This is a genomic window from Verrucomicrobiia bacterium (genome assembly GCA_036405135.1).
Classification (GTDB): Bacteria; Verrucomicrobiota; Verrucomicrobiia; order Limisphaerales; family JAEYXS01; genus JAEYXS01.
In genome coordinates this window covers 1-57671 of the sequence record DASWYF010000026.1, presented here as the reverse complement: position 1 = coordinate 57671, position 57671 = coordinate 1, and the positions used below count along the sequence as shown (strand labels likewise).

46 protein-coding genes (1 of these 46 running past the window's edge) are annotated in these 57671 nt (G+C 56.8%); 14 read left to right on the top strand and 32 right to left on the bottom strand.

Translation table 11 applies throughout. The features are described from left to right. The 6 genes from VGH19_13710 to VGH19_13685 all read right to left on the bottom strand — a co-directional run. Positions 1 to 822, bottom strand: partial view of a PQQ-binding-like beta-propeller repeat protein gene (locus VGH19_13710; protein HEY1172419.1) — the 5' portion only. Its footprint begins 747 nt before the window's first position; only the first 822 of its 1569 coding nucleotides appear in the window; its start codon is at positions 820 to 822; the stop codon falls past the left edge of the window. Between the two features lie 140 nt (positions 823 to 962). Then, entirely contained in the window at positions 963 to 2342 is a 1380-nt protein-coding gene (locus tag VGH19_13705; protein ID HEY1172418.1) for a sulfatase-like hydrolase/transferase, read from the bottom strand. Between the two features lie 174 nt (positions 2343 to 2516). After that, positions 2517 to 4067: a sulfatase gene (locus VGH19_13700; protein HEY1172417.1), complete on the bottom strand. Its 1551-nt coding sequence runs from the start codon at positions 4065 to 4067 to the stop codon at positions 2517 to 2519. Between the two features lie 306 nt (positions 4068 to 4373). Continuing rightward, the gene (locus tag VGH19_13695; GenBank protein HEY1172416.1) at positions 4374 to 4724 is read right to left on the bottom strand and encodes a hypothetical protein; all 351 of its coding nucleotides are present in this window, start codon (positions 4722 to 4724) and stop codon (positions 4374 to 4376) included. A 298-nt stretch (positions 4725 to 5022) separates the two neighbouring features. After that, complete coding sequence (locus VGH19_13690; protein ID HEY1172415.1) at positions 5023 to 7953, bottom strand: PVC-type heme-binding CxxCH protein; 2931 nt, start codon at positions 7951 to 7953, stop codon at positions 5023 to 5025. Between the two features lie 151 nt (positions 7954 to 8104). Beyond that, positions 8105 to 9484, bottom strand: coding sequence for an FHA domain-containing protein (locus VGH19_13685; protein ID HEY1172414.1), 1380 nt, complete (start codon positions 9482 to 9484; stop codon positions 8105 to 8107). Positions 9485 to 9668: 184 nt separating this feature from the next. On the opposite strand from VGH19_13685, the gene VGH19_13680 reads away from it, so the two are divergent. Further along, on the top strand, positions 9669 to 10625 hold the full coding sequence (locus VGH19_13680) for an amidohydrolase family protein (protein HEY1172413.1): 957 nt from the start codon (positions 9669 to 9671) through the stop codon (positions 10623 to 10625). Positions 10626 to 10648: 23 nt separating this feature from the next. Here VGH19_13680 and VGH19_13675 read toward each other — a convergent pair whose 3' ends face one another. The 6 genes from VGH19_13675 to VGH19_13650 all read right to left on the bottom strand — a co-directional run bounded on the left by VGH19_13675 (position 10649) and on the right by VGH19_13650 (position 18596). Next, on the bottom strand, positions 10649 to 11971 hold the full coding sequence (locus VGH19_13675; protein HEY1172412.1) for a hypothetical protein: 1323 nt from the start codon (positions 11969 to 11971) through the stop codon (positions 10649 to 10651). Beyond that, positions 11968 to 13197: a hypothetical protein gene (locus tag VGH19_13670; protein ID HEY1172411.1), complete on the bottom strand. Its 1230-nt coding sequence runs from the start codon at positions 13195 to 13197 to the stop codon at positions 11968 to 11970. The genes VGH19_13675 and VGH19_13670 overlap by 4 nt, the downstream gene beginning before the upstream one ends. Positions 13198 to 13334: 137 nt before the next feature. Beyond that, a complete protein-coding gene (locus VGH19_13665) occupies positions 13335 to 14636 on the bottom strand; it encodes a hypothetical protein (GenBank protein HEY1172410.1) in 1302 nt (433 codons plus the stop codon). Continuing rightward, a complete protein-coding gene (locus VGH19_13660) occupies positions 14633 to 15919 on the bottom strand; it encodes a hypothetical protein (GenBank protein HEY1172409.1) in 1287 nt (428 codons plus the stop codon). Before VGH19_13660 ends, VGH19_13665 begins: the two co-directional genes overlap by 4 nt. Before the next feature lie 170 nt (positions 15920 to 16089). Then, complete coding sequence (locus VGH19_13655; protein HEY1172408.1) at positions 16090 to 17328, bottom strand: hypothetical protein; 1239 nt, start codon at positions 17326 to 17328, stop codon at positions 16090 to 16092. After that, complete coding sequence (locus VGH19_13650; protein HEY1172407.1) at positions 17325 to 18596, bottom strand: hypothetical protein; 1272 nt, start codon at positions 18594 to 18596, stop codon at positions 17325 to 17327. The genes VGH19_13655 and VGH19_13650 overlap by 4 nt, the downstream gene beginning before the upstream one ends. Positions 18597 to 19026: 430 nt before the next feature. On the opposite strand from VGH19_13650, the gene VGH19_13645 reads away from it, so the two are divergent. The 4 genes from VGH19_13645 to VGH19_13630 are packed head-to-tail and all read left to right on the top strand — an operon-like array spanning position 19027 to position 25977. Next, positions 19027 to 21957, top strand: a complete 2931-nt coding sequence (locus tag VGH19_13645; GenBank protein HEY1172406.1) for a DUF1553 domain-containing protein — start codon at positions 19027 to 19029, stop codon at positions 21955 to 21957. Positions 21958 to 21963: 6 nt separating this feature from the next. Continuing rightward, entirely contained in the window at positions 21964 to 22941 is a 978-nt protein-coding gene (locus tag VGH19_13640) for a hypothetical protein (GenBank protein HEY1172405.1), read from the top strand. Next, positions 22938 to 24362, top strand: coding sequence for a DUF1501 domain-containing protein (locus VGH19_13635; protein HEY1172404.1), 1425 nt, complete (start codon positions 22938 to 22940; stop codon positions 24360 to 24362). The genes VGH19_13640 and VGH19_13635 overlap by 4 nt, the downstream gene beginning before the upstream one ends. Then, a complete protein-coding gene (locus tag VGH19_13630) occupies positions 24346 to 25977 on the top strand; it encodes an acyltransferase family protein (GenBank protein ID HEY1172403.1) in 1632 nt (543 codons plus the stop codon). Before VGH19_13635 ends, VGH19_13630 begins: the two co-directional genes overlap by 17 nt. A 268-nt stretch (positions 25978 to 26245) precedes the next feature. On the opposite strand, the gene VGH19_13625 is transcribed toward VGH19_13630, so the two are convergent. Further along, positions 26246 to 26683 carry a hypothetical protein gene (locus tag VGH19_13625; protein ID HEY1172402.1) on the bottom strand — a complete coding sequence of 146 codons (438 nt, stop codon included), beginning with the start codon at positions 26681 to 26683 and terminating at the stop codon, positions 26246 to 26248. A gap of 153 nt (positions 26684 to 26836) precedes the next feature. Between VGH19_13625 and VGH19_13620 the strand changes: the two genes are divergently transcribed. Both VGH19_13620 and VGH19_13615 read left to right on the top strand, forming a co-directional pair. Then, positions 26837 to 27061: an AbrB family transcriptional regulator gene (locus tag VGH19_13620; GenBank protein HEY1172401.1), complete on the top strand. Its 225-nt coding sequence runs from the start codon at positions 26837 to 26839 to the stop codon at positions 27059 to 27061. Next, positions 27058 to 27495: a type II toxin-antitoxin system death-on-curing family toxin gene (locus tag VGH19_13615; GenBank protein ID HEY1172400.1), complete on the top strand. Its 438-nt coding sequence runs from the start codon at positions 27058 to 27060 to the stop codon at positions 27493 to 27495. The genes VGH19_13620 and VGH19_13615 overlap by 4 nt, the downstream gene beginning before the upstream one ends. Positions 27496 to 27502: 7 nt before the next feature. Here the strand turns inward: VGH19_13615 and VGH19_13610 are convergent, their stop codons facing one another. Genes VGH19_13610 through VGH19_13600 form a run of 3 tightly spaced genes read right to left on the bottom strand, consistent with a single transcriptional unit; the run spans position 27503 to position 30461 of the window. Then, complete coding sequence (locus VGH19_13610) at positions 27503 to 29116, bottom strand: Na+/H+ antiporter NhaC family protein (protein ID HEY1172399.1); 1614 nt, start codon at positions 29114 to 29116, stop codon at positions 27503 to 27505. After that, a complete protein-coding gene (locus tag VGH19_13605; GenBank protein HEY1172398.1) occupies positions 29113 to 29463 on the bottom strand; it encodes a hypothetical protein in 351 nt (116 codons plus the stop codon). Before VGH19_13605 ends, VGH19_13610 begins: the two co-directional genes overlap by 4 nt. Continuing rightward, positions 29460 to 30461 (bottom strand): LamG-like jellyroll fold domain-containing protein, encoded by a 1002-nt coding sequence (locus VGH19_13600; GenBank protein HEY1172397.1) that lies wholly within the window; start codon positions 30459 to 30461, stop codon positions 29460 to 29462. Before VGH19_13600 ends, VGH19_13605 begins: the two co-directional genes overlap by 4 nt. 408 nt (positions 30462 to 30869) lie before the next feature. Between VGH19_13600 and carB the strand changes: the two genes are divergently transcribed. Together carB and VGH19_13590 are read left to right on the top strand one after the other, a co-directional pair. Further along, the gene (gene carB / locus VGH19_13595; protein ID HEY1172396.1) at positions 30870 to 32666 is read left to right on the top strand and encodes a carbamoyl-phosphate synthase large subunit; all 1797 of its coding nucleotides are present in this window, start codon (positions 30870 to 30872) and stop codon (positions 32664 to 32666) included. Positions 32667 to 32819: 153 nt separating this feature from the next. Continuing rightward, positions 32820 to 34298 carry a sodium:solute symporter gene (locus VGH19_13590; GenBank protein ID HEY1172395.1) on the top strand — a complete coding sequence of 493 codons (1479 nt, stop codon included), beginning with the start codon at positions 32820 to 32822 and terminating at the stop codon, positions 34296 to 34298. Between the two features lie 228 nt (positions 34299 to 34526). Here the strand turns inward: VGH19_13590 and VGH19_13585 are convergent, their stop codons facing one another. Then, positions 34527 to 35837, bottom strand: a complete 1311-nt coding sequence (locus VGH19_13585) for an SGNH/GDSL hydrolase family protein (GenBank protein HEY1172394.1) — start codon at positions 35835 to 35837, stop codon at positions 34527 to 34529. A 229-nt stretch (positions 35838 to 36066) separates the two neighbouring features. On the opposite strand from VGH19_13585, the gene VGH19_13580 reads away from it, so the two are divergent. The 3 genes from VGH19_13580 to pheA are packed head-to-tail and all read left to right on the top strand — an operon-like array spanning position 36067 to position 38796. After that, entirely contained in the window at positions 36067 to 36990 is a 924-nt protein-coding gene (locus VGH19_13580) for a segregation/condensation protein A (protein HEY1172393.1), read from the top strand. A gap of 10 nt (positions 36991 to 37000) precedes the next feature. Beyond that, a complete protein-coding gene (scpB, locus tag VGH19_13575) occupies positions 37001 to 37729 on the top strand; it encodes an SMC-Scp complex subunit ScpB (protein ID HEY1172392.1) in 729 nt (242 codons plus the stop codon). Between the two features lie 5 nt (positions 37730 to 37734). Next, on the top strand, positions 37735 to 38796 hold the full coding sequence (gene pheA / locus VGH19_13570) for a prephenate dehydratase (protein HEY1172391.1): 1062 nt from the start codon (positions 37735 to 37737) through the stop codon (positions 38794 to 38796). A 205-nt stretch (positions 38797 to 39001) separates the two neighbouring features. Here pheA and VGH19_13565 read toward each other — a convergent pair whose 3' ends face one another. Further along, positions 39002 to 39703, bottom strand: coding sequence for a DUF1080 domain-containing protein (locus VGH19_13565; protein ID HEY1172390.1), 702 nt, complete (start codon positions 39701 to 39703; stop codon positions 39002 to 39004). 55 nt (positions 39704 to 39758) lie between these two features. Beyond that, positions 39759 to 40469 (bottom strand): DNA repair protein RadC, encoded by a 711-nt coding sequence (gene radC, locus VGH19_13560; protein HEY1172389.1) that lies wholly within the window; start codon positions 40467 to 40469, stop codon positions 39759 to 39761. Between the two features lie 146 nt (positions 40470 to 40615). Between radC and VGH19_13555 the strand changes: the two genes are divergently transcribed. Continuing rightward, complete coding sequence (locus VGH19_13555) at positions 40616 to 41227, top strand: hypothetical protein (protein ID HEY1172388.1); 612 nt, start codon at positions 40616 to 40618, stop codon at positions 41225 to 41227. On the opposite strand, the gene hflX is transcribed toward VGH19_13555, so the two are convergent. From hflX to VGH19_13525, 6 genes are all read right to left on the bottom strand, one after another. Further along, positions 41185 to 42510, bottom strand: a complete 1326-nt coding sequence (gene hflX / locus VGH19_13550; protein HEY1172387.1) for a GTPase HflX — start codon at positions 42508 to 42510, stop codon at positions 41185 to 41187. The genes VGH19_13555 and hflX overlap by 43 nt on opposite strands. Before the next feature lie 96 nt (positions 42511 to 42606). After that, positions 42607 to 43626, bottom strand: a complete 1020-nt coding sequence (locus VGH19_13545) for a Fic family protein (protein ID HEY1172386.1) — start codon at positions 43624 to 43626, stop codon at positions 42607 to 42609. A 109-nt stretch (positions 43627 to 43735) separates the two neighbouring features. Then, positions 43736 to 44014, bottom strand: a complete 279-nt coding sequence (locus tag VGH19_13540; GenBank protein HEY1172385.1) for a 4a-hydroxytetrahydrobiopterin dehydratase — start codon at positions 44012 to 44014, stop codon at positions 43736 to 43738. A gap of 89 nt (positions 44015 to 44103) precedes the next feature. Then, complete coding sequence (locus tag VGH19_13535; protein ID HEY1172384.1) at positions 44104 to 45705, bottom strand: SLC13 family permease; 1602 nt, start codon at positions 45703 to 45705, stop codon at positions 44104 to 44106. Between the two features lie 295 nt (positions 45706 to 46000). Continuing rightward, positions 46001 to 46555, bottom strand: coding sequence for a hypothetical protein (locus VGH19_13530; protein HEY1172383.1), 555 nt, complete (start codon positions 46553 to 46555; stop codon positions 46001 to 46003). Positions 46556 to 46605: 50 nt separating this feature from the next. Beyond that, positions 46606 to 49191: a heavy metal translocating P-type ATPase gene (locus tag VGH19_13525; GenBank protein HEY1172382.1), complete on the bottom strand. Its 2586-nt coding sequence runs from the start codon at positions 49189 to 49191 to the stop codon at positions 46606 to 46608. Positions 49192 to 49357: 166 nt separating this feature from the next. On the opposite strand from VGH19_13525, the gene VGH19_13520 reads away from it, so the two are divergent. After that, the gene (locus VGH19_13520; protein HEY1172381.1) at positions 49358 to 49723 is read left to right on the top strand and encodes a hypothetical protein; all 366 of its coding nucleotides are present in this window, start codon (positions 49358 to 49360) and stop codon (positions 49721 to 49723) included. A gap of 90 nt (positions 49724 to 49813) precedes the next feature. Here the strand turns inward: VGH19_13520 and VGH19_13515 are convergent, their stop codons facing one another. The 7 genes from VGH19_13515 to VGH19_13485 form a co-directional block, all read right to left on the bottom strand. Further along, a complete protein-coding gene (locus VGH19_13515) occupies positions 49814 to 50362 on the bottom strand; it encodes a DUF6714 family protein (protein HEY1172380.1) in 549 nt (182 codons plus the stop codon). A gap of 33 nt (positions 50363 to 50395) precedes the next feature. Beyond that, positions 50396 to 50968: a tRNA isopentenyl-2-thiomethyl-A-37 hydroxylase MiaE gene (gene miaE / locus VGH19_13510; protein ID HEY1172379.1), complete on the bottom strand. Its 573-nt coding sequence runs from the start codon at positions 50966 to 50968 to the stop codon at positions 50396 to 50398. Positions 50969 to 51111: 143 nt separating this feature from the next. Next, complete coding sequence (locus tag VGH19_13505; GenBank protein ID HEY1172378.1) at positions 51112 to 53031, bottom strand: transglutaminaseTgpA domain-containing protein; 1920 nt, start codon at positions 53029 to 53031, stop codon at positions 51112 to 51114. Continuing rightward, positions 53028 to 54137 carry a DUF58 domain-containing protein gene (locus VGH19_13500; GenBank protein ID HEY1172377.1) on the bottom strand — a complete coding sequence of 370 codons (1110 nt, stop codon included), beginning with the start codon at positions 54135 to 54137 and terminating at the stop codon, positions 53028 to 53030. Before VGH19_13500 ends, VGH19_13505 begins: the two co-directional genes overlap by 4 nt. 10 nt (positions 54138 to 54147) lie before the next feature. Continuing rightward, positions 54148 to 55092, bottom strand: coding sequence for a MoxR family ATPase (locus VGH19_13495; protein HEY1172376.1), 945 nt, complete (start codon positions 55090 to 55092; stop codon positions 54148 to 54150). Between the two features lie 543 nt (positions 55093 to 55635). Next, positions 55636 to 56490 carry a fumarylacetoacetate hydrolase family protein gene (locus VGH19_13490; GenBank protein HEY1172375.1) on the bottom strand — a complete coding sequence of 285 codons (855 nt, stop codon included), beginning with the start codon at positions 56488 to 56490 and terminating at the stop codon, positions 55636 to 55638. A gap of 211 nt (positions 56491 to 56701) precedes the next feature. Further along, positions 56702 to 57013, bottom strand: a complete 312-nt coding sequence (locus tag VGH19_13485; GenBank protein HEY1172374.1) for a PQQ-binding-like beta-propeller repeat protein — start codon at positions 57011 to 57013, stop codon at positions 56702 to 56704. Positions 57014 to 57671: the final 658 nt, after the last annotated feature.

Here is a 57671-nt window from a genome sequence, read left to right as displayed (position 1 = left end):
CGCATCCACCGCGTAGAGATGCGTGCTGCCCATCGCGAAGACCTTGCCATCCGCCACCACCGGCGTGCTGGAGCAGTTGCGACCCTTCGGCTCGCCCGGCGCAGCCGCCTTCCAGATCGTTTTGCCCGTCTCGATGTCCAGGCAGATCACCACATCTTCAGCGACCCGTTGCGTCGGCGGCACTTTTTCGATGACCTCGTTCTTCACATGCTCTGCGAAGCCCTGCTCATCCAGCCACTTCTTGAACGCCGCATCCGTCGGGAACGGTTTGTCCTGCATCGCGTTCAACTTCTCATAATCCGGCAGCGGAATGGCCAGTTTGCCTTTCTTGAAGCGCCCGGAGACAAACCCGCTCATCAACTGCTTCTGCCGTTTGTTCAGGTTCGTCTCGATCCATTCCGCGATGTAATCGTCCAGCTTCTTGCCGCGCATCTGCGGGCTAAGCGCCTCGCGATCCGCCTCCATCTTCGCGGCGAGTTCCTTGCCGAGCCCGCCAGGATTCTGGTAGCCGAGATTCCGCATCACGAGGTCCGTGATCGTGCGCGTCTCGGATGGCACATCCGTATGCCACACCACGGAGAGATACGCGCGCTTGCCCGCGACGACTGCGCTGCCATGCCCGCCCTCGTCATTGCCCGGGATCATCTCGCTCTCCCAAAGTTTCTTCGGCCCCTCCGCCGGCCAGGTGTCCGCCAGCTTCGGGCTCTCCGGCAGAACGCCATTACGCCCCGGCCCACGCCATTGGTTCCAATCCGCCGCCGTAACGGTGACGAGCGAAACGCCCACGCCGATCAAAGTCAGTGTCAGTAACGAGTGCTTCATGGTTCTCATCATCAAAATTATGTTCGCGTTAAAAACTAGCAATCATTTCGCGGCTTGCTTCATTTCCCTCTCCCCTCAACGGGGAGAGGGCTAGGGTGAGGGGTGAGAATTCAAATTGCGTATTCGATTTCATACAACTCTCACTCCTTATTGGCCGGCCGAGCATCGGCCTTCTTCTTTTTCTTGCCTGGCTCCGCGCCGTCGTTATCCGCTTTCCCACCGCCCCACAGCGGTTTGATATTCGTCTTGTCCCATTCACTCCACGCCATCTGCAATTCCTTCACCTTCTCCGGCATCGTTGCCGCCAGGTCCTTCGCCTCGCCGATGTCCTTGCCCAGATCATACAGCTTCACCGCGCTCGTCCCCTTGCCGCCTTCCGCCGCCAGATCATACTTCACTAACTTGAAGTCACCCTTGCGGATGGCCATCTGCTCGCCGAACCGCCAATACAACGCCTCATGCGGCACGCCCTTTTCCTTGCCCGCGAGGAACGGTAGCAAGTTCACACCCTCCAGCTTCCACTCCGGTTTCGCGCTCACTCCTGCGACTGCCAAAGCCGTCGCGTGCAGATCCAGTTGGATCACCGGCTTTTCATACACGCCGGGTTTGATCTGCCCCGGCCAAGTCACCAGAAACGGCACCCGCACCCCGCCCTCCAGCGTCGTCCGCTTGGACCCGCGCAAAGGCGTGTTCACCGCGCCATTCACCGTCACCCCGTTCATCGTCGGCCCGCCGTTATCGCTGATGAAGCAGATCAACGTCCGCTTCTCCTGGCCCGTGGCGGCCAGTGATTTCCGCACCTTGCCAATCGCCTCATCCATCGCGAACATCATCGCCGCATAAGTGCGCCGCTTCGTGTCCGTGATGCTCGCGAACTTCGCCAACCGGTCCTCCGTGGCGTGCATCGGCGTGTGCACCGCGTTGAACGCCAGATACAGGAACCACGGCTTCTCTTTGTTCTTCTCCACGAACGCCACGGCTTCTCGACCGAAAGCATCCGTCGTGTAATCCATCTCCTTCACTGGCGTGGTGCCGCGCATGATGCCACCCGCATCAAAGAAACTGTGCGCTCCACCGAGAAACCCATAGAACTCCTCAAAGCCACGCTTCTGCGGATGCATCATCTCCTGCGAGCCCAAGTGCCACTTGCCCACCAGCGCCGTGGCATAACCAGCCGCCTTCAACCGGTCCGCGATGGTGCTCTCCGTCACCGGCATGCCACTGGTCCCGCCGCCCGGATTGAACTCATGCCCGAACCGCGTCTGATACCGCCCCGTCAACAACCCGGCGCGTGTCGGTGAACAATACGGCCCCGTCACGTAACCGCTGGTGAACTTCACCCCGTCCTTCGCCAACGCATCCAGATTCGGTGTGGGGATGTCCTTGCACCCATGAAACCTCACATCCGCATACCCCATGTCATCCCCCACGATGAACAGGATGTTCGGCTTCGGCTCCGCCGCCTGCACCGTGATCAGCGAGATCAAAATTACGATAATCGACAGGAAATTCTTTTTCATATCTTCAATCCGTTCATGCCGCTGCCCGCCATCTGCCCGGTGCCAAGAAAACGCCAGCAGACCTCTCCACCCTCGCCCCTCGGAGGGGAGAGGGCCGGGGTGAGGGGTGCCCCACAAGCGCATCCGCTCTTTGCAATTGCTCTCAAAGCTCTGTTCCGCACGTTTCTTCACAGATCACTCCGCCTTCTTCTTGTTCTTTTTCTTCTTCGCCGGTTCCTCAGATTTGGCAGGTGGCGCTGCCACCTCATTTTTCGTCGGCATCTTCGCGCCCACTTCCTTGCGCCACGCAATCATCTTCGCGTGCAACTCCTTCACCTTCTCCGGATTCTTCGCCGCCAAGTTGTTCTGCTCCCCGATGTCATCCTTCAGATTGTACAGCTCGAGCCGGCCATCCTCGAAAAACTCCATCAGCTTCCAATCCCCCGCCTGGATCAACCCCACCGGCGTCGTACGCCACGTGTTCTCGCCCGCGCCCAAGTAACCCGGAAAATGCTGATAGATCGCTTCACGCTTCAATTTTGCGTTCCCGTCCTTGAAGAGCGGCACCAGGCTCTCGCCATCCAAGATGTAATTCTCCGGCTTCTTGCCGCCCGCCAGTTCCAGCAACGTCGGATAGATGTCCACATGGATGCCCGGCACATTGCACGTCGCCCCCGCCTTCACCAGTCCCGGCCAGCGCACGATGAACGGCTCGCGCGTGCCGCCCTCGTAGAGACTGCCCTTGCCGCTGCGCAACGGCGCATTATCCGTCCGGTCGTTCGCCTTCTTGATGCCCTCCCGCACATAACCGCCCACGCCGCCATTGTCGCTCGTGAAGATCAGCACCGTGTTCTCCTCCAGCTTGAGTTCCTTCAGCGTCGCCATCACCCGGCCCACGCTCTCATCCACGCTATAGATCATCGCCGCATAGGTCGGATCGTTATGCCCGCCCACGCCGGGTTTCTGCTTGAACTTCTCGATCAGCTCCGGCTTCGCCTGATACGGCGAATGCACGCCGAAATGCGGCAGATACAGGAAGAAATTCTCATCCTTCTTGCGCTTGATGAAATCCACCGCCTTGTCCGTCAGGAAATCCGCCAGGTACTGCCCCTTCGGATACTCCGTTTTCGGTGAGGTCGCGAAATCAAAGTGCTTCCCCGCCGAACTGATCGCTTCATCGAAACCGCGCTTGCCCGGATGATAATCCCCGCCTTCGCCCAAGTGCCACTTGCCGAACATCGCCGTCGCGTAACCCGCCTTCTTCAGCGACTGCGCGATCGTGATCTTGTCCAACGGCAACTGCGTCACATTATCCACCGGCCGCAACGGACGCGTGCTCCAGTCAAACCGGTCGATGCCACCCACCGTGTAAACTCCCGTGCGTGGCGCATATTGTCCGCTCAAAAGCGCCGCCCGCGTCGGCTGGCAATTCTGGCAGTGATGATAATTCAGCAGCTTCATCCCCTGCGACGCCAGCTTGTCGATGTTCGGCGTCTCGTAATACTTGCTCCCGAAGCTCGCCACATCCGTGTAACCGAGGTCATCCGCCATGATGAAGATGATGTTCGGCCTCTTCGCCGTCGCCGCCGCGTGCGTGGAAAAACTCCCCAACCCCATCACCAAACCCCAAAGCAGCACCAAGCTCAAAACCCGCCCCAGTGGTCTTACCGGTGCCCCCTCGCCCATTGAAGCTTGGTCATTGGAACTTCCTTTGAACTTTGAGTTTTGAACTTTGAGCTTGATCATAACACGTTCTCTTTCAGACGCTACGCCACGTCAGCAAGTTTCAGGGATTTCCACCGGCATGATGGCATAGCTCCTCCCTTCGTGCAATGACTGCTCCTTTAGCGACTTGCGCCGACAGAAAATTTAGTCGCTGTTTACATGGACGCCTGCTGCCAACCGGCCAGATAATGATAAAAAAAGCCAGCGGATAAACCGCTGGCAGTTTCTTGAGATCTGATGGAGCCGTCCTTGCGGACTGAACTATCAAGAACTCAAGTGCGTCGAGCAAATGCACCATAGCAGAGCCGTACATGGAGTCCAACAAACTCAACGAATTTCTTTCCGAAAAGACCCTTCAAACGCCGCCGTCCGCGCAGCTTCCAAAGTCGTAAATCCATGGGGAAAGTCAGCACTGATGATCTGGTATAAAAGCCAGTCATTTCCGCAGCCAATATCGGGGATCACCTTGCGGCAGAGCCCGGCATATTCGCGCAGCACTTCCGAGATGGGGTTGAGCAGGATTTCGTCAATGCCACCTCCCTCTTTGAAGACCTCATGTTCCACCACCTCCACCAGTGCCATGATCACCCATTCCTTCTTGTCCTCGGGCAAATCAGGTGACTTCAACAAAGCGCACAACTCGGGGACATCCAGACAGGCGGGCAGCACCAGATCCAAGTCCTGCTCGATATGCTTGAAACCAGGTTCATCAATCCACCGCTGTAGTTCAGGGTCGTCGCACTTCATTTGGAGAATGTCTGTTTATCAAGTTACCCTTTCATCCCTTCGCTCCGGCTGACTTCGGATCTCCGCCCAATTCTCCACCCGCACCTCTTCATCATCTCCACGCCCGCCCCGCCATACAACCGGTCACTGCCGTTCCGTTTCGGACCGGATATCCAGTAATCCTCGCCGGTTTCCACATTGTAGAATAGTTGGATTTGAAACCGCAACCTTCCAAAAAACGCTCCGCTGCTCACTTCAGCGTCTGCAAGTATGCTTGGATATCCGCCAGTTCTTGCGCGTTGAATATGTCGCCCATCGGCGGCATGGGAGAGAGTTCTAATTGTTCGTAACCCGGTGCGAGCACCGCGCTTGGCTCCAGCAGGCTTTGCTTGATGTAGGCGGCATCTTTCTTGGAGGCGATGCCATCCAGTGCCGGGCCCACGGTGCTGCCCTGTCCTTTCAAGGAATGGCACAGGATGCACGCTGCCGCATGCTTGTGGAAGATCTCATCGCCACGTTTGGCATCGCCCGCGAGCACCTTGGATTCTTCCTCCAAAGGCAGCAATTCGGAGAGCTTCACATCATCGAAGTAACCATCACCACCGGCGGCCACGAACAGGATGTTGATGCTCGCGAGCGTGCGTTCTTTGCTGTTGAAGATGGTGTCCACCTCCACCCAATCGGATTCACGGGCAGTGATCTTGTCCGTCTCCGCGCGACCCAGGTGATCGTTCAAGCTCACCTTGCCGCCGCGCAGTGCATGCGTCTTGATGTAAGCGGAGAGACGATACTGCGTGTTCGTCTTCAGCGGCACGTCTGCATAGAAGCTCGTATCGACGGCGCTGTTGTTCTTGCTGCGGCCGATGATGCGCACGGCGGATTCGCCCTTATGCACATTGCCCTCACCCTTCACCACCGCCCACTCGGCCTCACCCGCACGATCGCCTCGCATATAATCCCGGCGCTTCCAGCCGACCGGAAAACCATCGGCCCCAATCTCTTCAAAACCCGGATTCGGCAACAGATTCGGGCCTTCGCGATGAATCTCCGCATTGTGCTTCTTGGCAAGCAGACGGACAGCGTCGTTCAACCATTCGTCCGAGCGCAGTCCCGTGTTCTTCGCCAGACTTCCCACCGTGGTCTGGATGCTCTTGCTGGTGGAGAACTCAGCCAGTTTCACGAACGCAGCGAGCTTCGTGACGGGATTCGGATCACTCACCACACCTGCGCTGAAGAACAGTTTTTGCGCACGCTCATCATTACCTAGCGCCCGAGTGGCATTGCGGCGGACAGCGGCATCTTTGTGCAACAACGCGGCTTGATGCGTGGTGTCATCGAGTCGACCGAGTCCTTGCAACGTCCACAGCGAATGGATCGAAGCGCGGACGAGATTGTTCGTCACGGCGCGTTTCAAAGCGGGAACTGCATCTGTGCGCTTGCCTTCCACGAGCATGCGTTGGGCGGTGAGGCACCAGAAGGGATTGTCATTTCCCAACGCACTCACGAGCAATTCCGTGTTCGCACCGCTCAGGCTCTTGATGGCCGGTTTCGTGGCCTTGTCCCACACGACACGATAGATGCGGCCACGTGCATGATCGCGCAAGGGGTTCTCATGGGCGCCACCCACACCCGTCTTGGCCGCATAACCGCCACGTTCATAGCTCGGCGTGGGATTGTGCTGGATGATGTAGTTCTGCCAATCCGCGAACCACACCGCACCATCCGGTCCCACTTCCGCGAATACCGGTGACATCCATTCGTCCGTGCTGGCGACGAGATTGAAACCATCCTTCGCCACGTAACCCGCGCCGTCTGGTTGCACATCCATGAGCGAGATCGTCTTCATCGTGGGCTCGCACACCATCGCCTTGCCCTGCACACGAGCGGGCATGTTGCCGGAGTAAATGAACGCACTGCCAGCAGCAGCGGTGTATCCGCCGAAGACATCCACCTGGCGGAAGTTCGGCGTGATGGTGTGAACCTTGTCCTCTACGTTGATGCGCTTGGCGCTCATCACTTTCACGCCCTTGGGCACGCTGCTAGCCGGGATACCACCGAAGAAGATCGGGGCATTGTTCGCCGTGCCGCCGAATTGATCACCGAATTCATTCGCGCTATGGCCCCACGAGTTGTTCGAGAACTGATGGAGAAATTCCAGGCCGGAGCCATCGCGTTTGAAGCGGAAGGTGCCTTGGGCAAAACGCACATCCTGCCCGTTCACCTTGCCGTTGTAACCGGAGTAACCCACGCAGCCGTAGATCCAGTTATCATAGCCCCAGTGCAGATTGTTCGCCTGCGCGTGCGTGTCACCGATGCCCCAGCCGGTCATGATTTCCTGGCGCACATCCGCCTTGTCATCACCATCCGTGTCCTTCAGGAAAATCATGCGTGGCGGCTGGGAAACGATCACGCCGCCATTCACGAAGACCATGCTGGTGGGGATGTTCAGCTTGTCGGCGAAGATGGTGAACTTGTCCGCTTTGCCATCACCGTTCGTATCTTCGCAGATCTTGATGGAGTCGTTGCCTTCACCGCTCGGCTTAACATCATGCGGGTAATCGCGCGTCTCACAAACCCACAGGCGACCGCGCTCATCCCACGCCATCGAGATCGGCTTGGCGATGTCTGGCTCCGCAGCAAAGAGTTCCAACCGCATATCCGCCGGCACTTGCGTGCGCTCGATGCTGCCCTTCACCGAGAATGGATGCTGCAATGTGAGCGGCTCGGAGCGCTTCTCGTAATTTGCGATGGTGGCGCTCGGTTCGCGCTTCTCTGGCTCGCGCTGATTCAGAAACTTCTCCCACTCAGCGCGACGTTGCTCGCCCACGGTGTTCAGCACCTTCGTGCGCACGCCGCCGAGAAACTCTTCGCTCGACCAGCGCGCGGGCGTCTCCGAGAAATCGATGACGATGACTTTCTTGTAATCCTTGAGCGCTGGGAAATCCGTGCTCGCGGGATCAAAGAGGACGGCATCGAACTTCGCAACATACGCGGGCGTGACCGCTTTTTCATCCGTCACGTAGTCGAACCAGATGGCGTCGCGGCCCAGTTCACGCATGAGCACGTGCGCGTGCTTGGCGGAATCAGCGCCTTCTTTGCCGATGTGCAGGATGCGGATCGGATTGGCCTCTGCCTGAAGAACGGCGCAAGCAGCGATGAGCGATGTCAGTAAAATTTTCATGGAACTCTCATTACGGTAGGGAGCGTGCACAGGGGCCGCCATGCACGGAATCCACGTAAGGCTACGTTTTCTCCACGCTCTTTTTTTGGCCTGAAACGCGGCCTTCAGAGACTGTTTTCTTCATCAAAAACTACCATCGAGCCCGGTCCAACTACTTGCTATATTTCTCATCGTACCAGCCGAGTTTGTCCCAGTTACCGTAGTAGATGAGGCCCAGCACACGGGCTTCGACGATCCACAGATAGAGAGTCACGGGGATGCTCAATATCTGAATCGCCACCGCGAGCAGCCAGTACGTTCTGGGGATGAATTCCAACACAACATCAATGGTGAATCCTGTAAAATACGCGCCCCAAAAGATGATGCAGGCGAGGTAGTAGTTCAGCGGCACACGGGAGATGGAATACCAGACGGTGATGGGATTGGCGGTCCAGAGATTGCGCGAGACGCAGACAGCCAGATAGGCCATGGGAAAATAGCTCAGGCCCAAGATGAGCAGCGGTATCCATATCCATGGTGATGAGTAAAAGAGCGTGAAGATCAGATAGGCCAGCAAGGGGCTGAAGCTGATGAGCATGGTGCCGATGAGATGCAGAGTGGGGATGCCGATGTCATCCCACCATGAAGAGAGGTCCAGCCAGTCTGGCATCTGTTCATCGCCATTAGCGGAGGCCTGCACGACCTGCTGCATGTAAGAGACGAGGTAGGCAAAGATGGCGAGCGCACCCATGAAAGTAGTGATGATGCTCAATGGGCCCATGAAGCGGAGCAGATGTCCCAAGATGACGAGCGCAGCCAGCATGACGGTGCCGCTGCCCAAGATGACGGGACCCCAACCGCGAAACGGATAGAGGAATATGTCACCCAGGCAGAGAAACAGATTGCGACGCCGTTCACGCAAAAGGGCAAATTCCTCCTGTTTGCGTTCAAATGCACCGATGTCTTCACAACGACCGTTGCAATGATGACAGTAGTAGCGTTTGCCTTTCGAAGTCTGGCGCGTATTCACGCATTCATAGCAGAATTCAGAACGGCAGTTCTGGCAGATGAGGATGGCAGGCACGCGTGGGTGCTTGTAACAGGGGCGTTGAACGGGTGGCAGGTCCTTGAGCGCGGCGGCTTCGGCCTCCTTGGCTTTGCGGTCTACGCTGATGGAGAGGTTGGGCACCAGCGGCCAAGGCGCTTCAGCAGGGGCAGGAACGGATGCTCCGGCCGGGGCGTCAGAAGAGGCATCCACATGCAACGAAGTGCCTTGAAACAGCCAGGCAGTTTCACCGAAGCGGATGATTTGATCTGGCTGCAATTCGGCCTCTTTAACCGGTTGGTCGTTGATGAAGGTGCCGTTCGTGCTGCCCAAGTCGCGGATGAAAACGCGTCCATGATCTTTGCGTATCTCGCAATGGGTCGTGGAGACCGAGGGATGCAGGACGAGGTAATCACACCCCGGTTCACGACCGAGAATAAGCGTCCCTTGCTCAAGGATTATCACCTCGGGCTTCGCGCCACGGATCATGTTCTTCAACTGGCTCATGACTGAGTTGCTCCCTGTCTAGGACCGGGCTGGCGGTGTTTGCTCACGGTGATGGGGATAGAAAATGGGCTAACCTGCATCCAGGTCAAATGGAAACATAAGTCGCAATTTCAATTTGTTTTGGCCTGATGCTGGTTTAGCGTGGTTACCAGTGAAAGCGACCAGCGGAGACCTTCCCATAGACATGCACGTGCACCTCGTCGGCAATGGCCGGCAAGGCAGCGGCTGCTGGTTGCGCGTACGCGGCTGGTGGCACAAGCCGTTGGCGAATTTCATGCTCGGCCACATCGGGCTGGGACATACGGAATTGCAGGCGGAGGATTTTGACCGGCTCTATGTGGAGCACCTGCTGAAGCAGGTGCGCGAGTCCTCGCTGAAGAAGCTGGTGTTGCTGGCGCAAGACTGGGTGTATGACGATCAGGGACGGAAGATCGAAGGGGCAGGTTCCTTCTACGTGCCGAATGAGTATCTGCTCAAGTTGACCCGCGAGCATGAGGAGTTTTTACCAGCCGTCTCCATTCATCCGGCACGACCGGATGCCCTGGATGAACTGGAGCGTTGCCTGGCCGGTGGTGCCGTGATGCTGAAACTGCTGCCGAACTGCCACAACGTGAACTGCAATGACAAGCGTTACACGAAGTTCTGGGAACGCATGGCGCAGGCGGGCTTGCCGTTGCTGGCGCACACGGGTGGCGAGCATACGGTGCCCGTGGTGAATGCGGCTTTTGCCGATCCGCGCACGATGACTTTGCCGCTCGAGTGCGGAGTGAAAGTGGTGGCGGCGCATTGCGCAACGAAGAGCGGCATCGGTGACCCGGAATATTTCCACATCTTCTGCGAGATGCTGGAGAAGTATCCGACATTATACGGAGACAGCAGTGCGCTCGCCACGTTGAACCGGTGCGCGCATCTGACGAAGTGCCTGCGGCCGGGGCTGGCGGAGCGCATCTTGCACGGGAGCGATTTTCCGGTGCCGATCTTCGGGCACCGGTTGTGGTTGCGCGGTGAGCTGAAGCGTGAGGATTTCAAACGTTGCCAGGCGATCCGGAACGTCATCGAGCGCGATTACCAGATCAAGCGGGCGCTGGGTTTTCAGGACAGCCACTTCACGCAAGCGTGGAAGGTATTCCGCAAAGTATGACCAGCCGTTCTAAGGCCGGTTGATCACTTGCGATTGAACACCGGCACCATGTCACCACTCGCGGAACGGACGTAGGTCACGCTACCCCGCACCCATCCGCCGTAACTCGACTCATAACGTTTATACGCCGTCTCTCCCAGCACCTGCTTCACCGATTCGGCTGTTTTCGTATAAAGGCCGTTGCTCGCCTCACTACGTTGCAACGGGTCCAAGGCCGTGTTTGACCGCAATTGCGCCAGCTCCGTGTCCAGCGCCTGCTTGATCTGATACACTTGTGTGGCCGCCTCCTTGCCCAGACCGCTGCTCTGGGCGAACCGGTACATGTCCTGAAAATCCCGGCTCTGCACCATCGCATACTCCTGATACCTTGCTTCTCCCAACAATTGCCGGATCGCCGCTTCCTTCGCCTGTTGCGTCTCCTGTTTGAGTGCCAGCCCCGCTGCATCATCCGGGTCCATGCTGCCCATGTAGGCGTATGGGCCGATCTTCAGATACTGGTCATACTCCACTTTATACAATGCCCGGAATTCCTGTTCGCTCGGCTCGAACGCCCCGATCGAACTTCTCATGAGGTTGGCCACATGCGACACGCGCAGCATCCACTCTTCCTTTTGCTGGGGCGTCAGCGCTTTCGATGCCGCCTCGTCCCGTTCCAATGCCAGCCGGTGCATTTCCTCACGCGCCTCAGGCCCGTGGTAACCGCCGTACTTTTGCTGTGCCTGTGTTTCCCTGTCTTTGAAATCAGCCCACACATCACGGATGGCCGCCGTCTCCCGCGTGTTCATGAACGGATACACGTTGCTGTCGTAGTCCGCCAGCCCCAGACGTTGGCGCCGCTGCTGCTCGGCATCCATCCCCAGCAATTCGATCAACGACTCCCGCCGTTCATCATGCACCTTGCGGCCTTCGCGATCCCGCTCATACTTCGACAGCAAAAACTCTTCGTCCGACTTCCAATAATCCCCGTGCGTGTTGTCACGGTTCATCTTGTACTTCGCGTTCAACGCGCGAAATTTCTTTGCCAGCAACCGTTCCAGATCCGCATACACGATATCCTGGATCGTCTGCTCCGGACATTTGATGGCCCGCAGATTCGCCACATACTGCCGGTAATCTTCGGATTCCAGCATGCGCCAGTGGAATGGTTTCTCCTTTGGCTCAACTGGTGCGGATGGTGCAGTAATGGCCGTCGTCGCAGTTCCGGGGGCCGGAGCGCCCGCCGCCCGCGCTTCTGCCGCTGGCGGTACCGTCATCACGGCAGGCGTCTTGAGTTTATGGACCACGCCTGCGGCCAGCGCCGCGTTCAGTCCAAGCGAAACGAGGATGAAGCCGGAGGAAATATTCATGGCGATGCTGGTTGGGGAATGCGCGCGCGGGCACTCAGGTTTCTCAGCCAGGAACCGCCTGACTTGAGATAGTACTTTGCCCCAGATGCTCCGAGTTCGGTTTGTATCTTGCTTTCCGCCGTCGCGACCATCTCTTGCATGGCCTTTTGGCGCTGTTCGGGTGAGAGGTTCTGATTTTGGGCCAGGACCCGCGCGGCTTTCTCCGTGTCATCCTTCATCGCATACACGCGCAAGGCGGCCTCCCGGTCGTAACCGAGAAAACTGCTCGCCGCCATCAACTGCCGGTAACTGTAATCCTTGCTGCGTTCCAGATCGGTGTAGCGTTCCTCCCCCAGCGTTTCCTTCACAGCCAGCTCCGCTTTCTGCTTGGCTGCCTGCATCTCTTGGGGATCTGCCTTCCCGGTCGCACCCAGTTGATAAGCCTCGTAATTCGCTTCAAACACCGCACGAAACTCGTGCTCCGAAAGTCCCGCCGTCTTTAACGAGTTCCGCAACTGCTTGGACAGATTCGACGTGCGGATCTCGTACTCGAAGATCTCCTGCGGTGTGAGAAAGGTCCGCATCTCGGCCAGCATCTTCTGGCGCGCCTCCTCGTTCTTATACCCCGTTTCCTTGCTGGCTGCTCCGCCCAGCTTCTCATACTTGGACTCCAGTTGATGCATCTTCTCCAAGTTCTCCGGAGAAAGAAACGCATGACGGCTCTGCAGGTTGTCCTCGAAGTAATTGTTCGCCGAGCGCATCGGCTTTTCCTCCTTGCCCAGCAGTTCTTTCACCAGCGCCTTCCGCTCTTCGAACAGGCGCTTGATCTCGGCATCGGCGTTGGGCGCGCGCTGGGGATTGGGGGATGGGGCGTTATCCCGCCAGAATTTCTGCGGCGGCACCGGCACATGCGCTCCCCTCAACGCATTCATCTTCGGCTCGTAGATATAATCCAGCTCCGCCAGGATGATGTCCTGGATCGTGAGCTCCGGGCAGCCGATCGCGCGCAGGTTCGCGATATATTTTTTAAAATCCTCCGATTCCACCGTCACCCAATCAAAATCGAGCTTCACAGTGGCACCGGGTGTCGTCTTCTGGCCGGCTGGTGGAGAGATGATTGCGCGTGCCATCCTCTTTTCCTTCGCAACATCCGGCAGATCCGCAGTGGACGCGAGCGTCTCCTTGCGTTGAGACAACGCCGCCCAAGCGACACCCAGCCCCACGTTCACGCACAACGATGCGATCAAAACTTTTCTTGGCCACTCCATTTCTTCAGCCTTTCTCCTCCGAATCTGTCCCCACTCTCGTCCAACTCCGTCTTACGAATTGTCACACTCTTGTCATAAATCCAAACGATCTGCCCGCCAGTCGCTGCCACCCGAAATCATCTGATGATCGTCGTCGTAGAGCTTCGCGGCGGCTCGGGGGCGATGCCTCTCATCCAGGAGCCGTAATGACGTGACTGGTAGCTCTTGAAATTTTTCTCTCCCAGCGATTCCTGGATGGACCGCTCGGCCAGGCTCTTGATCTCCGTCAACGCCTGCTGGCGTTGCTCAGCGGACAGCGACTGGTCGCTCCGCACCTTTCGTGCCTGTGCCTCGGTGGCCTCTTTCACATCATACACCTTGGCCGCCGTATCCTTCGGCAACCCGCTCCGCTCCGCCATGCGGTAGAGTTCCCGGTAATTGTAATCTTGGGAGCGTGTGTATTCCGCATAACGCGTTTCACCGAGCAGCTTTTTGATCTCCTCATCGCGGGCCTTGCTGGCGTCGGCATAGAGTTTTTGCTGCTGCGGATCATCCGGGTCCGGCCCGCTGAAACGGAATTTGGCGGTCGCCTCATCGTAAGCCTCGCGAGCTTTGAACAGCGCGCGGAATTCCTGTTCGTTCGGCTCGAACGCCTGCAGATCATGTTTCATCTGGCTGGCCGTCTGCGAATTCCTCACCTTGAAATCCTCCAACTCTTGCGGGGTCAGTATCTTCGCCAGTTCAGCCAGGCGCTGCTTGTTGATCTCGGCGAACTCAAGGTTGCGTTCTTCACCATAGTAATCACGGTACTTCACGTAGAGCGCCTGCTCCTGATCTTGGAAACGCTGGCGGATATCCTCCACCTGCTTGCGCTTGGCCTCCGGCAACCAGGCCATCCGCAAGGCTTCGTAATCCGGCAATCCTTGCCGCTCGCGCCGTGCCTTCTCCACATCCACGCCCAGCAGCTCGATCAGCAAGGCCTTCTTCTCCTCCGACAGCTCGCGGTATTTGCGATTATGCTCGGCGTTGTAGCTGTACTGGTCGTCCGTCTTCCAATAGTCTGAAGTGACGCCCCGGCGGTACTGCCGGTTCAAGGCCCGGAACTTCTCCGCGTAAACCTTGTTCACGTCACTCGTGATGATGTCCTGGATCGTCTCCTCGGGGCAGCCGATCGCCCTCAGGTTCGCCACGTACCGGTGATAATCCTCCGCCTCGATCCGCAGCCACGAGAACGCCTCTCCGGGTACGTTCACGAACAACGGCCCCTTCGCCGCGATCTCCTTTGCCTTCTCCAGTTTTTTCTCCGCCACCGTCTTTGCTCCCGACGTCCTGACCTCCTCCGTCGCGGTCGGAACTGCCTTGGTCCGCTGATGCACCACGCCCGCCACAAGGATGGCATTCAGCCCCAGCGATCCGATGATGATATAGGAAAGTTTCATGGTGAGGCGTGGGTGATGACGCGGGGCGAGATGTTGTTCATCCAGTAACCGCCCTGACGTTTGTAATACTTGTAACCCTTTTCTCCGATCTCCTTGGCCACGGCGGCTTCCGCTGCCGTGCGGATGTCCTGCAATGCTTTGCTCCGCTCCTCCGGGCTCAAAGACTGGTTGCGCCGGATGTCGTTCGCGGCTTTTTCTGATTCCGATTTGAGATCATTCACCCGCATCACCGCCGCTTTATCGAACCCGAGGAACGGCGCGGCGCTCACCATTTGGCGGTAGTAATAATCCTGGTTCATCTCGATCTCCTTGTACCGGTCCGCGCCCATCGCTGCCATCACCGCCTCCTGCGCCTGTTTGCGGCTTTCTTGGGCTGCCTTCATCTGCTCCGGGGTCGGCCTTTCCCCGCTGCTGCTGAACCGTGACTCTTCCTGCGTCTTCCGGGCATTATACAACAGGCGGAACTCCTCCTCGCTCACATCCAGGCCGCGCAATTCATACTTCATGCTCTGCGCCGTTTCCGAGCTCCGCACATCGTACTCGAAGATCTGTTCCGGCGTCATGAACGCCTTCATCTCTTCCTGCATCTTCTTGCGGGCTTTCTTCACCGCATCCTGCGTTTCCATGTCGATGTATCCGCCCGCATCCGAATAGAGCTTGTTGCGCTCGTCGTTGAACTTCTTGTCCAAGTCCTTCAGCTTTGCGCGTATCTCTTCCGGCAGGTAATCGAACGCTTTCTTGCTGTTGTCCTCCCAGGAACTGTAGGCCTGCCGCAGCTCCTTCTCCTCCACGCCGAGCAAATCTTTCAACAATGCCGCACGCTCCTCCATCACCGCCTTCATCTGCTCCGCCTTCACCGGATCGCGCTTCCGCGAGGAACTGCCATAATACATGTCCGAAATCCAAAACTTGTCCGGTTGATACGTCGGCGGCTCGCGCAAGGCCGCGATGCGCGGCTCGAAGAGCTTGTCGATATCCGCCACGATGATGTCCCGGATCGTCGCTTCCGGACACTTGATCCCGCGCAGTTTGGCGATGTAATCCTTGTAATCGGCCGCCTCCACCTCGCTCCAATGAAATCCTGGGTCCACCACCGTCGTGATCACCTCTTGCTTCAAGCTCCCGCCAGAAGATGTCTTCTTGGCCGGAGTTCTGCCGGGAGCATTTTCAGAGATCACAGAAGGTGAAGGGACGACGGCTTTGGGAGACATCACGTAGGCAATACCCAACCCTGCGTTCAGGCAGATTGACGCCAGCAATATCACCTTGGGAGACATGGCCATATTATCTACTACACTCCTTTTGATTTCACAAGCGGGTAATGGCCGGGTTAAAACTCATGCCAAAATCATAACATCAAGGTTTGCTCTCCCTTGAAAGCGCGCCGGATTTCACTGCATCAGGAAATCCTGTTTCTCTTCCATCACTTTCAAATAGTTGCACCGCGTAGTTTTCAGTTCACCCGCCGCAGCCACTGCCCGCCCGAGTTCCGGTAGATCCCATATCCTTTCTCACCCAACAGATCTTTCACCGCTTTGCCCGCCAGTTCATGTATCTCTTTCATAGTCTGTTGGCGTTGTTCCACACTCAGACCCGTATCATCCTGTACCCGTTGCATTTGCTGCATCGTCGCATTCTTCAGGTCATAGATTTGCCTGGCCGTTTGGGAGGGCAGGTCGCTTTGTTGGACCGCCCGGTAGGCCGCCTGATAATCAAAACTGCTCGCTACCAAGTATTCCTGATAACGCGCCCCGCCCAAGGCGATGCGGATCTCCCTTTCTTTTTGCTTCGCCGCCTCCTCATTCTTCTGCGTCGTCACTATGTCATTTTCCTGCATCATCACCTCGATGGGTCGCTCGTATTTTTCTTCCAGCAGGTAGATGACTCTGAACTCCTGTTCGGCCGGCTCGAAGGCTTCCAGATTATACCGCACCTTGCTCGCCCTCTCGGATGTCCTCAGCTTGTATTCCATCAACTCCGTGGTTGTGATCACTTTCAACAATTCCGTCTCCCGCTCCCGGTGCAACATGCTCCGCTCGATATAAGGCTCTTGTCCATGGTATTCCCCGTACTTGCATGAGAGCGCGAACTCCATCTCTGCGAAACGGCTCCAGATCTCCTGCGCCAGGGTAATTTTATGTGCGCTCATAAAGGGAAATCTGGCTCCCTCGATATCCGGCAGACCATGCCGCAATTTTCTGGCCTGATCGATGTCCACGCCAAGCAAAGAGTAAAGCAGTTCATGCTTCTCCAAATTGATCCGCATCACCTCCCGCGCCTTCGCCATCAGCACCGCGTGATTCGCTCCCTCCCGCTTCCAATAGTCCGCGCTGCTGCCATCCCGGTTCAACCGATAGTTCTTGTGCATCTCCCGCAACCGCGCCGCATATGCCTTATAGACATCGCTATGGAGAATGTCCTGCACGGTCGTTTCCGGACAACCGATCACCCGCAAATTGGCTGCATATCGGTGATAATCGTCTGACTCAAGCTGCCGCCAGTGAAACGGTTCACCCTCCACTTCCACCAACACCGGCCCGGTGCGGACAGGTTTATTATCGGAGACAACTTTAACCGCCTTGTGCTCCCTTGACACTACCGGAGCGACACATTCTTTCACCAGCTTATGGTAAGCTATCCCCGCTACGAACAGCAGATTCAACCCCATCGATATTGTGAACAGGAGTTTCATCTGGTTGCTGCATCTGGTGAGCTAGAGATGGTGTTGAGCCACTCACCTCCGTGTCCCCGAAAGTACCTGAGTCCTTTTTCACCGATGGTCCCGCTGATGGCTTTTTCCGTCGCCTGCCGTATCTCCCGCAACGCTTGTGCTTTGGCCTCGGCGGAAAGTGTTTCACTGCTGTTGATCGCCTTCACCGCTTTCAGCGCATCTCCTTTCATGTTGTTCACTTGCAAGACGGATGCTTTGTCAAAACCCTGATAAGGCGCGGCTATCAGCATTTGTCGCATGCCATAGTCATGATACTGTTTGAGCTCTTCAAAACGCTGCGCCCCTAATATGGCAGCGGCCGCCTCTTGTGTTTCTTTTTCCTGCGCCTCTCGTTTTTTCCTGTTTTCCGGCGTATTCCGCTCCACTACCGGGACATCCCGTTCGGCCTTCATCTCTTTGTCCGCCACCTTGAAAAGTTCACGGAACTCGCTTTCGTTCACCTCGGAGAATTGCGTTATCATCCGTAATACTCTCGCCTCTTCCGAGGTGCGCAACCGATACTCCATGATCTCTTCGGGCGACAGGAACTCGGCCAGTTTCTTGTCCGCATACTCACGCAAACTATCTTTCTGCATCGTCGCCACCGCGCCACTGAGTTTCATCTCGGAAGCAGTTTTGCGCTTCTCCTCCATCTCTCTCTCCCAGCTTATCAACTTCTCCCTCTGTTCTGCATTTAAGAACGAGAACCGGCTTTCCGCCGCCTCATCATACCAATCCAGGCCCGACCGGATGGATTTCTCCGTCACCCCCAAGAGTTCCAGCAGCAGTCCCGCCCGCTCCTCCTGCAACGCCTTGATCTCTTTCTCCGCCTCCGGTCCCGGCTTGGGCGTGGACATATCCTTTCGATACACCCGCCAGTACGACCCCACCGTCGCCACTGGATTGATCCCCCTCAGCTTGTTCAGCTTCGGCTCATACACATTGTCCAGGTCCGCGAGTATGATGTCCCGGATCGTCGGCTCCGGGCAGCCCACCTGCCGCAGGCGTTTGATATATTCTTTGTAATCCGTCGTCTCCAAGTGCGACCATTTGAACTCCGTTTGGATGACATTCGTGACCGTGACTGTCCCGGGCCTTTCCTTTTTGGGCACAGACACTTTCAGAGCTTTGGTTGCGACCGGTTGAGAATCTGCCGTCACCTCCGTTCTTGTTGTGAAATAATACCCCAGCCCCAGCCCGACATTCAGGCACAAAGACAGGAGCACTTTCACCTTGGGAGACATGCTCACTTCTCTACTTGTTTCTTCAAAATACTCAATCTCTATCCGCGACCATGGAAGCTCCAGATTCCAAACATCAGGCTCACAGAAAACTACCCTGACGAGCGGTTTTTCCGACTGGTTGGTCGCGGAGGCGGAGGCTTCTTTTGATTTAAGGCTGAATCATCCAAATAGAACGGTTCCGTCATAACCTGCTCTGGGCCAAAACATTGGCGCCGGGAAAAAACCATCCATAAAAAGGAGGCATGGACAGCGGTTGTCCTAGTGGCCTTGATAGAGTGTCGGCATGAATGTTAAGGAGGTTCAAAGCAGGTCGAAGCGCTGGAAGATCAGAAATGATCTAAAGGCGGGTATTTTTCCACTGGTAGAAACCGACGGGCTGCTCCTAAATACTTTGAGAACAGCCCGTAGAATTATGCCCTTGTTGCATCGACAGTACATGTCCTGGCCCTATGCGTGCCGTCGTTTGCTGGGCTTGGGAGTCTTGCTGGTTTCTTTGGTACAACTCGACGCGGCGGTGGCGGTGTTTACGCGGGGCATCAACCTGAACGGACCGGCCACTGTCATCGACGGGCAGAAATGGGAAGCGGGCGCAGAGGCGAAGGATTTCAAGGCGACGGGCAAGACATTCGAGAACCAGAAGGTGGTGCTGAAGCCGCCTACGGATGCCGCGCGCACGCAGATGATCCGCAGCAGTGTGTGGGGTAACAAGGTGGATCTGGAGTTCAGCAATCTGGCAGCGGGCACTTACCAAGTTTTTCTCTATGTGTGGGAGGATAATCACAGCGAACAGTTCGATCTGCTGGTGAATGACAAGGTGGTACAGTCGGCCTTTCACAGCGGCACAGCGGGGATGTGGAAGCGACTGGGACCTTGGCGGGCCGAGGCCGTGAATGGCAAATTGACGGTGGTGGCGAAAGGGCCAAGCCACGGGGCAGCAAATTTGTCCGGCGTGGAATTGTGGGCGGGTGAGGGAACGGTGCCGGAACTCGCGCGGCCGCAATTCATCAATGAACCGAACGCGGATCAGCTCGCGTTCTTCGAGAGCCGGATACGGCCCGCTTTGGTGGAACATTGTTACGAGTGCCACAGTGCGGGGGCAGAAAAGATTAAGGGCGGTCTGGTGCTGGATTCGCGCGCCGGGGTGCAGAAGGGTGGCGATACGGGGGCGGCCATAACGCCGGGTGATCCGGAGGCCAGCCTGCTGATCCATGCGGTGCGTCATGCGAGCGAAGACGTGAAGATGCCGCCGAAGAAGAAATTGCCGCCCAAAGTCATCGCGGATCTGGAGGAATGGGTGCGCATGGGTGCGCCTGATCCACGAAGCACCAGCACGCTGGGGGCGGTGAAGGCGAAGGAAACGATTGATTGGGCCAAGGCGCGGGAGTGGTGGTCCTTGCGTCCGCTAGAATCTCCTGCACTGCCGAAGGTGAAGAATACGTCCTGGCCCGTGAATGAGATCGACCGGTTCGTGCTGGCCAAGGTGGAAGCGGCCAAGCTGACCCCTGCGCCCGATGCTGAACCGCGCGCGCTCATCCGACGGATGACTTATGATTTGCACGGTTTGCCGCCCACGCCGGAGGAAGTGGAGGCGTTTGTGCAGGAATCACGGCGGAATGCGAAAGGTGCCGTCAGCAAACTCGTAGACCGGTTGCTGGCGTCGCCGCGTTATGGTGAGCGTTGGGGACGGCATTGGCTGGATGTAGTGCGTTACGCGGATACGGCGGGCGACAATTCGGATTATCCCATCCCGCAGATGCATCGCTATCGCGACTGGGTGATCGATGCCTTCAATCGCGATTTGCCGTATGATGAATTTGTACGCGACCAGCTCGCGGGTGATCTGCGCGGTGGCAACACGGATGAGGAACGTTTCCAACGCATCATCGCCACGGGCTACATCGCGAACTCACGACGGTTCGGCTCGCGTGTAGATGATTATCCGCAACATCTGACCATCGAGGATACGTTGGACAGCCTGGGGCGCAGTTTTCTGGGACTGACGATCAATTGCGCGCGGTGCCATGATCACAAGTTCGACCCGATCAGCACGCAGGATTATTACGCGCTTTATGGGGTCTTCAACAGCACGCGCTATCCGTGGCCGGGCATCGAACTGGACAAGAAGCAGCGTGACCTCGTGATGCTGGTATCCCCGGAGAAGCGCGCGGAAGCCGAGGCTGCATTCAAAGCCCGCGCGCAAGAGCAGGCGCGGCTGGATAAAGAAGTAAAACGCCTCAAGGACGAGTTGAAGGATGCGTCGGAGGATAAAAAAGCAACGCTCAAAGAGCAACTGGCTCAGGCAGAAAAAGCGGCGGGAGACTATTTGAAGCAAGCACTGCCAGTGGACTTGGTGTATGCCGTGGCGGAGGCAACCAAGATCGCTGATGTGCGCGTGCAGCAGAAGGGTGATCCGGCCAAACCCGGCGAAATGGTGCCGCGCCGTTTCTTACAAGCGCTCGGTGGACAGGAATTGCCCGCAGGCTCCAAAGCCAGCGGACGTGAACAACTGGCGGGATGGATCGTGGCGAAGGATAATCCATTGACCGCACGGGTGATGGTGAACCGTATATGGCAGAATCATTTCGGGCGCGGCATCGTGCCGACGCCGAACGATTTCGGTAAGAACGGCAAGCCAGCGAGCCATCCTGAGCTGCTCGATTTTCTGGCGGCGAAGTTCCGGGATGACGGCTGGTCCATCAAGGCGATGCACCGGATGATCTTGTCATCACGCACGTATCAACAGGCGGCAGTGCAAAGTCCTGCCGCATTGGAGCGCGATCCGGCGAATGAATTGCTCGCGAGTTTCCCACGTCGTCGCTTGGATGCGGAATCCATTCGTGATGCGCTGCTGTATCTGGGCGGCAACCTGGACTTATTCGCTGCCGGAGCACATCCGTTTCCGCCACAGCACCAGTGGGACTTCACGCAGCACAAACCGTTCAAGGCGGATTACGCGAGCAATCATCGCAGCGTGTTCCTGATGACACAGCGCATCCAGCGGCATCCGTATCTGTCCATTTTCGACGGGGCCGATCCTTCCACCAGCACACCGGTGCGCACGAGCAGCACGACGCCGTTGCAGGCGTTGTATTTGCTCAATGATGCGTTCGTTCATGAACAGTCCCAGCGCGTGGCGGGACGGGTGATGGCGCAGACGGCAGATGCTAAGAAACGCATCAACCACGCGTATGAATTGCTTTTTGCGCGCCCACCTCAGAACGAGGAAATCGCCGGTGGCATGGCATTTATCGAGCGCGCCCAAGCCAAGTTGCGTGAGGATGGCATGACGGACGGGGTGGAAAAGGAAGCCTGGTGTGCGTATGTGCGCGTGCTGTTTCGGCTCAACGAATTTGTTTACCTGGACTAACACGTTATGATCATCCCCAAGTTCTGGGCGGAAGGCCGGGTGCAGCACAAGGAGAAGGGAAGGCAGGTCACTGTCCGACGGCTGGGCTGGTCACAAAGCAGCGAAGCCGAGGCGCAGTCAAATGCGGACACGCGCGCCAAGGAAGCGCTCCAACGCATCCTTAGCGGCGAAGAACTGGTTCGCTTGGAGACAAGATCTCCTTACAACGGCGCTGAAGGTGTGCCGATCTGTGAAGAGATCGTGGCTGAGCATGGTGAAACTGTTATCACACGGAACAGCTACGGAGCCAGATGCCTTAACACACCGGATGTGTTGTTCGCAGACATTGATTTCGAAGCCGAGCCCGGCAAAGCCACCAGTTGCTTTTTCACTCTGGTGCTGGTGATTGGCGCGGCGTTTGGGTCATGGAAGCTGGGTTCGGTCGGCTGGTTTATACCATTGGGGCTGGCCGGTGTGGTTGGCGGCATCTGTCTCGCGAATGGCCTGCACAAGCTGCATCTCAAACTTAATGGTGGAGCCGAGAAGATGGCGAACGACCGGATCAACGCTTTCATCACGGCGCATCCGAATTGGCGGCTGCGGATTTATCGGACTCCAGCAGGTCTTAGAGTTGTGGCGGCCCACCGCACCTTCGCTCCGAATGCTCCAGAAGTGGCCTTGCTCTTCAACTCACTCAAGGTCGATCCGGTGTATGTGAAGATGTGCCAGCGGCAGCAATGCTTCCGCGCGCGGGTCAGTCCCAAGCCCTGGCGCATCGGCGTGGACTCACACATGAAACCACGCTCTGGACGCTGGCCGCCACGGCCTGAAGCCGTGGTCCCAAGGCGTGAATGGATCGAAGCCTACGAACAGAAAAGCACGGGATTTTCTGCCTGCCGTTTTGAGCGCGAAACGGGCAAAGGTGTCATGAACCGGGAAGTGGACAAAGTGATCGCTTTGCATGACGAACTCAGCCGCGCGCTCAGCGGACTACCCATCGCATGAACAACTTGCCGAAACAGATTCTTCCGAGGCATGCTGCGAGCATGAACACGCCCGTGAAATCCCGTCGTGCCTTTCTGCACTCGCTGGTGGGCGGTTCGCTGTTGATGCCTGGGATCATTTCGGAGCTGTGCGGGGCATCAGCAGCAGGCGATCCACTGGCACCGAAGCCTTCACCTTTTCCGGCCACAGCCAAGCGGGTGATCTTCATCTTCTCGAATGGTGGCGTGTCGCAGATGGACACGTTTGACCCAAAGCCGGAACTGTTCAAGGCGGACGGTAAGAAGACAGGTGTGGGCGGCGGCCTCTCGAATCAGCAGCGCGTATTGCTCAAGCCGTTGTGGGATTTCAAACCGGGCGGCAAATGCGGCACGATGGTCAGTGATCTCTTCCCGCATCTGCGCGAGTGCATGGATGACATCTGCGTGATCCGCTCCATGAAGGGGGACGACAACGAGCATTATAACGCCACTCTGGGCATCCACACAGGTTCCTTCTTTTTCTCACGGCCGAGCATCGGTTCCTGGGTAAGCTATGGGCTGGGCACGATGAACGGGAACTTGCCCTCGTTCGTGGCGCTGGCTCCGCAGATGCCTTATGCAGGCACACAAATTTTTAATAACGATTTCCTGCCTGCATATCACCAAGGCGTGCGTGTCATCGGCGGCAAAGAGCCGATTCCAAATCTGGACCGGCGCACGCGTCAGAATGGTTTGCAGGAAATGGAGTTGGAACTGGCGGATGTGCTGAACAACCGGCACCTCTCAGCACGCGCGAACGACAGCGATCTGGCCGCGCGTATCCGGACATTTGAGACGGCGTTCCACATGCAGACGGATGCGCGGGATGTGTTCAATTTCGACAAGGAGAGTGATGCTACACTGGCGCTCTATGGATTGAACCGCGGGCAGACGGAAGGTTTCGGCTGGCAATGTCTGACAGCGCGGCGCTTGGCAGAGAAAGGAGTGCGCTTCATCGAGATCGTGGATGGCAGCAGCAGCAAGAACTGGGATCAGCACGGTGATATGGCGGAGCATGCGATCCATGCGAAGAATATCGACCAGCCGATCGCCGGATTGCTGGCGGACTTGAAGGCGCGGGGAATGCTGGAGGATACGCTGGTGGTGTGGACTACGGAGTTTGGTCGCACTCCGGGCGTGGATGGCACCAAAGGTCGCGGGCATCACAGCGCGTGTTTCAGCTCATGGCTTGCAGGCGGAGGTGTGAAAGGCGGCATTAGCTACGGAGCCACGGATGAGATCGCTTCTACGGTGGTGGAGAACAAGGTGCATGTGCATGATTTTCACGCGACCATCTTGCACCTGCTGGGCATCAATCACGAGGCGCTGACCTACCGGCATGGCGGACGGGATTATCGCCTGACAGATGTGTTTGGGAACGTGGTGCATGACATCATCGCCTGAACCGACCACCACCCGGCGGCATGATCTCGATGCCTTGCGCGCGGTGGCGATGCTGCTGGGCATTGCGCTGCACGCTGCGCTTTCGTTTCTGCCGGGCATCTGGGTCGTGGAGGATAACAGCAGCCATCCGGTATTTGGACTGCTCATCACGGCGGTGCATGGGTTTCGCATGCCGCTGTTTTTTCTGATCAGCGGTTACTTCACGGCCATGCTGTGGCGCAAGCGCGGGTTGCGGGAACTGCTCAAGCAACGCTGGCAACGGATCGGCAAGCCCTGTCTGGTGGGTTTGATCACCATCGTGCCGTTGACGTGGGCGGCGTTGATATTCGTGGCGGCAGTCGGCAAACGTCAGACCGCGAATCTCGAGACTCATTATTGGGCGGCGGTTATCGAAGGCCAGGAGACGAAAGTAGGGATTCATCTGTCCAATGGGACCGATGCAAATGTCATGCATCCCACGTGGGGAATCTCCGCGCTGTCAGCGGCCACCATGCACAACCGGCTGGAGGTGATGAAACTGCTCATCCAAAAGGGCGCGGATGTGAATTTGAAAAACCGGGACGGTGGCAGTTCTTTGCACATCGCTTCACTCTTGGGCCGTCATGACGCGGTGAAACTGCTCCTGGAGAAAGGTGCCGACCGGAATCAAAAGAACCATCATGGTCAGACCGCCCAGGAAATCTTGCTCACTGATTGGGGCAAAACGATCGTGACCATCTCTGCGTGGCAAGTGTGGCTGGATAGAGAAACGGTGATGAGCGGACGGGCAAAGGCGGAGGCGCATTTCGTGGCTCACGGCGGGGAAAAGCGTTTCAGTGACTCCGGCCGCAAAAAGCTGGCTGAAATCATCAGCCTGCTGACCTTGGTTCCTTTCTTTCACCACTTGTGGTTTCTCTGGTTTCTCTGCTGGTTGGTCGGACTTTTCGCGGTGTATGCGTGGCTGGCCGCCCGCTGGCAATGGCAGGGCCTGCCTGCCTGGGCGGTGATCTCGCCCGCGCGTTACCTTTGGGTGATACCGCTTACTTTATTGCCTCAATTTTTTATGAGCGGCATGGCCACGGTGTTCGGGCCAGATACCGCGATAGGCTTGCTCCCGATGCCGCATGTGCTGGCATATTACGCGGTGTTCTTCGGTTTCGGCGCGCTCTACTATGATCGCGAAGGTCCGGCAGATCATGTGGGACAAGGATGGAGATGGACTTTGCCGGTGCTGTTGGTGGTGATCTTTCCATTGGGTTTGGAGATGACTACGGGCGCGTTGGGTTTTCGCGATCGGCTGATGTCGCCGGAATGGTATCGGCCCTGGGCGAACATCTTGCAGGTGGTTTATGCGTGGGGGATGTCTTTTGCTTGCATGGGATTGTTCCGTGCGAAGTTTCACGGTGAGAGTCCGCGCTGGCGCTACATCTCAGACTCGGCGTATTGGCTGTATCTGGCGCATCTGCCATTGATGTTTGTGGCGCAATGGCTGATCCGCGACTGGCCAGGGCCTGCCCTCGTGAAGTTCACCTTCCTCTGCATTTCCACCACTGCAGTGTTACTGGTGAGCTATCATTACATGGTGCGCTATACGTGGATCGGGCGGATGTTGAACGGGCCGAGGGAGCAAACGTAGAACTCGGCCATGACCCGCTCTGAAATAATTAGCGCTGTGGTGAAGATTCTATTGCATCTGGTCCAGTGGCGGAAAGAGATGAAGTGGACCATGCAAGCAGATTGACAGTTGGCATTCTGCGGCAAGAACAGAGCGACGCACAAAAACTTATGGCCAGGTTTTCGCCATTCCCCAGAAAATCCCAGCCGGAAAGGGAGCCGGTCTTCTGCTGACACAAAAAAGCAGGCCCGCAGGCCTGCTTTACCGGGGATAATCTTGGTTAGCGGGCTTACTCCTTCTTCTTCTTCTCGTCGCCCTTGCCCTTCTTTTCACCGCCCTTCTTCTCCGGGGCTGGCCCGATGAACACCGAGGTGGCGCTTTCCTTGCCATCCGCCGTCTTCTTCACCTGACCGCGAACCGTCTCGCCGGCCGGGATGTCGCCAAACGTGGCGGGTTTGCCTTCTTTGGTAATCTTGGTTTCGGAGGTCACCGTGATGACGCGTTCCTTTTCTTTGCCTTCCAAGGTGAGCGTCATCGCCGTCTTGTCGGAGGCCTTCACCTTGCCTTGATACGGATACGTCTCGCGCTTGGGCTTCTCGCCTTCCTTCTTCTCTTTGCCCTCAGCCTTCGGCTTTTCCTTGTTTTCCTGGGCAGTGGCTTGAAACGGAGCGGCGATAAACAGCACGCCCGCGATCAGGGCGGCCAAGTAGGATACACGTGTCTTCATGCGATGATGCGATAACGGGTTTATAGGATTTGGAACTCTCTTTGTGGTTGAATTCTGCCCCTCGAAATAGCCCTCTACCCCTTGCCCCGCAAGCTTTTAATTACCGTTCACTTTCCGGTTGCGCGTTCTTCCTGTTAAACTTAGTTTAACATCATGGTCAAAACCATAACCAAGATCGGCAACTCCAACGGCATCATCTTCGACGCCACCCTCATGGACATGGCCCACCTCAAGACCGGCGATCAGGTGAATGTGACCTTGCATGATGGGAATCTGATCCTGACTCCTTTGAATCCCCGGCCTTCGCCCGAGAAAATAAAGGCCACCATCCGCCAGACGGTGAAGGATTATCAGAAAACGCTTAAGAAACTGGCGTGAATCCCTTTCCGGACAATTGTTTCCATCTGACGGTTGAGATACTCAAAGAAATCCATGCCTCCGTTCTGGAAGCACATGGTGGCATGGGTGGCATTCGTGAACCCGGTTTATTGGCTTCAGCCATTGCTACGCCTCAAGCCAGTTTCGGCGGCAAGTCTCCTTACACTGACTTGGAAGAAGTGGCTGCTGCCTACCTTTATTACATCTGCAAGAACCATCCTTTTCTTGATGGCAACAAAAGAGCCGCCATGGCTGCAGCCATCGTCTTCTTGCGCTTGAATGAGGTCGAACCCGCTCCAGATAGTGACGAATGGGAAACCTTAGTCTTGGACGTCGCCGCCAGCCGCATTGACCGGGACGAAACCACCCGCCGTCTGCGTCTGCTCGTCCCGCAGCCAAAAGCCAAAAGCAAATCACCCAAACGCAAACCGTGAAGTTTGCTCAGTGTGTCGCCGTCCCCTTCTTCCACAGCACGAACCAGCACAAGGCCCCGCCCAGCACTAAAGCCAGCCACGGCGTCAGACCGAACCCCGTTGGCAGATACCCAACTACCAGCCCTATCCCTGCCGCCAGCAATGCATACGGCATCTGCGTGCGCACATGCTCCATGGCATCACAATCACTCGCAAAGGCGGACACGATCGTCGTATCACTGATTGGCGAACAATGATCCCCGAACACTGCGCCTGCTAAAACCGCCCCGATCGTTACCACCACCACGGAGGCATTCGGCGCTCCACCCAGGGTGACCGCCAAAGGAATCGCCAGCGGCATCACCAATGCCATAGTGCCCCAAGAAGTTCCCGTGCTGAACGAGATGAGCGATGCCGTTATGAACACCACCGCAGGCAACAATCCCGCTGGCATCCGGTCACTTAGCAAACTCGCCAGAAACTTCGCCGCCCCCAAATCCTTGATCACGCTGTTCAACACCCACGCGAACACCAAAATCATCGTCGGCAAAAACAACTGCTTCATCCCCTCAAAGAACGCATGGATAACGCCCTCCTTCATCTCCTCGGTGGGCCGCAACGCCGAAAGAATCATTGTGAGCAAGCAAGTGAATGCCGTGACCCACACAAACACGATCGCCGCATCCGCCGCGCCCAAGGCCGCGATAAGGCTGTCCACGCTCAGTTCCCGCTCCAATCCACCACCTTGGATGAACAAGCCCGCGAACACGCCCAGCACCAGCACCACGATTGGCACCAGCGCCAAGTGCAGCCGCGATCCCACCTTGTCCGCTTTTACTTCAATCGGCTCAGGCATCGCCTCGGTCGCTTTAGCCGCCGCTTCCTGCTCCGCTTTCACCATCGGCCCAATATCGCGTCCCAACCAGATCACCAGAAATACCAGCAACAGCAGAAACCAGTTATAGAACCGGTAAGGCAAACTCTGCACCAACAGCGTGAACGCCGCAGGTACCTGCTCGGCCGCGAGATTCGGCGTTTGCTCAAAACCCTGTTTGATCACGGAAAGCTCATACGCCACCCAGGTCGAGATGACCGCGAGACCGGCGATGGGTGAGGATGTCGAATCCACGATGAAAGCCAGCTTCGCCCGCGAGATGCGAGCCTTGTCCGTGATCGGCCTCATGGCCTTGCCCACCAGCATCGAGTTCGCCAGACCGTCTATGAAGATCACCCAACCCAACAGATACGCACCCATCCCCGCTTTGCGTTTGCTGTGGGCACGACCCAAAAACCATTCCGCCAAGGCCGTCGTCCCGCCATTGCGCTGCAACAATTCCACCAGCCCGCCCATCATCAACGTGAAGATGAGCACATTCAGATTCCACGGGTCTTTCAGTGACGTGATGAGATGCTTGGAGAACAGTTCCAGAAACGCCGCGCAAGGATTGCCACCATGTAACAGCAACGCACCGGCCAATGCGCCAGCAAAGAGTGAGGTGTAAATATTCCGGGTGAGAAACGCCAACCCGATGGCCAAGATGCTCGGCCAAAGGCTCGCCAGCGAATTGCGCGTATCCGGCAGTAACAACCAGAGGAACGTCAGCAAAAACGCCACCCACGAGATGAGCGTCTCGCGTTTCATGCGCCAGCCAATGGAGCAGGGGAGCGCAAGCACCACGCCCGATACGCCCCGATGATCACTGCGAAGCCCGCTGCACAGACATAAAACGTCAGCCCCTCATGCATCGGGATGATCGTCGCCTCCAGTGCGATATCCAAGATTACTGACGCATGGATGCCCAGATCGATCTTGTTCGCGAAATATCCGCGTAACGAAGCCTGCCACAGCAACCCGCTCAAGACCGTTGCCATCAGCAAACCCGACGCCATCACACCACTAGGATTCAGGCGCAGCCACAGATGGAACGTGCCCAGATACGCCACCAGCAGTATCAGGCTGAAGTTCCACTGTCGCCAGAAACGGTTCATTTTAGGTGATTGTCCTTCGTCAGCCACTTGCGCTTGCCGATGATCGAATGCCGGTAGAGCAGGTCCGCAGCGCCATTTGGCAGATGATGCATCATCTTGACCTCGTCCGCATTCAACGCACGGTCAAACAGCACGATCTCATCCAGAAAACCCACATACGCCAGCCCGAGATTCAAAGCACTTTGTGCCGGATCCCAATACAATGAATTCTCAAACCCCGCGAAGCTCCCCACATACTCGCCATCCAGATACAGCTTGCCGATGCCATCCTTGCGACCCGTGTTGGCATGCTCAAACGTGAACACCACATGCGTCCACTTCTCGCGGCTGAACGGCGGCTTCTGCACCTGCACCATCGGACGGTCCCCCATGGGCATCTCCTCCCACTTCAAATTCTTCGGATTCCACAAGTTATGCTTGGCCATGATGGCGAAGCGGAAATGGCGCGGTGTCTCATCCTTGCTGAACTCCACGAACATCGCCCCGTTCGTCCAGATCTGCCCCACATACTGGATCGGATCGCAATACCCCGGTTGCAGATCCTTGTCCGGGTCCAGCCGCATCCAGAAGGAAGCGCTGCCGTTCCAGTTCGTTGTCGTGTAATTGATATTCGTCTGCCCTTTGTAGAACACCACTGGGTTGATCTTCTTGGTGAACTCCAGCGCGGCACCGAAACGTCCTGCCCCTTCCGCCCGCTTCACCACCTCACCCTCCGGCAAACCCGCCGTGGCATTCGTATTGCGCGCACGGCTGTTCGCCGCGTGATATAGCTTCGCATCCCCCTTCGCGAACTCCGCATCCAGTCCCTTGTCGAAAGTCGTCGCGAACGTCATCGACTCACGCAACGGCTTCAGCGGGTCCGGTGAACCCGCTGCTGCTCGTAACGCATTCTCCGAATACTTAGACCCCGCCTGTTTCGGACTTGTGCAGCCAAAGGTGAGCAAGGTGGCGCAAGCCAAAGCCAGAACCGGCCGGAAAGAATGAAACCAAGTATCCATAGTAAAAATGCTGATGCGCCCCATAAATGCCACGAATTTGGCACGGATTCAATGGACTTTGTTGAAAGTGTGGCGATGGAGGATAATCCAGAAGTAAATGCAACGAAACCGGAACACGCTATTTTTCCGGAACCTATATCGAAGCCGTCAGAGAAGTAATGGTCTTTTTCATCTGAATGGGAGGCGGCCTGCAGTTTTAAAAGGGGGGCAAATTTAGCCTCGTAGACACGGGGCCCGAGGGGTTTTCCAGGCAAAGGGGTGAAAGTCTCAGATTTCAGGTCTAATGGCTTAAAGGCGCAGGGCGGTTGTAGTTGTGGAAAAGTTCCCCAAAGGGAGACTTGCCAGTATCGGGTGGCTCATGCTTACTTCTGGCCGTTTTGCGGTTTACCAACCGCCTGACTCAACGTGATGAAACCGGAATTGTTAGCTAAAGCGAAGTCCCTGGGTTTTTCCGACCGTCAAATCGCCCATTTGACCGGCCAAACCGAGGATGCCGTGCGTGCGGAACGCAAGAAACAGGGTCTCGTGCCCAGCTATCGTCTGGTGGATACATGCGCGGCTGAGTTCGAGGCCTACACGCCTTACTTCTACTCTACGTACGATCGCGGGGATGATGAGGTGAAGAAGACGGATAAGAAGAAGGTGATGATCCTGGGCGGCGGGCCGAATCGTATCGGGCAGGGCATCGAGTTCGATTATTGCTGCGTGCATGCGTCGTTCGCTTTGAAGGAGGACGGCTTCGAGACGATCATGGTGAACTCGAATCCGGAAACGGTCTCCACGGATTATGATACGTCGGATAAGTTGTTCTTCGAGCCGCTGACGTTGGAAGATGTCTTGCACATCTATGAGCGCGAAGGTTGCTGGGGTGCGATCGCGCAGTTCGGCGGTCAGACGCCGCTGAATCTGGCGCTGGGTCTACAACAGAACGGCGTGAACATCATCGGCACCTCGCCGCAGAACATCGAGATCGCAGAAGATCGCAAGCTCTTTGCAGCGATGCTGAACAAGCTGAACATCCCGCAGCCGCCGAATGGCACGGCTACGACGGTGGAGGAAGCAGTAGTTGTCGCGACGAAGCTGGGTTATCCGGTGCTCTTGCGTCCGTCCTTCGTGCTCGGTGGTCGCGCGATGCAGATCGTTTTCTCAGAAGCGGAATTGCGGGATTACTTCCATCGCAATGCAGCGCTGGAAATTTCAGCCGGTCGCCCGGTGCTCGTGGATAAGTTCCTAGAGGACGCCACGGAAGTGGACGTGGATTGCATCACGGATGTGGGGCAGTTCAAGGATCCGGCGGATGGCACGATCGTGGTCGGCGGTATGCTGGAGCACATCGAGTTCGCCGGGGTTCACTCCGGTGACGCCGCGATGGTCCTGCCGCCGCATACGTTGAGCGAGGCGACGATCAGCACCATCCGCGAATATACGCACGCGATGGCGAAGGAATTGAAGGTAGTCGGCCTCATGAACGTGCAGTATGCCGTGAAAGACGGCATCGTTTATGTGCTCGAAGTCAATCCACGTGCGTCACGCACGGTGCCGTTCGTCTCAAAGGCGATCGGTTATCCGCTGGCGAAGCTGGCCGCGAAGGTAATGGCGGGCAAGACGTTGAAGGAGCTGGGCTTCACGAAGGAAGTGTGGACGAAGTATTGGGCGGTGAAGGAATCGGTGTTCCCTTTCAACAAGTTCCCCGGCCAAGACATCTTGCTCTCGCCGGAGATGCGTTCCACGGGCGAAGTGATGGGCTTGGATAACGATCTGGGCATCGCTTATGCGAAGAGCCAGATGGCGGCGGGATCGACGTTGCCGCTGAAGGGCAAGGTGTTCGTGAGCGTGGGTGATGCGCACAAGGATGATGTGGCCTCAGTGGCACAGGACTTTGTGAAGCTGGGCTTCGAGCTTGTGGCCACCGGCGGCACGGCCAATGTGCTGGAAGCGGCGGGCCTGAAGGTACAACGCATCTTCAAGCTGCAAGAGGGTCGCCCGAACGCGGTGGACCTCCTGAAGAACAAGGAGATTCAGCTCGTGATCAATACCCCGTCCGGCCAGGTGCCGCGTGCGGATGAGGTGAAGATCCGCGGCACAGCGGTGCTGACGCAGACGCCGATCATGACGACGATCAGCAGCGCGAAGGCGGCGGCGAAGGGCATCGCAGCGTTACAGAAGGATGGTTACGCGGTGCGGACGGTGCAGGAGTTTCATTGAGCTTGGCCCAAGAACATAAAGTTTCAGGAAGCGCCGACCTCAGGTCGGCGCTTTTCATTTTGGCGGAGGGCTCGAAATTCCACTCGCCAATCGCTGTCTTCTCCTCCAGTAATGACCGCGTTCCCCGGCAACATGATGGGAATCTAAGCGACCATGTCACCAATCTATATCTTCAGCTGCATCGGAGGATACTTCCTCTTCCTGCTGTTGATCGCGTGGTACACGAGCCGTAACGCCACGAACGACTCTTACTTCCTCGGGAACAAAGCGTCGCCTTGGTATGCGGTCGCTTTCGGGATGATCGGTGACTCCCTCTCAGGCGTCACCTTCATCTCCGTGCCGGGCACTGTAGGCAAAGACCAGTTCTCTTACCTGCAACTTGTGTTAGGCCTGATGGTGGGTTACCTCATCATCGCCTGGGTGCTGTTGCCCCTGTTCTACAAGCTGAACCTGACCTCTATCTATAGTTACCTGGAGACGCGTTTCGGCACGCGGTCACAAAAAACCGGTTCCGCCTACTTCATCCTCTCGCGCACACTCGGAGCCGCTGCGCGATTATTCCTCGCAGCGAGTGTGATCCAAAAGTTCGTGTTCGATGCGTGGAACATCCCCTTTGTCGTGACCGTCGCCAGCATCATCCTGCTCATGCTCGCCTATACCTATAAAGGCGGCATCAAGACCTTGGTGTGGACGGATACGTTTCAATCCACCTTTCTGCTTCTGGGCGTGATACTTTCCATCGTTGCCATCATGAGACAACTGGGATTGGGCGTGGGCGATCTCATCAGCACAGTGAAGAACAGCGATTACGCGCAGACATTTTTCTGGGATGCCACGAAGGGCAATTACTTCTGGAAACAGTTCCTCGGGGGCATCTTTCTGGCCATCGCCATGACGGGACTCGACCAGAACATGATGCAAAAAAACCTGAGCTGCCGTTCACTACGTGAAGCGCAATGGAACATGGCGTCCTACAGCGTGATCGCCGTCCTGGTAAACCTCTTCTTCCTCTCCATGGGGGCGCTGCTCTACATCTTTGCGACGAGCAAAGGTATCGCGATACCAGAGCGTTCCGACCAGCTCTTCCCGCTGCTTGCCTTGCAACACCTCGGCACGTTCGCGGCGATCGTGTTCGTGCTCGGCCTCACGGCGGCGACCTTCTCCAGCGCGGATTCCGTGCTCACCACGTTGACGACTTCTTACTGTATAGACATTCTCGGGATGGATAAGGACACGCGCCGCACGGAAGCGGAGAAGACTTCGTTACGGCACCGGATACACCTGGCGTTCGCGGCGATTCTGCTGGTGGTGATCCTGGCGTTTGAAGCGATTGCCAAGCAATCCGTCATTGGCGCCGTGCTGAAGATCGCCACCTATACTTACGGTCCGTTGCTCGGTTTGTTTGTGTTCGGCATCATCTGTCGCCGACGTGTTTTGGATAAGAGCGTGCCAGTCATCTGCCTGATTGCCCCGCTGATCTGCTATTTTTTGGACACGAACTCCAAAGCATTTTTTGGCGGCTATCAATTCGGCAATGAATTGCTGATTTTGAACGCCGTGGTGACCTGTGCAGGCCTATTTTTGTTTAGCCAAGCACAAGAAAAACCACCTTCCACAGTTACTCTCTCTTAGCCTGTCCATACTTTCCCAAACCCCTGTCCCCCAAGGGATAACCCATCTCCAGTCCCGTACGCGCTCAGAATAAGTAAGATTACGTATGGATTTTCCGTGACGTGGGTGTAGGTTGTAATCGATTCGGGTGACAGAACGTTTCTTCAGCGGGGTTCCCCAACCCCCACCTCCTTGGCGTCTGTTGCCCGAATCACTTTTTCCCAAGACACTTCACCCTCTGAGAATCGTTCATTTTGCAACCTCCGCCACTAAAGTCAGTTTCATCGTTATAGGCCGGGTCAATTTCATGATTTGCACACCCAGTTCCATCGCTTTGCTTTCGGCTTCCGCCAGTGGCAGACCTTTGGCCATGCCCGGACGTTGATGCCCTGTCGCGGTGAGCCATGCATCGCTCAAAAGCTTCCGTCGCTGGCTGATAAGTTTCAGCAGCTCCGCCTGATTTTTCTGCAGCGATGTATTCACCAAGCGGTCCAAAGCCACCCCTTTGGCCAATTCTTTCGCGGAAGCCGTCGTGATTATTTTATCATCTTCCTTCAAGTGATACTGGCCGGTGGAAAGACCCAGCACCCGCAGTTCGCGCGTGGCTGTGCGTTCGGCAAACCTTTCCAGCACCATTGACTCCGTGTTCCACTTCGTATCGTAAGGTTGCGCAGGATGAACCGTCTCCTGGAAGACCAGCACCGCACTGCCCGCGTTCACTGCTGAGGCGTTTCCACCCAATGTTCTCGCGCTGCTGGCATCAATACTGAAAATCTCCACATCCGGCTTCAGCTTCCATCCCTGCAACAAAGCCTGCGCCATCAGCCAATGCCCCGTGGCATCCGCATGCACACCGTCCTTGGCAAAGGTGAATTCCGGAGTCGTCTTCCGGCGCGTCTCCAGGTGCTTCAACATCGGGCCATGGATGTCATACACCTCCCAACCGCTCTTGCGCATCGAGAGCAACCACTCGCTGAACTTCGTGAGCACTTCGTCATAGCCCACGTAGGGTTGCTCATACACGTCGCGACCAGCGGGCAAGGTCTTCGCCTTGATCGGTTGCGGATCGAATACAGGTGGCGTGAGGTGGATGATCTTGGCACCAGCCGCTTGCACTTTCTCACGCAGTTTCAAGATTCCCTTCTGGTGTGCCGCCATCCTCTCTTCACTAAAGGGATGATAAATCCCATCATTCATGCCGTAACACGCGATGACGAGATCCGGCTTCACTTGCGCCAGCACTCGATCCAGGCGCTCGTGCAGATCCGGGCGTGGGAACTTGCCGCCGGCATGGCCAGGCTCGGAAAGGCCGGAGACGGTTTCGCTCGGCAAACCGAGATCGAGGAAATCAACCTGTGATTCCGGGAAACGCGTGCGCCACGCGGCCTCCACGTAATCCACATATTGGCCGCTGTAGGTGATGCTGTCCCCGAGGAAGAGCACGCGCTTGATCTTCGCCCCCAAGGGCGGCTTCTCCACTGCGGAAACATCCAGTTGGGTGGCAAGCAGGGCAAGCCCGCTCGTGAGCAGGAAACGACGCCGGTCCATCGGGGTAATCATGTCCCCACTATGCCAGCAGGCGGCCGCCGGGCGCAATGCCATCAACCGGCAGAAATCGGATCCGTTAAGGGCTTAAAAAGCGCTCTCTGGGATGACGTTTTCACGTTTCAATGGTTTTAAAGTGTACCTAACAGAGGGTCCCTTCCAGCATTGCCAAGGGGTTTGGGGGTTCTCTATGATGGACCGTCCCGAGCGGCTTGGTCTGCGACGGGGTTGGTTTGTCTGTCTCATGGATTACAAAGTCCAGTTCGAAGTGTTTGAAGGTCCGCTCGACCTCCTGCTTTACCTCGTAAAGAAGGAGGAGGTGGATATCTATGAGGTGAACCTGACGAAGCTGGCCACGCAGTTCCTCGCCCATGTGGAGATGATGCGCCAGCTGGACCTGGAGATTGCGGGCGAGTTCCTTGTGATGGCGGCCACGCTCATGTATATCAAGAGCAAGGAACTGCTCCCCGTGGAGAAACAGGTGGTGGTGGAAGGCGAGGATGACGAGGAAGATCCGCGCTGGGAATTGATCCGCCAACTCGTCGAATACAAGAAATTCAAGGACGCCGCCGCGAAGCTGCAGTATCGCGAAGAAGTTCAGGAAAGCGTCTACGCACGGCAGCCCGGTAAGCCAGACTTCACGGCGGATGAACCGCCGCAGAAGATCGTGGTCTCCGTCTTCGACCTTATCGGCGCGGTGAACAACATCCTGAAGCGCTACGCGGCGAAAGAAGGCGAGAGCCGCGACATCTTCCAGGACAAATGGACGGTGAGCGAGAAGATCGAGACGATCTTGAACACCATCGAGAGCAAAGGAACGGTGAAGTTCTCGGAATTGTTCGATAGTGCGGTGAGCCGCACGGAGGTGGTGGTGACGTTCCTCGCGATGCTGGAGCTTATCCGGTTGAAGCGGGTGCTGATCTCGCAGCCGGAGACGTTCGCGGATATCGAGATCAGCAAGAACGAGGTGACGGAAGCGACGCCGACGAATCTAGTGACGAACATCGATGGCGCGAATCCGAATAATCAGGCAGAAGCGGTAACGGAGAATGCGGGTGAGCAGGCTGTCGCTACGGCTGAGAGCGCTAATGAAGTTCAAGCTGAGGCCAGTTCGCCTGTTGTAGAATCTGAGCCGGTGACGGAAGCTGCGCCGAAGGAAGCATCGTAATTTCCCGACCATGGAACTGAAAAACATTCTGGAAGCGATCTTGTTCGCGGCGCAAAAGCCGCTGAGCTTGAAGGATATTCGCGACATCTTCGCGACGACCGCCGCCAACTCGGAGGACGAGGGCATCCGCGCCTTCAAGAAGGTGAAGGACGAGGAGCTGGAGCCCTTGCTCGCCGCGCTGGAGCAGGAGCATGAACAGGCGGGCCGGATGTATCGCTTGAGGTGCGTGGCGGGAGCGTGGCTCTTCGTGAGCCTGCCCGAATACGCGCCGTGGATCAAAACGCTGGTCGGTGAAAAAGTGCGGCCACCGCGTCTCTCGGCACCGGCGCTGGAGACGCTAACGATCATCGCGTATCGCCAGCCGATGACGCGTTCCGAAGTGGAACAGATTCGTGGCGTGTCGGTAGATGGCACGATGCAGACGTTGCTGGAGCGGAATCTCGTGGAGCAGAGTGGTCGTGCAGAAGTGGTCGGCCGCCCCGCGCTCTACAGCACGACAGCGACGTTCCTCGAATACTTCGGGCTCGCGAGCTTGGAAGATTTGCCAGACGCAACGGAGCTACGCCGCATCCCGGTGACGAAGCCAGAGGCGCTGCTCACGGTAGATCCGGGCCTGGCGACCGCGCCCCCGGATGCCTTGGCACCGGCTGCGGAAGGTGCGGCGGCTCCGGCAGGAGCGTCCGCAGCGGAAGCGGCTCCGGCGGCAGCAGAAGCAACTGAGCAGAAAAGCGAATCCTGATTTTCATGAGCCTCTCAGAACATCGGCAGGCAATCGACCAGCTCGACGCGCAGATCGTCGCGCTCTTGAACGAACGCACGAAGCACGTGCTGTCCATCGGCGAGATCAAGCTGAAGGCTGGCGAAGAAATCTATGCGCCGCACCGCGAGCGCGTGGTACTCGAGCGCGTGTGCAAGCAAAACGCCGGCCCCATCACGAACGCCTCCCTGCAAGCCATCTATCGCGAGGTGATGTCCAGCGCGCTGTCGCTGGAGAAGTCGCTGACCATCGCGTATCTCGGGCCAGAAGCGACCTTCACGCATCAAGCGGCCATCCGCCGGTTCGGTTCCAGCTTGAAGTACGCGTCGCAGAAGACGATCCCCGACGTGTTCAGCGAAGTCTCGAAAGGCCGCGCGGATTACGGTGTCGTGCCCGTGGAGAACTCCACCGAAGGCGTCGTCACGCACACGCTCGACATGTTCGTAGATAGCGATCTGAAGATCGTCTCGCAGATCGTGCTGCCCATCTCGCATTGCCTCGTGAGCAAGGGTAAGAAGGACCAGATCAAGAAGCTCTTCGTGCATCCGCAAACGCTGGCGCAATGCCGCGGCTGGATCCAAAAAAATCTGCCGCACGCAGAACTCATCGAGACTTCCTCAAACGCACGGTCCGTGGAACTCACGGCCGCTGAGAAAAAGACGGGTGCTATCGCCGGTGTCCTCGCCGCCGAGAAATACAACGTGCCGATCCTGGAACATAACATCCAGGATAACTCGGCGAACGCCACGCGCTTCCTTGTGCTGGGCCGTCAATGCAGTCCGCCGACGGGCCGTGACCGCACGAGTGTGATGTTCAGCATCGCGGATAAAGTGGGCGCGCTCCATTCGACGCTCGCACCGTTCCGTCGTTACAAGCTGAACATGACGAAGATCGAATCCCGCCCCAGCAAGCGCAAGGCGTGGGAGTATTTCTTCTTCGTGGATGTGGACGGCCACATGCAGGACAAGAAACTCGCGAAGGCGCTGGAACAGCTCGGAACGCACTGCAGCTTCGTGAAGGTGCTGGGGTCGTATCCGAATATGGAATAGCTGGAGCGCGGGTCTCCGACCCGCAGCAACTCCCCTGAGCAAGAGCAGGTCGAAGTATGGCCAAAAGCTCTAGCACGCAGACCCTAAATACTCGGGATCTGTCCGCCTATTTTCACCTTGCTGCGGGTCAGAGACCCGCGCTTCAGAAAACAAAAAAGCGCCAGAGCCTTCGCCCTGACGCTTTGTGAGATTCTGGTGATTCCGCTTACAGCTTCTTGATGCGGATATTGCGGTACCACACCTCTTCGCCGTGGTGCTGGAACACGATGTGACCCTTGCCGTGCTTCATGAATTCCGGCAACGGCTTGAACTTGCTCTGCTGGATGAGCGCGGCGATCTCCGGGCTGCCCCACGTGTATTCCACGACCTTCTTGCCGTTGAGCCAATGCTGCACGTTGCCTTTGTTCACGATGAGCTTGGCGCTGTTGTATTCGCCCACGGGCTTCAACGTCTTCTCCGCGTTCGGCGCGATCATCGCATAGAGTGAACCTGAGGACGTCTTCGGGTTCTTGCCATCGGGATGCTTGCTGTCATCCAGCACCTGCATCTCCGGGCCCGTGTGCCACGCGGGACCAGCCGTCTCCTGCACATTATAGATGATGCCGCTGTTGCCACCGGGCGAGACCTTCCATTCCAGTTCCAGCTCGTAATTCTCGTATTGCTCCTTCGTCATCAAGTCCGGGCTCTTGCCGGGCAGGACGTGCAGGGCATCGCCATCCACCTGCCATTTCTCGCCGGGAAACGCTTCCGTCTTGTAACCGCGGAAAGCATCCGTGGACTTGCCATCGAAAAGCACCGTCCACTTCGCATCGGCGGCACAGCAAGAAGTGCAATCGGCCGTCTTGCAACCGGTGATAGCAACACTGGCCAAGGCCAGCGACGTAACGAGGATCAAATTTTTAAACATAGTTTTTGGACGGCGAAAACTATTCACCAGTTTTTCTTCACCAGCAACAGCTTACTTATACGTAGAAATGCCCCAACTCTCGCAACGAGGTGTAATCCCGGCTCCGCTCCGCCGTACGTTTACCCAAGATGATATGATCCAGCACATCGATCTTCAGCAACTGCCCCGCACGAATCAAATCGCGCGTCACGCGAATATCCGCATCCGAAGGCGTCGGATCGCCACTAGGATGATTGTGCACCAGCACGATAGCCGAGGCATTCGCCGTGATGGCCAGTTTGAAGACCTCCCGCGGATGCACCAGCAACGTGTCCAATGTGCCTTGGGAAATCTGTTCCACGCGGATGAGCTTGCGCCGTGTGTTCAGCAGCAAGATCTGGAAATGCTCCACCTCATACATCCGGTTCTCCTCGCGCAGCAGATTCGCGATGCTCTCCGGATTATCCAGCACCGGCGATTCGTATTGCAGCTCCTTCGCCATGCGTTGCGCGAGCGTGAAGGCGGCTTTCAGCGCGATCGCCTTGTCCCGGCCCACCCCTTTGACTTTGCGCAATTCATCTACCGAAGCGAGCGCGAGGCGGTTCAAGGAGCCGAATTTGACCATCAATTGCTCCGCGATCTGGATGGCGGAGTAACCTTTCATCCCTGTGCGCAACAGAATGGCGATGAGTTCCGCGTGACGCAGCGCATCGGCACCATGGAGCAGCAATCGTTCGCGGGGGCGTTCCGTATCCGGCAGGTCTTTGATGCGGAGTGAGGTGCTCATCTTGGCTGGCTCTTATCCAAGCGGCTGGAAGTGATCTGCGCAAGCCCGCGTTATGCGACTGGTCGTGTTTGCCAGTTGGCGAAATCTGGAGAATCTTGGGGCCGTGACCAATAAAGGGTTTAAATCAATCGCCTAATCAACCGATCGTGTCTCGTCACTTACATACTACAATCCGGGCTGGGTGGATACTATGGGCGCTTGCCCTTATTTTATCTCTTCATGTGACAGGGATTGGTGCAGGTCAGCCGAAGGCTTTGGACAACAGGATGATTCTGAATGCCCGAGGCGTGACGCTGCCTTTTTATGCCGGACCTGAAAACCGGCTGAGTCTGCTGGTCAAAGCTGACAGATTTGCCAAGGAAAACCAACGAAAGGGGTTTTTCCGCATAGGCGTATTGCCTCTCTTGGTAGTGTATGACGCCAACCTCGAAGTTCGCTCTTCCTATCATTTCTCACAAGCCGTCCGGCAATTTCATCATTACGTAGCGGGCAAAGATTTGAAGAAAACGGTCGAGTTACGTGGCTTCACCCTGACCGTTCCCACCAATGGTGTCTCGCTTACCGCGACCAAAGTGAGGTTGATCTCCCCTGAGCAATGGGAACTCAGTGGCCGCGTGCGTTTATCGGATCGCCAAAGCACGAATGATTTTTCCCGGGCCATCTTTACCATCTCAGGCGATGACACCGGAACATTGCGCGATGCAGACGGAACGCTTTACCGCCTCTTTCCTTCGATCGCCTCGGCGCGCTCCGATTGATTCTTCCCTACCACAAACGGCGTGAACTCGTTCATATAATGAGGCGGGATGCGTGCCTTGAACTTCGCCGAAGGACCGTCGTAATCACGATCCACCACCTGCGCGATAGCGTGCAGTCGGGCGATGGTCGATGCGGCATCGTGTGGGATTTCAAGATCCACGAACTCACGAATGGGCCGCAACATCGCGCCCAGCTCTTCCAGCAAGTCAGGGAAGCCGGCGCCTGTGCGCGCTGACACCGCCACGCATTGCGGGAACAGTTCGCGATAGCGGTTGATCACGATGTCGTCATCAAAGCGGTCGATTTTGTTGAAGACCATTAACGTCGGTTTGCCCTTAGCTCCGATCTCCTCCAGCACCGTGTCTACCGCTACAATCTGCTCATCCAGCTTCGGATGGCTGATGTCCACCACGTGCAGGAGCAGGTCTGCCTCCACCACTTCCTCCAAGGTCGCTTTGAAGGCTTCCACCAGATTGTGCGGCAGCTTGCGGATGAAACCTACCGTGTCAGATACGAGCACATTCTGGTTCGTCTTCTCCAGATGTAAACGCCGTGTCGTCGGGTCCAGCGTGGCGAACAGCTTGTCCTCGGAAAGCACACCCGCACCCGTCAACGCATTGAAGAGCGTGGACTTGCCTGCGTTCGTGTAACCGACGATCGAGGCCAGCGGCCATTGACTGCGCTGACGACCCTGACGTTGGGTGGAACGGTGACGCCGCACTTCACTGAGTTCACGCGTGATGCGTGCGATCTTGTCCTGCACGCGACGGCGGTCCGTCTCCAGCTGCGTCTCACCATCACCACGCATACCGATACCGCCCTTTTGACGGGACAAGTGGGACCAGAAACGCGTCAGTCGCGGTAACAAATGCTGGAGCTGCGCCAGCTCGATCTGCATCTTGCCCTCACGCGTGCGGGCGCGTTGCGCGAAGATGTCGAGGATCAGCGAGGTGCGATCGAGTATCTTGCACTCGAAAAGCTTTTCCAGGTTACGGCCTTGGGCGGGAGAAAGTTCGTCATCGAAGATGACCGTGTCCACCTCGGCCTCACGGCATTTCTTGGCGAGTTCATCCGCCTTGCCGCTGCCGATGTACGTGGCGGCGGCGGGGGATTCCAGCTTCTGCGTGGCATCTCCTACGATCTCCGCACCTGCCGTCTGCGCGAGCTGTCGCAACTCCTCCATTGAGTCTTGCAACTCCCATGTGTTGGAGTTCTTCAACTCCGCGCCCACCAAGAACGCTCGCTCCGTCTTCCGGTTTGCTGTCTCTACCAGTGCTTTCACAAATTGCTGCTAACTATCCTTACCATTCACGTCAGTTTCGACGTGAGGAAGAATATAGCATATCACAATCGGGTGGAAAGCCCGGGCTTTTGCGGCTTATACCAAAATATAACGCCCGCTTTTCTTGCCACCCACTTTTTTGACCAGTCCCGCTTGGATCAATGGCCGCAATAAACCCATGGCTCCTTGCCGCGATACATCTAAGCCATCCCAGATTTCTTGCGGTGTCATACCTTGATGATCTCGCAACATTTGCAGCAATTTTTCCTGCCTCGGACGAAGCACCAGTTTCTCACGCCCCTTTTTAGCCGTTAATTTTTGGATCCGGGTCCAGACACGTTCCAAGGTCAGGAGAAGCCCTTCCGCGCTGTATTCCAGCCACCGACTCAGATCTTCACCTTCATGTCTCACCAGTTCCAAAGCTGAATAATAGCGGGGACGATTTTCCCAATAGTATTCATCTACGGAAAAGATGTGATGCGTATCAAAACCTCGCCGGTAAAGCTCCCACAAGGCCAGTGCCCGTCCTGTCCGGCCATTTCCATCTGCAAAAGGATGGATGGCTTCAAACCGATAGTGAATGATCGCGGAACTTAACACCGGAGACAGGTTTACAGACTCTTTATTCCACCATTCCAACAATTCAAACATCAGTCCTGAAACATCTTCCGGTGCGGGCGGAGTAAAACGGCCGACACGGACATGAATCGTGCGATATCTTCCAGCAGTGCCTTGGTCCATCACGTTTCCTGCGATGATCCGGTGCAGTTGCAAAATCGACTCGTGAGTGATCGATTTCTTATGCGAATTCTTTTCAATATATCGCAAGCCAGCGAAATAATTCACCACTTCCCTCTTTTCACGCTCGGCAATGACGGGCATCTCCCGGCCTTCTTCCACGGCCCGCACCTGTTCCAAAGTCAGCGGATTGCCCTCAATGGCTGTAGATGAATGTGTATTGCGGGCACGGGAATCTTTTTGCAAAGCCGGAATCCACGCCACTTGTACTGTAGCGGCCAGAATACGTTCGCGCAGGGCGGATATCTGCTCTGCCCGTGAGAGCAGTGCAGGCGTGATGACATATACCGGTTGATAACTCATGGTGGTCGCAACCATGATTAGTCAAGTATAAGTCAAGTAATCAGTCAAGTGATTTCCGCCACCTAAGCCCCTTAAAGCCAATCAGTTTCAACTTTAGTCAACTTGCGGCTTCTCCGCAAATGACTCAAACCAGTTGATCGAACTTCCCCGCCAGTGCGAAGTCTTTTTCCGTCAGTCCGCCATCGGAATGCGTGCTCAATCGCAGTGTCACCTGGTTCCACTTGATCTCAATGTCCGGGTGATGGTTTGCATTCTCGGCTGTCTTGGCGACGGCATTGGCAAATTCCATCGCTTTGCTGAAATTGGGCAGGGTGAAGGTGCGATAAATGGCCGGACCTTCCAGTTTCCAAGAAGGCAACGTAGCCATCGAGACAGTGACTTGATTCGGACTAAGCTTTGGCATCCTTGTCGTTTACCCCATCCGGACATATCCAGAAATGGGGTAATGCCCTCGGAGCAAATCCGAAAGCACTCTATTGCCGGGAATTCGCCTTATTTCAGGACTGTCAGAGTCGCCGTAGGCAGAGTGCCCAACCCTTTTAAAGGCATGACCTTGGACATGACCAGGCACATAAGCAGACCGATCACAGCGCAGGCGGTCAACATCACCGTCCAGCTCTTCAAAGTCTCCTTCTCCGTCAGGCCGCCCAGCTTGCTCACCACCCAGAATCCGGAGTCATTCATCCACGAACAGGCAAACGCACCAAAGCCGATGCTCAAGAAGATATACATGACGCTGTAAGGCAGCTCCACCGCACCCGCCGCCGCCGGATCGATCATAGGGAAGATCATCGCCGAGGTCGTCAACATGGCGACCGTGGCCGACCCTTGGGCGATACGGATGACGATGGCCACCAACCAGGAAAGCAGGATCAGATTCACATCTTTGCCTTCGGCCATGGCTTTGATGGCATCACCTACACCGGCGTTCTTGAGCATCAGGCCGAACGCGCCGCCAGCACTGGTGATGAGGATGATGACGCCGGCGGTCTCCAAAGGTTTGCCGATGAGGTCGGCGATCTTGCTGAATGTGTACCCCTTCTGCTTCGCCAGCACGTAGATGGAAAGGGCCGCTCCCACCAGCAATGCGATGTTCTTGTTTCCCAAAAATTCGAAGACCGCAAAGAAGGAAAGGAAACTTTCCTTGCTACCAAAAAGTTCGACCACGGATTTGGCCCAATGGAAATCGGTCGTACCCGCCAGCTTCAACTGGTTGTAGGTGCGCCAGGCCACGTCCAGAAAGGAGCCGAATGTGATGAGGACGATGGGCAAGATGATGGGCAGAAGGGAGATGGTGAAGCCAGGCAACTGGCTCTCCGGTTTGTTCACGATGCTTTTGAGATCTTTCAGATCCACTCCCGGCACTTCGCGGACAGGGATGGTGATGCGGGAATTCAGCCACTTGGCCACGAAGTATCCGCCGATGGCCGGGATGAGACCCATTGTCACACCGCCCACGATGGAGATGCCCACATCCACCTTGAGATTGTCCACCATCGCCAGCGGCCCGGGATGCGGCACTGTCAGCGAATGCGTGATGACACCACCCGCACAAACCGCCAGAACATAGAGGAGATAGTCTTTACCAGTACGCAAAGCCAGCGCCATGGCCAGCGGCGCCATGAGCATGAACATGGTATCGAAGAAAATCGGGATGGAGAGGAAGTAAGTGGCCACCAGCAAAGCAAATCCTGCCCGTTTTTCCCCAAAGAAAGCAAGGAACCGGCGCACCACCTTGTCTGCCGCGCCACTGTCCATCAGGCACATGCTGATGATGGAGGCCAGGCCGATGACGATACCGATAGCCCCGGCGGTCTTGCCGAACTCCTCGGTCACCAACTCTACCGCCCGCAAATAGTGGCTCTTCAAGGCCACGCCTTCAGCCACCGGGATATCGGAGACACGGGGACGGCCGCCCGGAAGTTTCTCCGCCAGCACACCAGCGAGCAAAGCCGCAAGGATGAGCGCGAGGAAAGCATGGATGCGGCAGACCGAAATCAGGACGATGACCGAGGCCACGCTGAGCACGAGCACGACAAAAGGCCAGGTGGAACCGTCACCTGCCGCCGCAAAGATAGGCGTAAAAAAGTCCATGTGCAGAAAATGTGTGTCGGTATCCCGCCAGAAATCCGCGGGGGGGTCAAGGCTGCGGGCGGGTTATTCCGGAGATAATCACGGGCCGAGTCGAAACGCGGATGCAAAACCTCGTTTGTAAAGGACTGACTGCCTAGTTTTATCGCTTCAACCGTGCTTCAAATTCCTTACCTTTGACATCCAAATTGCAGAGACGGAAAGCGGGTATGTCCATACCGCATCCATTACTAATATACGTTGACCTGCAAGCCCTACCACATCCTTCTCACTCTCCCAAACAAACGGAACAAAACGGTCAGCGCTGGATTATATCCAGATCTGGTGATGTCCTGTCAGCTTCATTCGTGGGCTGGTGACCTTGATGCGCAACGTTTGTGTGCGGTGCAAGATTGTTTGTCATATCGTCTTCGTGCAAAGCGTGCCATGCCTCATAGCTCAATCCATATTTCAGCTTCCATATACCATCGATCTGTTTGGCATAGACGCGCTCAACAAATACCAGATCGCCTGTGTTTGTTTTGCCGTAGATCTCAATCCAGTAGTTACCGGCTTTGCCTCGGCCAGCAGGCCCGATCTTGAACTCTGAATATTTCGCATACTTGGCGCACCAAGTCTCAAAACTGCCTTCCCAGGCAGCTATGTTGATCAAGTCCTTTTCCGCGAAGAATATCTTGGCTTGAGAAAAGTCTCCCTTCTGTGCCGGAACTAGGAAGTTTTGGATCACATGCGCAGGTTTCTGCCAGCTCTTGTCAAACGGTATCCACCGGGCCCAAAAGAAAAGTAGCGCAATAGCAGCGACAATGAACAGAACGCCTTTACCAAGTTTTTGAACAGCCTTTCGGACATTCATGGGATTGCGGTTGCTCCTCCTCTAGCAAATGATTGTTTATGCAATCATACTCAAGCCTTCCTCCGGCGCAAGCGCAGCGCATTGCCGATCACCACCACATCGGACAATCCCATTGCCGCTGCACACAGCAACGGACTGAGAAAACCCAAGGCCGCCAGCGGAATCGCCGCCGCGTTGTAGAAAAATGCCCAGAACAGGTTTTGCTTGATCGTGCGCAAGGTCGCCTGCGCCAGCCCGATGGCCTCCGGGATCGCCTGAATATCTGATTTGAGCAGGATGATATCTGCTGCCTCGCGCGCCACGTCGCTAGCCCGCGCAACAGCAATACCCAAGTCCGCCTGCTCCAAAGCAGGTGCGTCATTGATGCCATCCCCTACAAAGGCCACGCGCTCTCCCTTGGCTTGAAGCTGTTTCACCAGCTCCGCCTTTTGCTCAGGGCGCACTTCGGCGAAGACGTTTTGAGTATCTATGCCTGCTTCTCGCGCCAGCGCTTCCGCCGTCGTCTTGGCATCACCCGTAAGCAGATACACGCTCTGCGTATTACCGAGCTTGGTCTGCAATGTCTCGATGACTTCGCGGGCCTTTGGCTTCAGCACATCACGTAGGGCGAGCACGCCGACGAGTTTTGTTCCTTCGACGATGCCGAGGACAGAAGCTCCTTCGCCCATCCACTTATCACTGAAAGCCTGTGCCCGTGAAAGATCCACGCCGGTCTCTTGCAACCAACGGAGCGAGCCTAGCCGCAAGGTCTCAGTGGAATGCTGTGCCAGCTTCGCTTCAATGCCCTTGCCGCGCAGTTCCGTCCAGTTCTGCGGAGTGGTAGAGCGTGTGAAATTTTGTGATAAAACATTCGTCGCCGTAGCAGTCGCGCGTTTCGAAATATTTGGTAACGGTTGAAACGCCTGGACGTTGCTGCGGCTCGGAGAGCCGCGCTCCACTGATAGGGGCTGCGCCGCTTTGCCAAAGGCGGCCACGATGGCAAGGCTGAGCGGATGATTGGACGGCGAGGCCAGCGCAGAGGCCAATTCTTTCAACATCGTCTTCTGAGAATCTGCTGAACGCAGATCTTCACTGGCCACCACGGAGGGTTTGCCTTCGGTCAATGTCCCCGTCTTATCAAAGATGACGGCCGTGATCGTCCCGGATTTTTCCAAGGCCGCACCATCGCGAATCAGGATACCACGCTGCGCCGCCGCATTCGTTCCGGCCATGATGGCTGCGGGTGTGGCGAGACCCATCGCACAGGGACACGCGATGATCAGCACGGCCGCCGCATGCAGCACTGCGGCAGCGATCGCGGTATCCGGCAGATGAATCGGCCACAACCAGCTTGCAAGGCCTTGACTGAATGCGGTGGCCGAAGCAAAGGCCAATCCCCACCAAGCCGCCGCCAGCAGCGCGATACATACAACCACCGGCACAAAGATGCTGCTGACGCGATCGCCCAGTTTCTGGATTTCCGCGCGACTATTCTGCGCCCGCTCCACCACGGCGATGATCTGCGCGAGCGCCGTCGCGCTACCCGTCTTTGTCACGCGCATGAGCAACTGACCGTTCTCGACCAGCGTGCCTGTGAACAATGTGCTGCCTGTCTGTTTGTCCACCGGCAACGATTCTCCCGTGAGCATGGATTCGTTCACCGCCGAACCGCCCTCGATCACTTCGCCATCTACTGGCACACGGTCACCTGGACGCAGTCGCACGCGATCGCCCGGTTGCAATTGCGCGACATCTACAGCCGTTTCTTTGCCATCCTTGCCCACGCGTAGGGCGGTAGACGGCGCCAGATTCACCAAAGCTTTCAGCGAACTTGCCGCGCGTTCGCTCATCATGGCTTCCAACCAATGCCCAACGCTTACCAGTGTGATGATGCCCGCTGACTCCATGAAGTAGAGATGACCGTGCCAGCCCGCGAGCAAACCCCACAGGCTATACACAAACGCCGTCGTGGAGCCGAGCGCCACCAGCGTGTCCATGTTCGACTTGCCCTGCTTGAGCTGGTTCCACGCGCCGCGATAGAACCGCGCACCGCAAAAAATCTGCACGGGTAGAGCCAGCGCAAAGGCGAACCAGTGAAACCACTTGGTCATACCCAGCCCAAGCACCCATTCACAAATCATCAGGATGACCGTGATGGCACCGCCCAACATCACATTAAATTTCCAGCCATCGAGATGACTCTTCTTCACCGGAACTGAGGCGCTCGACGTTTCCGCGAGCTTTGCCTCATAACCCGCCTTCTGAATCGCTTGCACCACCGCACTGAAATCTTTTTTCGCGTCCGTCTGCCAATCCACCTTCACGCGGCCACTGCTCAGATCCACGCTCGTATTCGCCACACCCGGCACCGTTTGCACCGCTTTTGTGACATGCCCCACACAGCTCTGGCAATCCATCCCCGAGACGATGATCGCCGCATCCTTTTTCACCAGACTCGGTTCATAACCCGCGCCCTGGACTGCTTTAAGCAGGCTTTGCGGCGCAGGTTCCGCATTCTCTGCCCAATCAACTGTCGCCCGGGAACTTGCAAGGTCCACCTTCGCCGCTTCCACGCCGGGCACAGCACGCAGAGCCTGCCCCACCGTTTGTGCGCAGTGGTTGCACGTCATACCGCCGATGTTCAGTTCTGTTCTCATATCACCCAAGCAGACGCATCTGCCGGAGCCGCATTACACCCGGTTGCAGTCCTGTCTCATACTGGCTTGGGAAAGGCATTTTCGCAACGGCCAGAAAAAATAATACGTACACGTGATAATTTGTTGAATGAAAGGAAAGTGACCACCGTCAGAAAGAGCGTTGGTTATGAAAGGCAAAACACACACAGTCAAGAATGACGCGGTCGAGAGGCTTGTAGCGGAGTTCGCCCCGGAAGTGAAGTTCGAGGTGCGCCCGAATGCGGCACGCACGGAGCAGCAGCTCGTCATCGAGCGTCTGGAGCATTTGAAGATGAAGCTCGTCGCCGAGTGGATGCGCAAGACGCGCAACCCCGAAAAGTTCGGCCTCATCAGCTGGGCCGCGAGTGAAGCCGTATCCCTCGCCTGGATGAGCGGCGCACCGTTGTTGATGCTGCCCGAGTTGCTCGATGAGAAGGTGAACGAGGCATTGCTGCGTCATGCGCGGCAAAAGCTCATCCGCGCGCGGAGCGAGCAGTGGTTCCTGGCGGCGTAAGCGGATGATGCATACCCACAAGCCAAAAGTAACAAGCAATGGAGATAACCAGGCGCACGCTGAGGCTCGCCTGCTTATCTCGGCTGCCTGTTATTCACTGCCCAGCTTGGCTTTGAGAAGTTGATAAGCCGCTCCGTAATCTTCCCACAATTCGAGCTTCCGTGCTTTCCTTAGTTCGTCGTCATCCCAATCCTCCGCGTCGAAATGGTTCCACCAGTCGGCATGATAGTCATCCTTCACCTTCTCAAATAGAACTTCCAAGAAGCGTACCGTCACGGCTGTTTGTTTTCGGGTGAACAGCTCGAATAGATTCAGCTCAAAACATCGTTCACCGAATGCCCACATCGGCCATATATGATTCGGCCGGTTAGAAGACAAAGTTCGTAACATCCGACTCATGTACGCTGGCAAATAAAATTGAAATCCTTGAGGGCATAGCCAGTAAAATATGTCCTGATAGTAATCCAGGTCTTCGTCAGGTACATCCTCCCAGTCATAATAGTGCTCATCCAGCTTTTGCAGCTTTTTCCAATCGTAGTCGTGGTCGTCTGCGCCTCTCGCCACCCGCAAAGTAGTTTGCGGTTTTGGCACACCTGAAAAGGCTTCGCCGATCTCTTTGATTAGCGCATCGTTGGTCATGTTCGGAGCAAACCATCGAAGCAATCTAATGCCTCAATGCAACATCGCCAATGGATTCGGTTCACGGATCAGCTTGGCATCCAGATCGAGGAAGAAATCCAATCGCTCATCGGCTTCCTTCTCGTTGATCTCGCGAGCCATGAGCCAATACGTGGCGTAATGGTTGCCTTCGGATTCCACCAAGCTCGCATAAAACGTCGCGAGTTCTGGATCAATCGGCTTCAACCGCTCGGCTAGGATCTGAAACTTTTCGCAGCTCCGCCCTTCAATGAGTGAGCACACGATGAGGTGATCGATGACCTGAAAGCGCGCACCGGGCCGCATATTTGTCATCAATCCACGGATCCACGGGCTCGGGAACGGCTGACCGAACGGGATGCCGCGTCGTTTTAAGATTTGCAGCACGAGTTCGAAATGTTGCAGCTCCTCGATGGCGATGGCGTTCAGTTCATGCACTTTCGGGAACAGCTCGCGATACTTCTCCAGCGTCAATGACGTCGTCGCGGCCTTGCGCTCCAAGTGCGCGTGGTCGATCAATACCGCCGGCAGATCACTGATGATCTTCTCAAACCAGCCATCCAAAATCTTTGCCCGAAACAACAACATGCGGAGAATGTGATAAGCGAATCACAGAGAAATGCAACCCGTTGGGTAATGCCCAATGACGAAATCCGAATGACCAAGGAATGAGCAATGACAAATGAGGACATCCGGTCATTGGAAATTGGACATTCCTTCGTCATTCAGGCTTAGGCATTCGTCATTTTCTTCAATCTTTCCAGCGCACCCTCCACTTCCTTCTCCTCCCTCTCCGTCTCAGCACCGCCATAGCGTAAGGCGCAGAAATGATTCGTGATCAGCTCTGCTTCGGATAACGCCGGGGCGATGCCTTGCTTCAACGTCATCAGAAATTCATAAGGCGTCTGCTGCGGCGCACGCGTAAAGCCGCGTTTCTCAAACGCCGCCAGCATACGGCCATACTGATTGGCCGCATGCGCCAGTCGCTGCTGTTGTTTCTTTGCTGCGACTGCTTCCGGATTCACACTGCGGCGTCGCCACAATGCGATGGCCATCAGCACCACCAGCACGAGTGTCAGCCATTCTGCGCGCTCATGCATCCAGCCCAGCGCGTGCCCGACAGATTCCGTGCCCACCCGCATCAGCTCACGCTGGCTCGGTCCGTCGAAATTCACCACGTACACATTCCACACGAAATCCGCCTTCTCCATCCACGCTTCCGGGTCCCAGATGGAGCGTTGTATCGTGCTGCGCGGCGTAGCATCGAACTGCGCCCAGCCCGTTCCGGGAAACCATGCTTCCGTCCATGCATGGGCATCCTTGAACCGGACCGGACGCCAGCCTGTCACCACATTCTGCTGGTCTGCGACGTAGCCTACCACCACACGGCTGGGGATTCCCTGCATCCGCAAGAGCAACGCGAGGGATGATGCGTAACGCTCACAATGTCCTTCTTTCGTTTCCAACAAGAACTCTTCCAGGGAATTTAACCGGCTCAGACGAGGTGCGCCGATGCGATAGGTGAAGTTCTCCTGAAAATGCTTCTCGAGCTTGCGTGCCCGTGCCAAAGGTTCCGTCACATTGCCGATGACGTTTGTGACCCATTGCTGCACTGCGGGGGAAGGGTCCGGGTGTTGCGTCAGGGCTTTGATTTCTTGCGGGAAAAGTGATTTGCGCGCAAAGGTCGTATCCGTCGAATACTCGTAGACCGCGTTCGCCTTTTGCCAGGTGGAGATGGCCCAGAGCATCTCATGCGAATCCTGGACCGGTTGGCTGAAGAAATTTCCTGATATAGCCGTGACATGACCATCCGCAGGCAGTGAACGGCCCAGATGTGCCACATTCTTCACCCGGACGGAGCGGTTCTTGTGCCCCTTTCTTTGGCCGGGCGGAACGAGGTTCAACGTATACGCGGCACGACGCGGATTTCCATTCCACACTCCGTTCGTATACTCCGTCATGGCGATGGCCCGGAGATAACCAAGATTGTCACCTTGGATCTCAAAGATGACACGGCCCGATTGCGCCGCGCCGCCGCCCGTCGGATCCAGCATGGAATCCATCAGGCTGCTCTGACTGCCGCCGATAGTCGGCACACCGCCTGAACCCAACAACCCGCGCGGGAACAGCATGAACACCAGCACCGCACAAAGCAGCAAGACGGCGAATTGTGCCCACGCAAATCTTGGCCGGGCCGTGGCCGTAGTCGTTGTCGGTTTGAAATCAGTTCCTGCCAGTTCGCGCAATGTGGCAGGAATCAGCCAGACGGCTCCTAATAAAATGACCACGAAACGAAAATCGATCACCACGGTGCAACCCACACCCAGATGCAGGAACGCCGCCACCAGGGAAAACCGTTTGTCACGCGCGCTCAGTGGTCGCAGCAATCGCACGGCCTGCACCAAGGTGATGCCGTGGCCCAGTGCGAAGTGCGTGCTTTGCCCAAATGCCTTCGCGAGAAAATAGCCGCCGATCGCCCCCGTCAGCAACGCGATGCCCTCGAATGACTGCGGGATGTTCACCGGCCGGCGCGGCCAGTTCACACACGCCAGCCAGAGCGCGATGTTCGCGAGCACGAGCCCATAACCATCCCACGTCAGCCCCTGACAAAGGAAGCCGAGCAAGATCATGAGATTCAACGCGCTTTTCATCCCACCACCTCCCGCGCGTTATACCGCAGGATATTCACCCCGCGGCCCAGATTCTCAATGGCCCCCTCCGGCAGATACACCGTCACGCTGCGACCCTGCGCGGCCAAACTCTCCAGCGCTTCTTCCACTGAGGCATTCACCTGCGTCAGCACAAAACTCAACGCGCTCCGCCGGGAGACGTGTCCCACCGCTTCGCCGATGCGTTTGCCATCCGGCTCGCTCACCAGCGGTTCCACCCGCGCCAGCATGTCCAATATCTCCTGCCCATCCGTGAATGGCGGGAACAGCTCCGGCATCTGCGTGGCCAGGTTCACCCACTCGACATGATGCCCCGCATCCAACGCCGCAAACATCAGCGAACCCGCCGCGCGCAGGCAATCATCCAGGACCACACTGTCCGCTACGCCCACTGCATCCGTGATGATCGCCACGCGACCAGACAGTTCCTCCTCAAACGTCTTCACCATCAGCCCGCGCCCCTTGGAACTGCTCTTCCAGTGGATCTGCTTCAAAGGATCGCCTGCATGGAATGGGCGCAAGCCCGCGAAATGTGTGCCCGCTGCTGAACGCTTCTGCCCGTGAAATTTTCCACCCACCACCGCATCAAATCCCGCCGCCTTCGGACACGGTGCGGGATAGATCGCTGGATACACCACGACTTCACCTTTGGCCACCACTTGCCGCGCGCTCTTCACCAAGCCGAAGGGAAACGTGGAAACGAGCTTGAGTTCGCTGAAGCGATACACACCGCGCCGCAGGAATTGCCGCGTGGGCACGATGTTCGCTTGGGTCTTTCCGTTCAAAGCGCCCACTTGCAGCAGCGTCTCGCCCTGGCTCTCGATGGTGAGTTGCCCTACATCGCGCTTGCTCCGGTTCTCCACGCGCCACGGCTGGCTGAGCGATTGTCCCTCCGCGATGGATGTGCTCGCCGGTGGCTCCACCTGCACCTGCCGTACCGAACGGCGCGAGCCGAAGATATTCAACACCAGACACCCACCGATGATCCCCACCGGCAGCAACAGGAAGGCCGACTGCGACGTGAGCGACGCCAGATACAGCGCCACCGCGATGCCCGCCAGCAAGAAACCTGTCCGTGTCACACGCATCGTAGCTTCCTCACAGCGGCACCGTGACCGAGTCGATGAGGTGATCCATCACACTGCGGGCATTCACACTCACATTGCGCGTGCCCTTCTTCGTGATGAGGCGGTGCGGCAGCACGAGCCGTGCGGCCTGTTTGATGTCATCAGGCAGCACGTAATCACGCCCCGCCTTCAGCGCAATGGCTTGCGCGAAGCTCTGAATATCCAGACTGCCACGCGGACTCGCGCCGTGCTCCAGCGATTCATCCTTCCTCGTGGCATGCACGATGTCCACGATGTAGCCGAGCAACGATTCCTCCACGCGGATGGCGCGGCACTGGTGTTGCAACCGCAGCAGCGTCTCGCAGTCCATGACCGCCTGCACATTCTCCAGCGGATCATGCTCCTTCTGTTCGCGCAGCATCTTCGTCTCCGATTCCCGGCTCATGTAGCCGATGCTCAGCCGCACCATGAAGCGGTCCATCTGCGCGAACGGCAGCGGATAGGTCCCCTCCAGCTCCACCGGATTCTGCGTCGCCATCACGAAGAACGGCGCCGCCAGCCGGTGCACCTCGCCATCCACCGTCACACTATGCTCCTCCATCGCTTCCAGCAGACTGGACTGCGTGCGCGGCGTGGCGCGATTGATCTCATCGCCCAAAAGAATGTTCGTGAAGATCGGCCCTGGCCGGAACGAAAACCCATGCGTCTCCTGGGAGTAAACCGTCACGCCGCTGATGTCCGAGGGCAACAGATCCGCCGTGAACTGGATGCGCTTGAAATCCGCCGAGAGCGACCGCGCGATGGCCTTGGCCAACAGTGTCTTGCCCACGCCCGGCACATCTTCCAGCAGCACATGCCCGCCCGCGATGAGCGCCAGCACCGCGTGCGCGATCGTCTCATCCTTCCCGATGAACGCCTGTGAGATATTGCTGATCAATCCTTGGATCGCTGTCGCTGGACTTTGCCGGTCACTCATAGCCGTAGCTTCGTCGCACTTGGCTTTTGGCTCAAGGGAAAGTGAGCGCGATGTATCATTTGAAAACGGCTGGTTTACAACTGCTTGTCCGGTGGTTGTCGGAGAGGAGGATTTTCTGGGCCCTTTAGACTGTCATGGACTTTAGAGTGTGGATAACTAAGAGACGCATCCAAATGTTCTCCCTCTCCCCTCAACGGCTGAGCATTACCCACAAGTCTATAAAGTCTGGAATGATCAGACTGAGGACAGGGAGAGTTGGTTTTTACGAAGGCCGGTTCCATTTGAGAGGTCGGCGGTGAAGGCCAAAGTTAGGGCAAAGCGGCAGCTTTGCCCCACCTTAATAAGGGAGTTCCCGCTGGTTGGAGGAGAGGTAACATCTCACCCTCTCCTCGCGTTTCTGGCCGAAATAGTTCATGACAGGCGCTAAAAAAAGCGGCTTACAGGCCGCTGCTATCATTGCAGGTGGAGTATCTTGCCTCGCTAACGCAAGAGAAGATGTCCGCTGGACACCCAGCGGACATCGATGAGAGCTTTTCAATCAGGTCACTGTGCAGCGACAGCAATCTGCTTCTGTTCGCCGAGGCCTTCGATGCCGAGTTCTACAACGTCACCGGCTTTCAGGAAGACGGGGGGCTTGAAGCCGAGGCCGACTCCGGGAGGTGTGCCGGTGCTGATGATATCACCGGGGAGCAGGGTCATGAACTGGCTGATGTAGCTGACGAGCTTGGCGGTCTGGAAAACCATCTGGCGCGTGTTGCTGTTTTGGATGAGCTTGCCGTTCACTTTCAGCCACATGTTGAGATTGGCGGGGTCTTTGATCTCGTCTTTCGTGGCGAGCCAGGGGCCGACGGGGGCGAAGGTGTCGGCGCTCTTGCCTTTCACCCATTGGCCACCGCGTTCGAGCTGCCATTCGCGTTCGCTGTAGTCGTTATGCAGAGCGTAACCGGCCACGTAGTTGAGGGCATCGGCCTCGCTGACGTAGCTGGCGCGTTTGCCGATGACGATGGCAAATTCCACTTCCCAATCCGTCTTCACGGAGCCGCGCGGGATGGTGACGCCATCGTATGGCCCAGTGTAAGCGGTGGTGGCCTTGAAGAAGAGCACGGGTTCCTTCGGGATCTCCATGCCGGATTCTTTGGCGTGATCCGCGTAGTTCAAGCCCACACAGACGATCTTGCTGGGGCGTTGGAGCGGTGCGCCGAGGCGTGCGCCAGCGGGAATGGCGGGAGCGGTGGCGGCGTTCTTCTCTGCCCAGGCGGCGAGGCGGGCGAGGCCGTCATTGGCCAAGAAAGTTTCGTTGTAGTCTTCGCCAAAAGCGGAGGCATCAATACGGCGGCCATCAGCCAAAATCAGACCGGGCTTTTCGCGACCGGGTTCACCAAAGCGGATAAGTTTCATGTGTAGGAAAAGAAAGGGGGCGGCGGGAGTTTATGCAAGTCTGGAAGCGGGGAAAAGGTATGAGGTATGAATTATGATTTATGAAACGGGACTGCGGCGTGGTCAGGAGATAGGCAATCGCGACCTCATGGCGACGGCTACGGTGGGCGTGCTGGGAGCTGGCGTTGCTTAGGGATGTTGCTGCGGATTGAGACAATCCGCGCTCCACTGGTTAGGAATTCTGTCGCTGCACCTTTTGCACGAATTGGACGGAGACGCCTTCCATGGCGAGGGAGATGTCGTTGTGGCCGAGGCCGCTGAGGGAATTGTGCCAGAGGATCTTGCCGGTTTCGGCATGGAGGCCATAGAGGTGTCCAGCCACTCCGGCGTAGATGACGTTTTCGCGGATGAGAACGGAGACATCCTGATAGCTGGTGGAGGAAAGAAAACCACCGGTATCCAGCGAGGTCTGCCAGAGCATTTCACCGGTGGCAGGATGGATGGCGGCGACGTAGCCGTTGGTGCCGATGATAAGAGAATTCATGATGATGTGCTGATGGAGGGTTTCATGCTTGCCTTGTATCGCAACCAGTCTGCCGGTGAGGATGAAACTTGGAAAGGGGGAAGCAGAGATTTCGGAAATCGAGCAGAGGAAAATTGTTCTGATTCAAGATTATGCAGGGCCAAAAATGCGAGTTACGTAAGTTGCGCTTTGTGGATGTTCTTGAGTGGGAAAAGGTTGGGATTTGATTGCAAATTTTAGCGAAAAGTGGTGGTTTTCTTGAGGGCTTTCGGTGATAGTGTCAGTGCTGACAACTCGTTGTCGGTAAAGGACGGGGTAAGGCTCGGTCTCAGGTTTCTGCTCTGAAGTTTCAGGTCAGGAAGGGAAAGGGCGAAAAATCCCAGGTCATCACGCATAGCGATGCGATTTATTGCGTAGTTATGTCCTGCGTTGGCGGGGAGGTGACGAGTCCTTATGGAGCCGTAGAAAGGGACGAAGGAAGAGGTGCGAAGTGCGAAAACACTGGCACCCCTCATCCTCAATCCTTCTCCCCTCCGAGGTGTATGGACTGGGTACAAGGTGGACAGGTGTGCGGGGACATGGTGGACACATGGGAGAGGTATGGGAGTGTGTCGTAATTATGCCATGGCCTGTGAAAGACCTGATGAGTGTACGACTTGAGTTCGTGAGTTTAGCCCGC

Excerpts from the sequence above, each read along its gene's own strand:
- VGH19_13600 (HEY1172397.1), bottom strand. The coding sequence starts at position 30,461 with ATGGATACTTGGTTTCATTCTTTCCGGCCGGTTCTGGCTTTGGCTTGC.
- VGH19_13655 (HEY1172408.1), bottom strand. The coding sequence starts at position 17,328 with ATGAAACTCCTGTTCACAATATCGATGGGGTTGAATCTGCTGTTCGTA.
- VGH19_13605 (HEY1172398.1), bottom strand. The coding sequence starts at position 29,463 with ATGAACCGTTTCTGGCGACAGTGGAACTTCAGCCTGATACTGCTGGTG.
- VGH19_13520 (HEY1172381.1), top strand. The coding sequence starts at position 49,358 with ATGAAAGGCAAAACACACACAGTCAAGAATGACGCGGTCGAGAGGCTT.
- VGH19_13505 (HEY1172378.1), bottom strand. The coding sequence starts at position 53,031 with ATGAAAAGCGCGTTGAATCTCATGATCTTGCTCGGCTTCCTTTGTCAG.
- VGH19_13665 (HEY1172410.1), bottom strand. The coding sequence starts at position 14,636 with ATGAAACTTTCCTATATCATCATCGGATCGCTGGGGCTGAATGCCATC.
- VGH19_13545 (HEY1172386.1), bottom strand. The coding sequence starts at position 43,626 with ATGGTTGCGACCACCATGAGTTATCAACCGGTATATGTCATCACGCCT.
- VGH19_13645 (HEY1172406.1), top strand. The coding sequence starts at position 19,027 with ATGTCCTGGCCCTATGCGTGCCGTCGTTTGCTGGGCTTGGGAGTCTTG.
- carB (HEY1172396.1), top strand. The coding sequence starts at position 30,870 with ATGAAACCGGAATTGTTAGCTAAAGCGAAGTCCCTGGGTTTTTCCGAC.
- VGH19_13580 (HEY1172393.1), top strand. The coding sequence starts at position 36,067 with ATGGATTACAAAGTCCAGTTCGAAGTGTTTGAAGGTCCGCTCGACCTC.
- pheA (HEY1172391.1), top strand. The coding sequence starts at position 37,735 with ATGAGCCTCTCAGAACATCGGCAGGCAATCGACCAGCTCGACGCGCAG.
- radC (HEY1172389.1), bottom strand. The coding sequence starts at position 40,469 with ATGAGCACCTCACTCCGCATCAAAGACCTGCCGGATACGGAACGCCCC.
- VGH19_13660 (HEY1172409.1), bottom strand. The coding sequence starts at position 15,919 with ATGGCCATGTCTCCCAAGGTGATATTGCTGGCGTCAATCTGCCTGAAC.
- VGH19_13490 (HEY1172375.1), bottom strand. The coding sequence starts at position 56,490 with ATGAAACTTATCCGCTTTGGTGAACCCGGTCGCGAAAAGCCCGGTCTG.
- VGH19_13515 (HEY1172380.1), bottom strand. The coding sequence starts at position 50,362 with ATGACCAACGATGCGCTAATCAAAGAGATCGGCGAAGCCTTTTCAGGT.
- VGH19_13690 (HEY1172415.1), bottom strand. The coding sequence starts at position 7,953 with ATGAAAATTTTACTGACATCGCTCATCGCTGCTTGCGCCGTTCTTCAG.
- VGH19_13530 (HEY1172383.1), bottom strand. The coding sequence starts at position 46,555 with ATGAATGTCCGAAAGGCTGTTCAAAAACTTGGTAAAGGCGTTCTGTTC.
- scpB (HEY1172392.1), top strand. The coding sequence starts at position 37,001 with ATGGAACTGAAAAACATTCTGGAAGCGATCTTGTTCGCGGCGCAAAAG.
- VGH19_13625 (HEY1172402.1), bottom strand. The coding sequence starts at position 26,683 with ATGAAGACACGTGTATCCTACTTGGCCGCCCTGATCGCGGGCGTGCTG.
- VGH19_13705 (HEY1172418.1), bottom strand. The coding sequence starts at position 2,342 with ATGAAAAAGAATTTCCTGTCGATTATCGTAATTTTGATCTCGCTGATC.
- VGH19_13500 (HEY1172377.1), bottom strand. The coding sequence starts at position 54,137 with ATGCGTGTGACACGGACAGGTTTCTTGCTGGCGGGCATCGCGGTGGCG.
- VGH19_13675 (HEY1172412.1), bottom strand. The coding sequence starts at position 11,971 with ATGAATATTTCCTCCGGCTTCATCCTCGTTTCGCTTGGACTGAACGCG.
- VGH19_13585 (HEY1172394.1), bottom strand. The coding sequence starts at position 35,837 with ATGATTACCCCGATGGACCGGCGTCGTTTCCTGCTCACGAGCGGGCTT.
- VGH19_13495 (HEY1172376.1), bottom strand. The coding sequence starts at position 55,092 with ATGAGTGACCGGCAAAGTCCAGCGACAGCGATCCAAGGATTGATCAGC.
- VGH19_13540 (HEY1172385.1), bottom strand. The coding sequence starts at position 44,014 with ATGCCAAAGCTTAGTCCGAATCAAGTCACTGTCTCGATGGCTACGTTG.
- VGH19_13565 (HEY1172390.1), bottom strand. The coding sequence starts at position 39,703 with ATGTTTAAAAATTTGATCCTCGTTACGTCGCTGGCCTTGGCCAGTGTT.
- VGH19_13620 (HEY1172401.1), top strand. The coding sequence starts at position 26,837 with ATGGTCAAAACCATAACCAAGATCGGCAACTCCAACGGCATCATCTTC.
- VGH19_13535 (HEY1172384.1), bottom strand. The coding sequence starts at position 45,705 with ATGGACTTTTTTACGCCTATCTTTGCGGCGGCAGGTGACGGTTCCACC.
- VGH19_13685 (HEY1172414.1), bottom strand. The coding sequence starts at position 9,484 with ATGAGCCAGTTGAAGAACATGATCCGTGGCGCGAAGCCCGAGGTGATA.
- miaE (HEY1172379.1), bottom strand. The coding sequence starts at position 50,968 with ATGTTGTTGTTTCGGGCAAAGATTTTGGATGGCTGGTTTGAGAAGATC.
- VGH19_13610 (HEY1172399.1), bottom strand. The coding sequence starts at position 29,116 with ATGAAACGCGAGACGCTCATCTCGTGGGTGGCGTTTTTGCTGACGTTC.
- VGH19_13525 (HEY1172382.1), bottom strand. The coding sequence starts at position 49,191 with ATGAGAACAGAACTGAACATCGGCGGTATGACGTGCAACCACTGCGCA.
- VGH19_13630 (HEY1172403.1), top strand. The coding sequence starts at position 24,346 with ATGACATCATCGCCTGAACCGACCACCACCCGGCGGCATGATCTCGAT.
- VGH19_13590 (HEY1172395.1), top strand. The coding sequence starts at position 32,820 with ATGTCACCAATCTATATCTTCAGCTGCATCGGAGGATACTTCCTCTTC.
- VGH19_13635 (HEY1172404.1), top strand. The coding sequence starts at position 22,938 with ATGAACAACTTGCCGAAACAGATTCTTCCGAGGCATGCTGCGAGCATG.
- VGH19_13680 (HEY1172413.1), top strand. The coding sequence starts at position 9,669 with ATGCACGTGCACCTCGTCGGCAATGGCCGGCAAGGCAGCGGCTGCTGG.
- VGH19_13485 (HEY1172374.1), bottom strand. The coding sequence starts at position 57,013 with ATGAATTCTCTTATCATCGGCACCAACGGCTACGTCGCCGCCATCCAT.
- VGH19_13700 (HEY1172417.1), bottom strand. The coding sequence starts at position 4,067 with ATGATCAAGCTCAAAGTTCAAAACTCAAAGTTCAAAGGAAGTTCCAAT.
- VGH19_13640 (HEY1172405.1), top strand. The coding sequence starts at position 21,964 with ATGATCATCCCCAAGTTCTGGGCGGAAGGCCGGGTGCAGCACAAGGAG.